Annotated in this window: 52 protein-coding genes and 4 pseudogenes (2 of these 56 only partly in view); 25 read left to right on the top strand and 31 right to left on the bottom strand. The window is 71.4% G+C overall.

Annotation, left to right across the window (positions count from 1 at the left end):
- Positions 1 to 299, bottom strand: partial view of a DUF6223 family protein gene (locus B4N89_RS42545; RefSeq protein WP_078981977.1) — the 5' portion only. 94 nt of this gene lie to the left of the window's left edge; the window shows 299 of its 393 coding nt (coding positions 1–299); the start codon lies at positions 297 to 299; its stop codon lies off the left edge, out of view.
- A 215-nt stretch (positions 300 to 514) separates the two neighbouring features.
- On the opposite strand from B4N89_RS42545, the gene B4N89_RS42540 reads away from it, so the two are divergent.
- From B4N89_RS42540 to B4N89_RS42520, 4 genes are all read left to right on the top strand, one after another.
- Positions 515 to 1,639: a sensor histidine kinase gene (locus tag B4N89_RS42540; RefSeq protein ID WP_078981976.1), complete on the top strand. Its 1,125-nt coding sequence runs from the start codon at positions 515 to 517 to the stop codon at positions 1,637 to 1,639.
- Positions 1,636 to 2,298, top strand: coding sequence for a response regulator (locus B4N89_RS42535; protein ID WP_078981975.1), 663 nt, complete (start codon positions 1,636 to 1,638; stop codon positions 2,296 to 2,298). The genes B4N89_RS42540 and B4N89_RS42535 overlap by 4 nt, the downstream gene beginning before the upstream one ends.
- Positions 2,299 to 3,188: 890 nt before the next feature.
- A complete protein-coding gene (locus B4N89_RS42525; RefSeq protein ID WP_078981973.1) occupies positions 3,189 to 3,662 on the top strand; it encodes an SRPBCC family protein in 474 nt (157 codons plus the stop codon).
- Between the two features lie 359 nt (positions 3,663 to 4,021).
- Positions 4,022 to 4,687 carry a nitroreductase gene (locus tag B4N89_RS42520; protein WP_078981972.1) on the top strand — a complete coding sequence of 222 codons (666 nt, stop codon included), beginning with the start codon at positions 4,022 to 4,024 and terminating at the stop codon, positions 4,685 to 4,687.
- 3 nt (positions 4,688 to 4,690) lie between these two features.
- On the opposite strand, the gene B4N89_RS42515 is transcribed toward B4N89_RS42520, so the two are convergent.
- Entirely contained in the window at positions 4,691 to 5,431 is a 741-nt protein-coding gene (locus B4N89_RS42515) for a DUF4232 domain-containing protein (RefSeq protein ID WP_078981971.1), read from the bottom strand.
- A 213-nt stretch (positions 5,432 to 5,644) separates the two neighbouring features.
- Positions 5,645 to 6,337 (bottom strand): TetR/AcrR family transcriptional regulator, encoded by a 693-nt coding sequence (locus B4N89_RS42510; protein WP_078981970.1) that lies wholly within the window; start codon positions 6,335 to 6,337, stop codon positions 5,645 to 5,647.
- An 84-nt stretch (positions 6,338 to 6,421) separates the two neighbouring features.
- On the opposite strand from B4N89_RS42510, the gene B4N89_RS42505 reads away from it, so the two are divergent.
- Positions 6,422 to 7,663: an FAD-dependent monooxygenase gene (locus tag B4N89_RS42505; protein WP_078981969.1), complete on the top strand. Its 1,242-nt coding sequence runs from the start codon at positions 6,422 to 6,424 to the stop codon at positions 7,661 to 7,663.
- Positions 7,664 to 7,703: 40 nt separating this feature from the next.
- Here B4N89_RS42505 and B4N89_RS42500 read toward each other — a convergent pair whose 3' ends face one another.
- Positions 7,704 to 7,979: a hypothetical protein gene (locus tag B4N89_RS42500; protein WP_078981968.1), complete on the bottom strand. Its 276-nt coding sequence runs from the start codon at positions 7,977 to 7,979 to the stop codon at positions 7,704 to 7,706.
- A gap of 105 nt (positions 7,980 to 8,084) precedes the next feature.
- Between B4N89_RS42500 and B4N89_RS42495 the strand changes: the two genes are divergently transcribed.
- Together B4N89_RS42495 and B4N89_RS42490 are read left to right on the top strand one after the other, a co-directional pair.
- Positions 8,085 to 9,215, top strand: a complete 1,131-nt coding sequence (locus B4N89_RS42495) for a hypothetical protein (protein WP_235619312.1) — start codon at positions 8,085 to 8,087, stop codon at positions 9,213 to 9,215.
- 212 nt (positions 9,216 to 9,427) lie between these two features.
- A complete protein-coding gene (locus tag B4N89_RS42490) occupies positions 9,428 to 10,633 on the top strand; it encodes an RNA ligase (RefSeq protein ID WP_078981967.1) in 1,206 nt (401 codons plus the stop codon).
- Positions 10,634 to 10,993: 360 nt separating this feature from the next.
- Here B4N89_RS42490 and B4N89_RS42485 read toward each other — a convergent pair whose 3' ends face one another.
- The 4 genes and pseudogenes from B4N89_RS42485 to B4N89_RS52310 all read right to left on the bottom strand — a co-directional run.
- Positions 10,994 to 11,770 (bottom strand): SDR family oxidoreductase, encoded by a 777-nt coding sequence (locus B4N89_RS42485; protein ID WP_078981966.1) that lies wholly within the window; start codon positions 11,768 to 11,770, stop codon positions 10,994 to 10,996.
- Between the two features lie 67 nt (positions 11,771 to 11,837).
- Entirely contained in the window at positions 11,838 to 12,749 is a 912-nt protein-coding gene (locus tag B4N89_RS42480) for an RNA polymerase sigma-70 factor (RefSeq protein WP_321170758.1), read from the bottom strand.
- 64 nt (positions 12,750 to 12,813) lie between these two features.
- Complete coding sequence (locus B4N89_RS42475) at positions 12,814 to 13,353, bottom strand: IclR family transcriptional regulator (RefSeq protein WP_235619311.1); 540 nt, start codon at positions 13,351 to 13,353, stop codon at positions 12,814 to 12,816.
- 101 nt (positions 13,354 to 13,454) lie between these two features.
- Positions 13,455 to 13,574 (bottom strand): annotated as a pseudogene (locus B4N89_RS52310) (helix-turn-helix domain-containing protein); the annotation flags it as partial.
- Positions 13,575 to 13,643: 69 nt separating this feature from the next.
- Here B4N89_RS52310 and B4N89_RS42470 point away from each other — a divergent pair.
- From B4N89_RS42470 to B4N89_RS42455, 4 genes and pseudogenes are all read left to right on the top strand, one after another.
- Positions 13,644 to 14,467, top strand: a pseudogene (locus B4N89_RS42470) (2-keto-4-pentenoate hydratase).
- Complete coding sequence (locus B4N89_RS42465; RefSeq protein ID WP_078981964.1) at positions 14,464 to 15,465, top strand: acetaldehyde dehydrogenase (acetylating); 1,002 nt, start codon at positions 14,464 to 14,466, stop codon at positions 15,463 to 15,465. The pseudogene B4N89_RS42470 and the gene B4N89_RS42465 overlap by 4 nt, the downstream one beginning before the upstream one ends.
- The gene (dmpG, locus tag B4N89_RS42460; protein ID WP_078981963.1) at positions 15,462 to 16,469 is read left to right on the top strand and encodes a 4-hydroxy-2-oxovalerate aldolase; all 1,008 of its coding nucleotides are present in this window, start codon (positions 15,462 to 15,464) and stop codon (positions 16,467 to 16,469) included. Before B4N89_RS42465 ends, dmpG begins: the two co-directional genes overlap by 4 nt.
- An 83-nt stretch (positions 16,470 to 16,552) precedes the next feature.
- Positions 16,553 to 17,182 carry a hypothetical protein gene (locus B4N89_RS42455; RefSeq protein ID WP_078981962.1) on the top strand — a complete coding sequence of 210 codons (630 nt, stop codon included), beginning with the start codon at positions 16,553 to 16,555 and terminating at the stop codon, positions 17,180 to 17,182.
- Positions 17,183 to 17,608: 426 nt separating this feature from the next.
- Here the strand turns inward: B4N89_RS42455 and B4N89_RS42450 are convergent, their stop codons facing one another.
- The gene (locus B4N89_RS42450; protein ID WP_078981961.1) at positions 17,609 to 18,856 is read right to left on the bottom strand and encodes a PP2C family protein-serine/threonine phosphatase; all 1,248 of its coding nucleotides are present in this window, start codon (positions 18,854 to 18,856) and stop codon (positions 17,609 to 17,611) included.
- A 245-nt stretch (positions 18,857 to 19,101) separates the two neighbouring features.
- Here B4N89_RS42450 and B4N89_RS42445 point away from each other — a divergent pair, with 245 nt between their 5' ends.
- Positions 19,102 to 19,518: a MarR family winged helix-turn-helix transcriptional regulator gene (locus B4N89_RS42445; protein ID WP_235619355.1), complete on the top strand. Its 417-nt coding sequence runs from the start codon at positions 19,102 to 19,104 to the stop codon at positions 19,516 to 19,518.
- A gap of 375 nt (positions 19,519 to 19,893) precedes the next feature.
- Here the strand turns inward: B4N89_RS42445 and B4N89_RS42440 are convergent, their stop codons facing one another.
- From B4N89_RS42440 to B4N89_RS42415, 5 genes and pseudogenes are all read right to left on the bottom strand, one after another.
- Positions 19,894 to 20,307, bottom strand: coding sequence for an STAS domain-containing protein (locus tag B4N89_RS42440; RefSeq protein WP_078981959.1), 414 nt, complete (start codon positions 20,305 to 20,307; stop codon positions 19,894 to 19,896).
- A complete protein-coding gene (locus B4N89_RS42435) occupies positions 20,304 to 21,434 on the bottom strand; it encodes a cobalamin B12-binding domain-containing protein (RefSeq protein ID WP_078981958.1) in 1,131 nt (376 codons plus the stop codon). The genes B4N89_RS42440 and B4N89_RS42435 overlap by 4 nt, the downstream gene beginning before the upstream one ends.
- A gap of 40 nt (positions 21,435 to 21,474) precedes the next feature.
- Positions 21,475 to 23,162 (bottom strand): annotated as a pseudogene (locus B4N89_RS42430) (SpoIIE family protein phosphatase).
- 527 nt (positions 23,163 to 23,689) lie between these two features.
- Positions 23,690 to 23,860 carry a DUF5670 family protein gene (locus B4N89_RS42425; RefSeq protein ID WP_078981957.1) on the bottom strand — a complete coding sequence of 57 codons (171 nt, stop codon included), beginning with the start codon at positions 23,858 to 23,860 and terminating at the stop codon, positions 23,690 to 23,692.
- A 684-nt stretch (positions 23,861 to 24,544) separates the two neighbouring features.
- Positions 24,545 to 24,871, bottom strand: coding sequence for a hypothetical protein (locus B4N89_RS42415; protein WP_078981955.1), 327 nt, complete (start codon positions 24,869 to 24,871; stop codon positions 24,545 to 24,547).
- 260 nt (positions 24,872 to 25,131) lie between these two features.
- Between B4N89_RS42415 and B4N89_RS42410 the strand changes: the two genes are divergently transcribed.
- Both B4N89_RS42410 and B4N89_RS42405 read left to right on the top strand, forming a co-directional pair.
- Positions 25,132 to 25,752: a hypothetical protein gene (locus B4N89_RS42410; RefSeq protein WP_078981954.1), complete on the top strand. Its 621-nt coding sequence runs from the start codon at positions 25,132 to 25,134 to the stop codon at positions 25,750 to 25,752.
- A 41-nt stretch (positions 25,753 to 25,793) separates the two neighbouring features.
- On the top strand, positions 25,794 to 26,534 hold the full coding sequence (locus B4N89_RS42405; protein ID WP_235619310.1) for a class I SAM-dependent methyltransferase: 741 nt from the start codon (positions 25,794 to 25,796) through the stop codon (positions 26,532 to 26,534).
- An 88-nt stretch (positions 26,535 to 26,622) separates the two neighbouring features.
- Here B4N89_RS42405 and B4N89_RS42400 read toward each other — a convergent pair whose 3' ends face one another.
- From B4N89_RS42400 to B4N89_RS42390, 3 genes are all read right to left on the bottom strand, one after another.
- A complete protein-coding gene (locus B4N89_RS42400) occupies positions 26,623 to 27,345 on the bottom strand; it encodes an alpha/beta fold hydrolase (RefSeq protein ID WP_078981952.1) in 723 nt (240 codons plus the stop codon).
- 56 nt (positions 27,346 to 27,401) lie between these two features.
- Positions 27,402 to 28,373, bottom strand: a complete 972-nt coding sequence (locus tag B4N89_RS42395; RefSeq protein ID WP_078982384.1) for an alpha/beta hydrolase — start codon at positions 28,371 to 28,373, stop codon at positions 27,402 to 27,404.
- A 197-nt stretch (positions 28,374 to 28,570) separates the two neighbouring features.
- Positions 28,571 to 31,312: a helix-turn-helix transcriptional regulator gene (locus tag B4N89_RS42390; RefSeq protein WP_078981951.1), complete on the bottom strand. Its 2,742-nt coding sequence runs from the start codon at positions 31,310 to 31,312 to the stop codon at positions 28,571 to 28,573.
- A gap of 702 nt (positions 31,313 to 32,014) precedes the next feature.
- On the opposite strand from B4N89_RS42390, the gene B4N89_RS50355 reads away from it, so the two are divergent.
- A complete protein-coding gene (locus B4N89_RS50355; RefSeq protein WP_161501014.1) occupies positions 32,015 to 32,305 on the top strand; it encodes an STAS domain-containing protein in 291 nt (96 codons plus the stop codon).
- Positions 32,306 to 32,390: 85 nt separating this feature from the next.
- Here the strand turns inward: B4N89_RS50355 and B4N89_RS42380 are convergent, their stop codons facing one another.
- The 8 genes from B4N89_RS42380 to B4N89_RS42345 all read right to left on the bottom strand — a co-directional run bounded on the left by B4N89_RS42380 (position 32,391) and on the right by B4N89_RS42345 (position 39,909).
- Positions 32,391 to 33,359 carry a helix-turn-helix domain-containing protein gene (locus B4N89_RS42380; RefSeq protein ID WP_078981949.1) on the bottom strand — a complete coding sequence of 323 codons (969 nt, stop codon included), beginning with the start codon at positions 33,357 to 33,359 and terminating at the stop codon, positions 32,391 to 32,393.
- A 165-nt stretch (positions 33,360 to 33,524) separates the two neighbouring features.
- The gene (locus B4N89_RS42375; protein WP_078981948.1) at positions 33,525 to 34,418 is read right to left on the bottom strand and encodes a helix-turn-helix domain-containing protein; all 894 of its coding nucleotides are present in this window, start codon (positions 34,416 to 34,418) and stop codon (positions 33,525 to 33,527) included.
- 128 nt (positions 34,419 to 34,546) lie between these two features.
- Positions 34,547 to 34,738, bottom strand: a complete 192-nt coding sequence (locus B4N89_RS52305; protein ID WP_235619353.1) for a helix-turn-helix domain-containing protein — start codon at positions 34,736 to 34,738, stop codon at positions 34,547 to 34,549.
- Complete coding sequence (locus B4N89_RS52300; protein ID WP_235619309.1) at positions 34,675 to 35,430, bottom strand: hypothetical protein; 756 nt, start codon at positions 35,428 to 35,430, stop codon at positions 34,675 to 34,677. The genes B4N89_RS52305 and B4N89_RS52300 overlap by 64 nt, the downstream gene beginning before the upstream one ends.
- A gap of 187 nt (positions 35,431 to 35,617) precedes the next feature.
- Entirely contained in the window at positions 35,618 to 36,586 is a 969-nt protein-coding gene (locus tag B4N89_RS42360) for an alpha/beta hydrolase (protein ID WP_078981946.1), read from the bottom strand.
- Positions 36,587 to 36,806: 220 nt separating this feature from the next.
- The gene (locus tag B4N89_RS42355; protein ID WP_078981945.1) at positions 36,807 to 37,823 is read right to left on the bottom strand and encodes an SMP-30/gluconolactonase/LRE family protein; all 1,017 of its coding nucleotides are present in this window, start codon (positions 37,821 to 37,823) and stop codon (positions 36,807 to 36,809) included.
- Between the two features lie 198 nt (positions 37,824 to 38,021).
- The gene (locus B4N89_RS42350) at positions 38,022 to 39,149 is read right to left on the bottom strand and encodes a sensor histidine kinase (protein ID WP_078982382.1); all 1,128 of its coding nucleotides are present in this window, start codon (positions 39,147 to 39,149) and stop codon (positions 38,022 to 38,024) included.
- A 64-nt stretch (positions 39,150 to 39,213) separates the two neighbouring features.
- Positions 39,214 to 39,909: a response regulator transcription factor gene (locus B4N89_RS42345; RefSeq protein WP_078981944.1), complete on the bottom strand. Its 696-nt coding sequence runs from the start codon at positions 39,907 to 39,909 to the stop codon at positions 39,214 to 39,216.
- Positions 39,910 to 39,995: 86 nt separating this feature from the next.
- Between B4N89_RS42345 and B4N89_RS42340 the strand changes: the two genes are divergently transcribed.
- The 4 genes from B4N89_RS42340 to vanX all read left to right on the top strand — a co-directional run bounded on the left by B4N89_RS42340 (position 39,996) and on the right by vanX (position 43,993).
- Positions 39,996 to 41,189, top strand: a complete 1,194-nt coding sequence (locus B4N89_RS42340; RefSeq protein WP_078981943.1) for a lipid II:glycine glycyltransferase FemX — start codon at positions 39,996 to 39,998, stop codon at positions 41,187 to 41,189.
- A gap of 125 nt (positions 41,190 to 41,314) precedes the next feature.
- A complete protein-coding gene (locus B4N89_RS42335) occupies positions 41,315 to 42,355 on the top strand; it encodes a D-isomer specific 2-hydroxyacid dehydrogenase family protein (protein WP_101897537.1) in 1,041 nt (346 codons plus the stop codon).
- Positions 42,348 to 43,388, top strand: a complete 1,041-nt coding sequence (vanA, locus tag B4N89_RS42330) for a D-alanine--(R)-lactate ligase (RefSeq protein ID WP_078981942.1) — start codon at positions 42,348 to 42,350, stop codon at positions 43,386 to 43,388. Before B4N89_RS42335 ends, vanA begins: the two co-directional genes overlap by 8 nt.
- A complete protein-coding gene (gene vanX, locus B4N89_RS42325) occupies positions 43,385 to 43,993 on the top strand; it encodes a D-Ala-D-Ala dipeptidase VanX (protein WP_078981941.1) in 609 nt (202 codons plus the stop codon). The genes vanA and vanX overlap by 4 nt, the downstream gene beginning before the upstream one ends.
- Before the next feature lie 252 nt (positions 43,994 to 44,245).
- Here the strand turns inward: vanX and B4N89_RS42320 are convergent, their stop codons facing one another.
- The 3 genes from B4N89_RS42320 to B4N89_RS42310 all read right to left on the bottom strand — a co-directional run bounded on the left by B4N89_RS42320 (position 44,246) and on the right by B4N89_RS42310 (position 47,282).
- Positions 44,246 to 46,219, bottom strand: coding sequence for an SMI1/KNR4 family protein (locus B4N89_RS42320; RefSeq protein WP_078981940.1), 1,974 nt, complete (start codon positions 46,217 to 46,219; stop codon positions 44,246 to 44,248).
- Between the two features lie 86 nt (positions 46,220 to 46,305).
- Positions 46,306 to 46,668, bottom strand: a complete 363-nt coding sequence (locus tag B4N89_RS42315) for a DoxX family protein (RefSeq protein WP_078981939.1) — start codon at positions 46,666 to 46,668, stop codon at positions 46,306 to 46,308.
- A 101-nt stretch (positions 46,669 to 46,769) separates the two neighbouring features.
- Positions 46,770 to 47,282, bottom strand: a complete 513-nt coding sequence (locus B4N89_RS42310) for a cupin domain-containing protein (RefSeq protein ID WP_078982380.1) — start codon at positions 47,280 to 47,282, stop codon at positions 46,770 to 46,772.
- Positions 47,283 to 47,362: 80 nt separating this feature from the next.
- Between B4N89_RS42310 and B4N89_RS42305 the strand changes: the two genes are divergently transcribed.
- Complete coding sequence (locus B4N89_RS42305) at positions 47,363 to 48,229, top strand: LysR family transcriptional regulator (protein WP_235619308.1); 867 nt, start codon at positions 47,363 to 47,365, stop codon at positions 48,227 to 48,229.
- A 55-nt stretch (positions 48,230 to 48,284) separates the two neighbouring features.
- On the opposite strand, the gene B4N89_RS42300 is transcribed toward B4N89_RS42305, so the two are convergent.
- The gene (locus B4N89_RS42300) at positions 48,285 to 48,935 is read right to left on the bottom strand and encodes a response regulator transcription factor (protein ID WP_078981937.1); all 651 of its coding nucleotides are present in this window, start codon (positions 48,933 to 48,935) and stop codon (positions 48,285 to 48,287) included.
- Complete coding sequence (locus tag B4N89_RS42295; RefSeq protein ID WP_078981936.1) at positions 48,917 to 50,137, bottom strand: sensor histidine kinase; 1,221 nt, start codon at positions 50,135 to 50,137, stop codon at positions 48,917 to 48,919. The genes B4N89_RS42300 and B4N89_RS42295 overlap by 19 nt, the downstream gene beginning before the upstream one ends.
- A gap of 109 nt (positions 50,138 to 50,246) precedes the next feature.
- Between B4N89_RS42295 and B4N89_RS42290 the strand changes: the two genes are divergently transcribed.
- The 4 genes from B4N89_RS42290 (at position 50,247) to B4N89_RS42280 (ending at position 54,491) form a co-directional block, all read left to right on the top strand.
- Positions 50,247 to 51,020, top strand: coding sequence for an ABC transporter ATP-binding protein (locus B4N89_RS42290; RefSeq protein ID WP_078982379.1), 774 nt, complete (start codon positions 50,247 to 50,249; stop codon positions 51,018 to 51,020).
- Entirely contained in the window at positions 51,014 to 51,322 is a 309-nt protein-coding gene (locus tag B4N89_RS52295; RefSeq protein ID WP_235619307.1) for a hypothetical protein, read from the top strand. Before B4N89_RS42290 ends, B4N89_RS52295 begins: the two co-directional genes overlap by 7 nt.
- Positions 51,268 to 53,439, top strand: coding sequence for an ABC transporter permease (locus B4N89_RS42285; protein ID WP_235619306.1), 2,172 nt, complete (start codon positions 51,268 to 51,270; stop codon positions 53,437 to 53,439). The genes B4N89_RS52295 and B4N89_RS42285 overlap by 55 nt, the downstream gene beginning before the upstream one ends.
- Before the next feature lie 218 nt (positions 53,440 to 53,657).
- Positions 53,658 to 54,491: a S1 family peptidase gene (locus B4N89_RS42280; RefSeq protein ID WP_078981935.1), complete on the top strand. Its 834-nt coding sequence runs from the start codon at positions 53,658 to 53,660 to the stop codon at positions 54,489 to 54,491.
- Between the two features lie 220 nt (positions 54,492 to 54,711).
- On the opposite strand, the gene B4N89_RS42275 is transcribed toward B4N89_RS42280, so the two are convergent.
- Positions 54,712 to 56,256, bottom strand: a complete 1,545-nt coding sequence (locus B4N89_RS42275) for an alpha/beta hydrolase (RefSeq protein WP_078981934.1) — start codon at positions 56,254 to 56,256, stop codon at positions 54,712 to 54,714.
- A gap of 395 nt (positions 56,257 to 56,651) precedes the next feature.
- Here B4N89_RS42275 and B4N89_RS42270 point away from each other — a divergent pair.
- Positions 56,652 to 57,333, top strand: a pseudogene (locus B4N89_RS42270) (glycosyl hydrolase family 18 protein) (its annotated part continues 751 nt past the right edge of the window); the annotation flags it as partial.

Here is a 57,333-nt window from a genome sequence, read left to right as displayed (position 1 = left end):
CCGTTGCCGGTCCCGAGGCCGCCTTCGGCCGTGACGACGACCAGCAGCCCGAGGGCCGCGCCGACGGTACCCGCGACCAGGGCGACGAAGGCGCCGTTGCGTCCGATGCCCGCTGCGAAGCGGGTGCGGATGCGGCCGGTGGCGCGGGCCAGCGCCAGCGCGCCGACGATCGCGCCGGCCAGTCCGAGCAGGGCCGCCACGGAGGCGCCTACCCGCCCGGAGCCGAAGTCGCCGACGGCGATCGTTGGTGCGGAGGCGTGCGCGGCGGCCGGTGCGGCGAGCATGGACAGGGCGGACATGGGTGCTCCTTCTGCTGCGACGAGATTGGTCCGAGGATGTCGCCCGGACCGGTTGCCGGTCGTCGCTCTGCCGCGGACTCTTCGCGCTGTCGCCGGCGCGGTACCCGGCTACCGCGGACGCGGCAGGAACCGCGCGACTACCGCACCTGTGGTAGCCGGCTGCTCGTCCGTGCGCGGGACCCACCCGCCCGGGGCGCCCGGCTAGGGTGCGCCCTATGACGTCAGGACGGTTCGCCGTGGGCACCGCTGCCCGGGATGGGGCGGTCGCCGTCGGGGTGGCGGCGGCGCAGCTGGTCACCGGGCTGTCCGCGGAGCGCTCCGCCGGCGCCGTCGAGCCGCTCGGGTACGTACTGCTGGTGGCGGGCGGACTGACGCTGGCCGCCGGCCGCAGGGCGCCGGTGTCGGTACTGGCCGCCACCGGCGCATGCGCGCTGGGCTATCAGGCGGCCGGTTTCGATGTGCCGGTCGTGGCCTACCTGTTCGCGGTATACGCCGCCATGCGGGCGGGCCACCGCAGGGCCACGGTGACGGCGTCCGTGATCCTGCTCGCGGTGCTGCCGCTCGCCGCGCTGGTGTCCCTGCACGACGGGGGCGAGGCGTACGCCCGGGCCCGCGGCGCCCTGGAGATCGCCTGGCTGATCGCCGCGGGCGCGGCGGGTGAGGCGCTGCGGCAGGCCGAGCGGCGCGCCGACGAGGCCGAGCGCACCCGCGAGGAGACGGCACGACGCCGCGCGGACGAGGAGCGCCTGCACATCGCCCGCGAGCTGCACGACTCGCTCACCCACCAGATCTCGGTGATCAAGGTGCAGGCCGAGGTCGCCGTACACCTGGCGCAACGGCGCGGCGAGGACGTCCCGGAGGCGCTGCGGGTGATCCGGGAGGCCGGCCGGGAGGCGAGCCGGGACCTGCGGGCGACATTGGAGGCGCTGCGCGACGACGGCAAGGCCCCGCCGTTGGGGATGGACCACGTCCCGGAGTTGGTGGACCGGGCGCGCGCGTCCGGCCTGGCCGCGACGTTGACCGTCGACGGGCAGCGGCCGGACGTGCCGGCGCCGGTGGACCGTACCGCGTACCGGATCGTCCAGGAGTCCTTGACCAACGTCGTCCGGCACGCCGGCGCCGCGTCCGCGACGGTCCGGATCGACTACCGGCCGGACGCGCTGGCGATTCGCGTCGACGACGACGGCACGGCCACGCCGGGCGGCAGTCCCGGCGCGGGCGTCGGGCTGACCGGCATGCGGGAGCGGGTCGCCGCGCTCGGCGGACGCCTGGTCGCGGAGCCGCGCGCCGGGGGCGGGTTCACCGTCCAGGCGGAACTCCCGGTGGAGCGCGCCTCGTGATCCGCGTCCTGCTGGTCGACGACCAGCCGCTGCTGCGCAGCGGATTTCGCGCGCTGCTCGATGCCGAGGACGACATCGAGGTGGTCGCGGAGGCCGCCGACGGCGAACAGGGCGTGGCCCTGGCCCGGGAACTGCTGCCCGACATCGCGGTGCTCGACATCCGGATGCCCGTCGTCGACGGCATCGAGGCGACCCGGCGCATCGCCGCCGACCCGGCACTGGCCGGCGTGCATGTGGTGATTCTGACCAACTACGGCCTGGACGAGTACGTCCTGGACGCGCTGCGTGCCGGCGCCGCCGGGTTCCTCGTCAAGGACATCGTGCCGGAGGACTTCCTGCACGCCGTACGCGTCGCCGCGCGTGGCGACGCGCTGCTCGCCCCGTCCATCACGCGCCGGCTGATCGACCGGTACATCACCCAGCCACCGCCCGCGGCCGCCACCGGGCTGGACGAACTGACCAACCGCGAACGCGAATCCGTCGCCCTGGCCGCCCAGGGACTGTCCAACGACGAGATCGCCGCACGCATGGTGATCAGCCCGACCACCGCGAAGACCCACATCAACCGGGCCATGACCAAGCTCCACGCCCGTGATCGCGCCCAACTGGTGGTCATCGCCTACGAATCCGGCCTGGTCACCGTACGGGGCGGCACCTGACGGCGACCCGACCGCCCCGATGCCCGGACTCGAACCGGGTCCGATGCGCGCCGGCGCCGGACAGCGGGCAACGCCCCACAACCATCGAGGCCATGGACGGCGGCCGGTCGACGACGGCCGACGGATCCCTTTCGCCCGTTGGTCTGCGATCCATATCGATCCGGATCACCTCCAGGTCGGAGTTCGACCGGCGAACCGCCGCCGCAGCGGCCTGCGCCGAGGCCGGCTCCGTAACCGAGGGAGCGATGGCACAGGCCTGCCCGGCGGCCGCCACGACCAGGGCGGAGCCCATCGTCAGCGACCGCCCGACGAACCCTCGCATCGACCCGTTGCGCGACATCGCCGCTCACCCTGCTCTCTGTGTCCGAACGCCCCGCACCGTCGAGGGCCTGTCCGGGCCGAGCGTGACCGATCCGCCCGCCGGCGTCCGAACGACCCGCCCTCGAGTCGCCCGAACGGGCGACGGCGAGCACCGGACGGCGGCGGCCGCCCTCCGTCGGGGATGGGAACGCGGGGCCGAGCCCCGGGGCGCGGAGGCGGCATCGGCCGGAAGTGGCCTCGAATCGCCCCCACTTGGAGACGGAGGCGCCGTCGGTCGGGACGACCCGCCTGCCATCGATCCACAACGCGACCATGTTCACGACGCCGCGGTCGGAGGCGGACCCCGGTCCGCACCGGCGTCTGCCGGGCCCACGACGGCCGACGTCCCAACCCCTCCGCCCCGGCCCCCGGAAGGAACGCCCAAGTCGCACACCGTACTTGCCCCCGCCGGCCCCGAGACATCACGGCATGACGGACCGAGTCCGAACCGGGCGCGAACGCCGTGGCCTTCCTGAACGAGTAGGTCCGAATCCCGTAGCCGAAGGCGCCCGTGGTGCATGATTATCCGTATGGAAACGCCTGAGCTCGCGCTCTCTCGCGCCCCTGCCGCGTACGCCTGCATGATCGTCCGCAAACCCGCCGAGGAGGTGTTCCGCGCCTTCGCCGACCCGGCGGTGACCTCCCGGTTCTGGTACAGCAAGAGCAGCGGGCCGATGGTTGCGGGCGCCGAGTTGCACTGGGAATGGGAGACGTACGGTGCATCGGCCGACGTCCGGGTCAAGGAGGTCCAGGACGCCCGGCTGATCCGGTTCGAGTGGGGCAACTACGGGCAGCCGACCACCGTCGAGTTGCGGTTCACCCCGCGCGCGGAGGAAGCCACGTTCGTCGAGGTCACCGAGACCGGTTTCGAGGGCTCGGGGGATGACGCCGTGCGCTGGGTGAACGACACCGTCGGCGGATTCGCCACAGCCCTGTGTGCGATGAAGGCCCTGCTGGAATACGACATCGAACTCGGCGCCGTCTCCGACCACCATCCCGTCTGACCGACACAGCGGCCACAGTCGTGGCGCGGGCGGTACTGTCGGGCCAAACCGTGACGACCAACGCCCGGACGCGCCGGGCCACGCGGCCGACAACACCCGCGAAGCCGCGGCCGGAGCCGCCTAGTTCTCCCGGATCGAGCCGGCGCCACCGTTCCCACACGGAGGCGCCGGCCCGTTCCCCGGCGCCGGAGGAACGGGCCCGGGAGAGCGCCCGATTCGGCCCCCTCTTACCACGGTGGTATGCCCGCCCCGATGTCGATGCCGTCGCCCGGCACCTCGCCGGAGGCGATCCCGCCGCACGTCGCGAGCGCCGGAGACGGTAGAGGCGTGGTCGTCGCCGGGTGAGAGGACGAGAAGACGTGGATGTGTACGAAGCCGTGGCCACCCGCCGGGCCGTGCGGGCGTTCAGTGACGAGCCGGTGCCCAGGGATGTCCTCGAACGCGTGCTGACCGCGGCCACGCGGGCTCCGTCGAGTGGGAACCTCCAGCCGTGGCACGTGTATGTCGTGACCGGCGAGCCGTTGGCCGAACTGAAGAGGCGCGCGACCGCCCGGGCACGCGCGGGAGACCCGGGTGACGAGCGGGAGTACCCGATGTACCCGGCCGAACTCGCCTCGCCGTACCGGGACCGCTTCTTCGCCGCGGCCGCCCAACGGTACGCGGCGCTGGGGATCGAGCGCGACGACCCCGACAGGCCCGCACGGATCGCCGCCGTGAACGCGGAGGCCTTCGGCGCGCCGGTCGTGCTGTTCTGCTACCTCGACCGGGCGATGGGCCCCGGGCAGTGGGGGGACGCGGGCATGTACCTGCAGACGGTCATGCTGTTGCTGAGGGCGGAAGGGCTGCACAGCTGCCCCCAGGTCATGTGGACGATGTATCGCAAGACCGTCGGCCACATCGTCGGAGCCGACGACGGGCTCGTGTTGTTCTGCGGTGTCGCGGTGGGATTCGAGAAGGAAGGCGTGCCACGGCTGCGCACCGGACGGGCGGACATGGCGGAAACCGTGAGCTTCCTCGGAGCATGAGTGTCAGCCGCCCTGGCCGGCGCTGCCGATCGGGCCGACCTTGATCGGGGCGCCACCGCTCTTGACGGGGAGCCTGCCGACGCCGGGCCAGTTCAGGGTCACGGACTTCGTCTCGTCCGGCGGGGTCACCACGAGGCCGGTGATGCGCAGACCGGAGGCCTCGCCCATCGTCTCCAGCGGGTAGTCGATGCCGAAGGACACCGACTTACCACTCTCGAGAATGAACGAGACCGGCTGCTGACCGGTGCGCTGCGCGGATACCTCGCCCGCGTCGGTCTTCAGGTCGACGCCCGCATAGCCGGACATCGAACAGTCCGGCCCGTTGTTCTTGAACGTGACCGCGACACTGCCATCGGAGTCGCCGCCGATGGTGCTGTCGATCGCGGTGGCCTTCAGGTTGTCGGTCCGGCACTTGGCGGTCTTGCCGTTGCCGCCGCCGCCCGAGGTGGCGCCGGCGCTCGTGCCCTGGCCGCCTCCACTGCTCTGCCCACCGGAGGCATTCGCTCCGCCCTGGGTGCCGCTGCTCTGGGTTCCGCCCTGACCGCCTTGACCGCCTTGGCTGTTGGCACCCTGGCTACCGCCCGGGGTCGCCGTGTTGGGCGCGGCCGGCGCCTGACCGCCCGGAGCGTTGGACGAAGTGCCCTTCGCGGCATCGGAGTCCGAGTCCTGGCAGGCGGTCATCAGCAGGACGCCGGCGACGAGGGTCGCGGAGGCGAGGACGGTCCGGCGGCGGTTGGCGGACATGAAGTACCCCTTGGTATCGCGTAGTTGAAGCCTCGATGACGCCGGGCTTCCCGGTGCTTGCGTGATCACCATGCCGGGGCGCCGACCCCCTTGGGAACCGACGTCGGCGTTCCACGACAGCGCTGTCACCAACCAGTGACATGGTCACAGAACGCAACGAGAGCGAGCGTGCCGGGTGTCCGCCGGCGCACACCAACACCGCGCCCGGGTGGGTCAGCCCGCCTGTGGTGCGGGTCGCGGGGCACAACCGCGCGGCAGCGCGGGCTCTCCTCCCGCGACGGCGATTTCCAGGAGTCCCCGAACGGCCTCCCGCAGCTCGTCCCTGCTCTCCGGTGTCCCGGGTGGCGGGACGGAGCCGGGCAGGGCCGTCAGCCGATCGAAGATCAGTCCGTCCACGCAGGCCAGATGTCGCCGGGCCCGCTCCTCGGCGCGGGCCCGGGGTATGCCGGCGGCCGTCAGCAGTGCGCACATCTGCGCCCTGGCCGCGTCCCCGTGCCGAAGGATCTCCCGCAACTCCGGTTCGTGGACGGTCTCCAGGATGCAGTGGTAGCGCGCGAGAGTACGCACGCGTCCGGGCCCGAGCATGTGGTCGACGAACCCCGCGGTGGCGTCCGCGAGGCGGTCCAGGTGCGCGGGGCCGAGCAGTCCGGTCCGCGGCGGGGCGAGCAGCGGTCCGTCGGCGGCCAGTGCGACCTGCCGCAGGTCTTCGGCATCCAACTCGACCAGGCGCCGCACCGCTTTGGTGATCAGCGCCTTCCGGGTCCGGAAGTACGCCGAGGTGGTGCCGACGGGCAGTTCGGCCCGGGCATCCACGCCGCGATGGGTGAGCGCCCGCATACCGCCGGAGGCCAGCAGTTCGATCGCCGCGTCGGCGAGAACCGTCCGACGATCGTGTTCCGCGCGCACGCCCGCTCCTTCCGACCCCCATGTCGCTTTCTACATTCGTAGTATACGGTCTTCTACAGAAGTAGAAGCGAGGGGGCTCGAACAATGCCGGACAACGCAACGAACGCACAGGCGGACAACCACGCGAACAACCACGCGGCCGGCGGGTCGGCGGTGGTCGTCGGGGGCGGCATCGGCGGCTTGGCCGTCGCCGTCGGGCTACGTCGGATCGGTTGGCGGGTGACCGTCCTCGAACGCAAGGCGGTCGGCGGCGAGGTCGGGGCGGGGATCGCCCTGATGAGCAACGCGATGCGCGCGCTGGAGAGCCTGGGCCTCGGCCCCGCGGTCAAGGCCGGCGGTCGACCACAACTGTCCACCGGCGTGCGCGACGGCGGCGGCCGGTGGTTGTCCCGGATCGACGGTACGGCATTGGAGGCCAAGCTCGGCACCGGGATCTACTCGCTGCACAGGGCCGAACTCCACGACATCCTGCGGGGAGCCCTCCCCTCGGACCGCGTCGTCACCGGGGCCGAGGTCACCGACATCACGCAGGACTCGACACAGGCGCTCGTCCACTACACCGGCGCGGGCGGGTCGGCGACCGTCGGCGCCGATCTGGCCGTCGTCGCCGACGGCGTCAACAGCCGCACGCGCGCCCGACTGTGGCCGGACGCCCCGGCCCCCGTCCACAGCGGCTCGACCGTCTGGCGCGGAGTGACGACCGAGGCGTTCCTGCCCGCCCCCGACATCGCGCAGACCCTGCACGACGGCGCCGAGATCGGCGTCATGCCCATCCGCGACGGCCGGGTGTGCTGGCACCTGGTCGCCAAGGCGAAGGCGGGAGTGCGCTACGACGACGAATGGGCCGAGGTGCGGCGCCGCGTCGACGGCCTGCACGACCCGATACCGGCCCTGCTCCGGGCCACTGCCCCGGAAGCCGTCCTGCACCACGACATCGACATCCTGGGCACCCCCTTGGACACGTACGTGGCAGGCCGCGTCGCCCTGCTCGGCGACGCCGCCCACGCGATGCCCCCACACCTGGGCCAGGGCGCGTGCATGGCCATCGAAGACGCCGTCGTCCTGGCCGCGTCCCTACACGCCCACCACAACCAGGCCGGCGCCCTGGCCGCGTACGACAACACCCGCCGCCCCAGAGTCGCTGCCGTGACCAAGGCCTCGCACCGCATGGGCCGCATCCAAAAGGCGGAAGGCCGCCTGGCGGTAGCCGTGCGCAACACCGCGATGCGCCTGACCCCATCGGCAGTGGCGATGAAGGCAATTCTCGAATTCGCCGACTGGACACCCCCGCGGATCCCACTGCCCGACACCGGGACGACGGCGTAGCCGCAGGGATCTCTGCGACCGGGACGATGGCGAGCCCTGGTCAGTCCCGGTCGCCGGTGCGGAAGACCCCGTCCCGCGCGAGCCGGACCAGGACCGGGGTGCCCATCTCGTCGAACCACGCCGGGGGCCGAGGCGAGACGAAGGCTGCGGCCATCGCCTCGAACCAGGCCGCGAACGAGGGGAAGTCTGTTACGGCGTCGGCCTGTTCGTCCCATGTGCCGGCCGAGAGGCAGCGTGCCCGAGGCTCGTCCCGATGGTGGTAGTAGACCGGGTACTCGCCGTCCGCGGAGGGCTGTGCGACGTCGAAACACCACACCGCCTCGTCACCGGCTTCGGCGAACCCGACCAGGTGACGACGAAATCTCGTTGGCCGGCCGGTCCCGAAGTGCGATGATGCGGCCGATTCCCCTACGGAGGGCCTTTGTTCGTTTTCGTCTGCGCGGGATGCGATGCCGAGCTGACCGTCGCGTTGTACCGAGTGTGCCTTCCGGTCCACGCTCGCCAGGTATACGGCAACGGCGTCCAGCTTCCGGTGCTCATGGAACCGGGGACGTTCGCCCTGGACCCCGACCCCTGGGAACGACCACGGCGCACAGAGGACGAGCCTTGCGCGCCGGCCGACGCCCTTCCCGGCGAGGAGCGCGGCGACATCGTCATCGCGCCGGGCGACATCCGCGGAACCCGGCTGATTCCCGACATGCGCGGCGGCGCCTGCTGTGGCATCGACGGCGCAGACGGCCCCAACCTGGTCTGTATGGCATGCGACCTTCCCGTGGCCACCAGGATCGACGACTGTTCACTGTGGCAGGCGGTGCGGCTCGACCGGCACGCCGTGCGCCGCGTCCGCGTCGGGATCGACCCAGCGCCGTCGTCCTGGGAGGAGTTGACCGACAAGGGCGAGGGCACGTCCCCGGTCGCGCCGATCGCCACGTGGGGAGGACGGCTCGGATCCAACCGCTGCTGGTCGTGGAGCCCGCAGTGGGCGGCGGCGGCCGGCCGGGCCCTCGCCCACCTGCTGGTGGCGTCCGAAGGAAGTCCGATAGGGGTCCCGGACGGTCTGACCGCCGACATGTTCCGACCTGCCCTCGACGCCGCGTTGCCCGCGGGCCTGCCGCCGCGGTGCGCGGTCCTGGCCGGACCGGGCCATCCTGCCCCCGGCGGGAGCGGGATCGTCCTCGTACCGGTCCATCCGCAAACCGGCCACGTCTGGATGCCCAGCGGGCCGGCCGCGTCCGCGTACCCGGTGCCGCTGCCCCTGGGGGTGTGGCTGTGGCTGACCTCCCACCGGCCGTACCCGCCGATGCCCGCGTCGGGTCGCATGCCCCGGGACGTCCTCCGGGACGACCCGATCCCGCTGCTGCCCAACGGCCCCTTCCAGGCCGACCGGGGAACGTTCGAACGGACCCTGCTCGGGCTGACGGCAGCTCAAGCCCCGTGGCTACGCGAAGCCCTCGCGCGCCACGCGTCCGTCGGCCTTTTCCAGACGAGTGGCGTAGTTGGGGCCGCCGACATACGTTCCGTCGGTACGGCAAGTCGGGCCCCGACTCCATGACTCAGCCGGCACGGCATCGATCCGCACCAGCGCGCCGGGTCGGACGGACGGCGCCGACGTGAACCGGGCCTCGGGCCATGCGCTGTCAGGGTGCGAGCCGGGATGGTGTCGTTGGTTCGTCTCGGCGCGGTTCGGCGGCGCGTCCTGACGGTCGGATGCGAAGGCGGAAAATCGGCGAAGCCACTTGTGGGTTCCGGCTACGCTGCCGCCGCATGAGTGAACCCACCACCGTCAGTGCCCTGTTCCATCCCGACGACTTGGCCGGTGCGGTCGAGCGTGGTCTGGTGGCACGTCGGCGCCATCCGCAACTTCCGTTGTCGATCTACACCTACACCCGGACCTGCGTGTTCGAGCGGCGATGGACACCGGTGACGCTGCGCTGTCGCGGACTGGTCGTGGAAGATGGCACCGACCGGATCGTCGGGCCCTGCCTGCCGAAGTTCTTCGGCCTCGCGGAACACGACCTCGGCGCGGCCTACGCGCCCGCGCTGCCGGACGGCGGATTCGAGGCGTTCGACAAGGAAGACGGCTCGCTGGGCCAGGTGTTCCACTACGCCGGCCGTTGGCGAGCCGCGTCCAAGGGGGCGTTCGTCTCCCGGCAGGCCGGATGGGCCCAGGACTGGCTGGACGAGCGGGACACCGACGCGCTCGACCCGGTGCTGGGCTATGTCACCGAGATCATCCATCCCGACAACCGCATCGTGGTCGACAACGGCTCCGAGCGCACCCTTGTCCTCCTCGCCGTACTCGGCCCCGACGGCACCGAACAACCCCTCGCCGCGCACGCGGACGACTGGATCGCCCTCGGCGGACGCGTGGTTCGTTCCCGGCCCGTCGCCTCACTCGCCGAACTGGCCCGCGCCGCCGCCGAGAACCGCCTGCCGGACGGCACGGCCATCACCGGGACGACGGCCGAGGGGTGGGTGCTGCGCCACACCTCCGGCAGGCGGGTCAAGCTCAAGTTCACCGACTACGTGCGGCTGCACCGGATCCTGACCGGGGTGACCGAACGGGACATCTGGCGCTACCTCGGCATGCAGCGCTTCGCCGGCCGCGACCCGCGCCATGTCGCGCACGCCCTCTCCTGCTCGGAGGCGGAGGTCACCGCCCAGACCGCCCCCTTCGACGCACTTCTCGACCTGGTCCCGGACGAATTCGACGCCTGGGTACGGGCGGTCGCGGACCGGCTGATGGACGAGGCCGCCGCAATCGAGGCGGCCACCCGGGCGGCGTTCGCGGACGCATCCCATCTCCTGGCCGATCGCGCCGCGTTCGCCCACGCGGCCTCCGCGCACCCGGACGCGCGGATCGGTGCCGGGATGTTCCAACTCCGCGACGGGCGCCCCATCGACCTGCCGATCTGGCGGACCGTCAAGCCGGACCCGACGGACGCATTCCGGCTCGACGACGAGACCTGACCCACCCCGACACCGTGCGCTCCGCGCCCGGAGCGACAACCAGCCTTCGCGGAATCCTTCGACCCACGCCTTGAGACCATGAGGGGCGCGACGACCCCGGGCAAAGGTGGGAAAAGTCCATGTATGCCCAGACAGGTAAGGGCCAGTGGGGCAAGGAGAGGTCGCGGCGGGCGAGCCGGACGCGGTTGCGGGCGGTCATGCGGTGACGGACGGCGCGCCGGGTGGATTCGGTCCGTGGGTGCTCGTCGCCGACCCACGCACCGAACCGAGTGCCACCCACCGCGCCCGGGAACGGCACGTGAGCGAACTCGGGACACCGCTGCTCCTGAACCGGGCGGCGATCGGCACGGCCGGGGGAGGTCAGGTGGTTTGCAGGGTGGTGAGGTACTCCTCCCAGGTTCGGACGCCTACCGCGTGCTGCCGCGTGACCAGCTGCCCGGCGCGGAAGCCGGCGCCCGCCTTGCCCGGGACGCGTACGGGCACGACCCTTCGCCGCTTGCCCGTCGCCTCGAGCCAGGAACGGGCCAGGTCCGACGCCTCGTAGACGCGCGGACCGCCCATGTCCGGGACCCGCCCGGCCGGCACGCCCAGCGCCAACTCCACCAGGCGGTCGGCCACTTCACCCTGGTCCACCGGTTGGCACTCGGTCTTCGACGGGACGAGGACGACGGGCGCCTTGGCCAGCACGCCGAACGCCTTGTTCAGCAACTCGGGGAACTGCGTCGCGCGCAGATTCGTCCACGGGATGCCCGACTCGGCCAGCAACCGCTCACCCTCGACCTTGATCCGGTAGTAGGAGTACGGGATCCGGTCGACGCCGACGATCGAGATGTTCACGATGTGCCCGACTCCGGCCCGCCGCGCCGCGTCCAACAGGTGCCGCCAACCGGGGATGTCGTGCTTCGGCCGCCGCGTGTCCGACGCGCAGTGGATGATCGTGGCGACGCCGTCGAACGCCGCGTCGAGGCCCGAACCCGTCTGCAGGTCGGCGGTCACCCAGGTCACCCCCGGGTCGTCGGGCAGCGTCGTCCCGCGGGTCATCGCCCGCACCGGCACGCCGGCACGCCGTACCCGGTCCCGTACCTCACGCCCCAGCACACCGGTCGCACCCGTCACCAGGATCACGTTCTCGCTCATCGGTCCTCCTCGGCACGGGGACGCCGCACCTGCGCGACGTCGCCCTCGTCGGCAAGGAACCGGACGGCTACGCGTTACGTGACAACTCTCGGCATTGTTCTTCGAGAAATTTCAGCTTCTCCGGATTCCGGACCATCCGCACGCCCGAGATGCCCTCCGCGCCGACCTCCACCACCGCGGCCGTCGTGAGCGCTCCGCCCTCCCAACCCAGCAGCGCCGTGTCGCCGTTGACCTCGGCGAAGCCGAACTCCGTACCGGAGGAGAAGCGCGCCACCAGGCCCAGAAGGAACCGGGCCACCTTGTCCCGACCGAAGACCGGGCGCGTGGACGCGGAGACCTTGCCACCGCCGTCGGACCACGCCACCACATCGTCCGCGAGCAGCGCCTCCAGTTCGTCGAGCGCCCCCTCGGCCGCCGCCGCGAGGAAGCGCGCCAACAGGTCGGACCGCACCGCCGCCGGAGCCTCGAAACGCGGCCGCCCGGACGCGAGACGCAGCCTGGCCCGCCGGTGCGTCTGCCGGGAGTTGGCCTCCGACCAGTCCAGCACCTCGGCGATCTCCCGATGGCTGTACCCGAACGCGTCCCGCAACACCACGACCGCCCGCTCCGGCGGCGACAACCGCTCCAGCATCACGAGCATCGCCATCGACACCGCGTCCCGCTGTTCGGCGGTCTCCAACGGCCCGAGCACCCCGGTGTCCGTCCGCACCGGCTCGGGCAACCACGGCCCGACGTACTCCTCGCGCCGGGCCCGCGCGGACGTCAGCCGGTTGAGGCACAGATTCGTCAGCACCTTGGCCAACCACGCCCCCGGCGCGTCGATGTGTCCCCGCTCGGCCGCGTGCCAGCGCAGATACGCATCCTGCACCGCGTCCTCGGCCTCCGCCGCCGACCCCAACATCCGATACGCGATCCCGAACAGCCGCCCCCGCTGCGCCTCGAACTCGGCGGTCGGATCGGGCAGCGGGTCGACGGTCACGAAACCCACCGTACAAGTCCCAACCCCGCACCCGCCGAAGCGGTGTCCGGCGCCGCGCCGCGAGTCAGGTCAGTGCGTCCCGCCGGGTCAGTACGCCGCCCAGCGCGGTCGCCGCGGCGCGTAGGGCGGCCACGTGTGCCTCGGGGCGGAAGCGGGGGCTGGGGCCGGCCACGCTGATCGCCGCGATCGGCTCGTCGTCCGGGCCCAGGACGGGTGCGGCCACGCACACCAGACCGAGCGCCGACTCCTCGTACTCGAAGGCGACACCGTTCTCCAGCACCGCGTCCAGCTGGCGGCGCAACAACCCGGGCGCGACCACCGTGTGCGGGGTGCGCCGCTCGGGCGGACCGGAGAGCACGGTGCGTCGCAGCTCGTCGTCGCCGTGCGCGAGCAGCGTCTTGCCGATCGCGGTGCAGTGCATCGGCATCCGGCCGCCGACCCGGGAGGGGCTGCGGGCCTGCCGATGCCCGCCGATCTTGGCCACGTAGACCACGTCCGTGCCCTCGCGCACACCCAGGTGCACGATCTCGTGGGTGCGCTCGTACAGGTCCTGGAGGAAGGGCATGGCCAGTTCGAGCAGTCCGCGCTCGACGGATGCCCGCATGCCCAGCTCGAACAGGGTGCCGCTGAGCCGGTAACCCCCGGCAGCCGGTCCAGCAGCCGCAGCGCCACCAGCTCCCCGGTGAGCCGGTGCACGGTGGCCTTGTGCAGGCCCGTGCGGCGCACCAGCTCGGCGAGCGCGACGGTGCGGTCGTCGACGGTGAACGCCTCCAGGATGGCGGTCGCCTTGCTCAGAACACTGTTGCGGTCGGGGGAGTCGGGCACCCGACCAGCGTATCGCTGAGCGAGACGCTTTGATTGTGGGCGATCGTCGAGGGTCACGAAGATGCCGATATGACGAGTACTTCCCCCCACGGCGAGGACGCGGTGCGCGCCGCGGCCGAACGGCTGCTCGACGCGGCCGCGACCGGCATCCCCTGCGCCCCGGTCCGCGACCTGATCGGTCCGGGCGAACTGGCCGCGGCGTACGCCGTCCAGCGCCGGATCGTCGACGACCGCATGGCCCGCGGCGCTCGGGTCGTCGGCCGCAAGATCGGCCTCACCTCCACCGCCGTCCAGCGGCAACTGGGCGTCGACCGGCCCGACTTCGGCGTGCTCTTCGACGACATGGGCTACGCCGTCGGCGACGTGGTCCCTACCGCGCGGTGCTGCAACCGCGCGTCGAGGCCGAGGTGGCGTTCGTGCTCGGCGCCGATCTCGCCGACGGGCCGCTCGACCCCGCCCAGGTGCACGATGCCGTCGACCACGCGGTCGCGGCCCTGGAGATCTGCGGCAGCCGGGTGCGCGACTGGGACATCCGCTTCGCCGACACCGTGGCCGACAACGCCTCGTCCGGCGCGTACGTCCTGGGCACCGTGCGCAGGGGCCTGGACGAATTCGTGCCGCGCGAGGTGCGGATGACCATGACGGTCGGGGGAGAGGCGGTCTCCACCGGCACCGGCGCCGCCTGCCTGGGCGACCCGATCGAGGCGGTGGCCTGGCTGGCCCGGCAGGCCCGCGACCTCGGCGATCCGCTGCGCGCCGGGCAACTCGTGCTCTCCGGCGCGCTGGGGCCGATGCACCCCGTGGCGCCCGGGGACAGCGTCCGTGCCGACATCACCGGGCTCGGCACGGTCGCGATCGACTTCGGCCCGGACTTCGACGAGGAGGGTTCATGACCAGGACCAAGGTCGCCGTCATCGGATCGGGCAACATCGGCACCGATTTGATGATCAAGGTGCTGCGCACCGCCGAACACCTGGAAATGGGTGCGCTGGTCGGCATCGACGCCGACTCCGACGGCCTGGCCCGCGCCCGCCGGCTCGGCGTCCCGACCACCCACGACGGGGTCGAGGGGCTGATCGCGATGCCGGGATTCGACGAGATCGCGATCGTCTTCGACGCCACCTCGGCCAAGGCGCACGCCCACAACGCGGCCCGGCTGCGGCCGTACGGCAAGCGGCTGATCGACCTGACGCCCGCGGCGCTGGGGCCGTACGTCGTCCCTGCGGTCAACCTCGAACAGCACCTCGACGCCGACAACGTCAACATGGTCACCTGCGGCGGACAGGCCACCATCCCGGTGGTCGCCGCGATCGGCGCGGTGGCCCCGGTCGCGTACGCCGAGATCGTGGCGTCCATCGCCTCGAAGTCCGCCGGGCCGGGCACGCGCGCCAACATCGACGAGTTCACCGAGACCACCTCGGCCGCGATCGTCGAGGTCGGCGGCGCCCGGCGCGGCAAGGCGATCATCGTGCTCAACCCCGCCGAGCCGCCGCTGATCATGCGCGACACCGTCCTGGCGCTGGTGGGCACGCCCGATTTCGACCCGGTGGAGCCGATCCGGGAGGCGGTGGCCGCCATGGTCGCCGCCGTCGCCGAGTACGTGCCCGGCTACCGGCTCAAGCAGGAGGTCCAGGTGACCCCCGTCCCCGCCGACCAGCCGCTGGAGACCCTGCTCGCTCCCGGCACGGATCGGCCCACCCACCAGGTCTCGGTGTTCCTGGAGGTCGAGGGCGCCGCCCACTACCTGCCCGCCTACGCCGGAAACCTCGACATCATGACCTCGGCCGCGCTCCGCGTCGGCGAACGGATGGCGGCCCGCGACGCGGCCCGCGGCCCGGGCGCCGACAGCGGCCGCGGCACCACCCGCCGGCACGTGGAGGCCGCCTCGTGAGCACCACCCCGATCCACGTCCAGGACGTCACCTTGCGGGACGGCATGCACGCCGTGCGGCACCGGATCACCCCCGCGGACGTCGCGCGCATCGTCGCAGCCCTCGACCGGGCCGGCGTGGACGCCATCGAAGTGGCGCACGGCGACGGCCTCGCGGGCGGCTCGCTCAACTACGGCCCCGGTTCGCACAGCGACTGGGCCTGGATCGAGGCCGCCGCCTCCGTCCTGGAGCGCGCCCGGCTGACCACCCTGCTGCTGCCCGGCGTCGGCACCATCCACGACCTGCGACGCGCCTACGACCTGGGGGTCCGCTCGGTTCGCGTCGCCACGCACTGCACCGAGGCCGACATCTCCGCGCAGCACATCGCCGCGGCGCGTGAACTCGGCATGGACGTCTCCGGATTCCTGATGCTCTCGCACATGGCCCCGCCGGAGGCACTTGCCCGACAGGCCCGGCTGATGGAGTCGTACGGCGCACACTGCGTCTACGTCACCGACTCCGGCGGCCGGCTCACCATGAACGACGTCGCCGCCCGCGTGCGCGCGTATCGGGAGGTGCTGCGGCCGGAGACCGAGATCGGGATCCACGCCCACGAGAACCTCTCGCTCTCGGTGGCCAATTCGGTGGTCGCGGTGGAGAACGGCTGCTTCCGCGTGGACGCCTCGCTGGCCGGGCACGGCGCGGGCGCCGGGAACTGCCCGCTGGAGGCGTTCATCGCGGTCGCCGACCTGTCCGGCTTCGCCCACGGCTGCGACCTGTTCGCGCTCCAGGACGCCGCCGACGACCTGGTTCGTCCGCTCCAGGACCGCCCGGTCCGGGTCGATCGGGAAACCCTCACCCTGGGCTACGCGGGCGTCTACTCGTCCTTCCTGCGCCATGCCGAAGCCGCGTCCGCGCGCTACGGCGTGGACGTGCGCGACCTCCTCATGGAATGCGGCCGCCGAGGTCTGGTCGGCGGCCAGGAGGACATGATCGTCGACATCGCGCTCACCCTGTCCGCCTGACGGGCGCCGCCGGCGCGCATGCCCGCGCGTGTTGTGCGGGTACCGGCCGTGCAAGGTCTTCCGGGAAATCGTGAGGTGACACCGTGACCACCGTGCAGGACTACAAGGATCTGTGTGCCCGGATCGCCGCGCATCACCGCGAGCGACTGGACGCGGTGTTCGCGGGCGAGGCCGAGCCGGGCGCACTGACGCCACCCGAGTGGGCGAAACCGTTGGACCTCGTGCCCCCGGACGACCTGCCCTCGAACCTCGGGCCCGCGACCGACGCGTACGGGCGGTGCGGGGTGCGCGCCCTGGAGGGCCGGCGGGAGGACGTCGCGCGGATCCTGGGGGAATTCCGGGACAGGAAGATCACCCAGGAGTGCGCAGAGGAATGGAACAGGGAGTCCGCGACGACCCGGAAGCGGGAACAGCAGAAAGGAGACGACGAGTACCTCGAAGAGATCGTCCGGGCGATCGACGCGGCCGGTGACGACGAGGACGTCATCGCCAAGACGGTCGAGATCTACACCGCGGCGTACGACGCGCTCGTCGGAGCGTGGGCGGTTGTCGGCGAGTGCCTGCGCGATTGGCTGACGACACGCGTCGAACGGATCGACGCCTGTTTCGAACGCGCGATTGGAACCGAACCCGAGACGGATGCCCCGGAGCAGGACACCGACCTCCCGCCCGTCCCGGTCGACGACCCGGTCGGCCAGGCAGTCTCACCATGAGCGGCACTACCGGCGACGTCACCCTTCCGTCCCGGTCCCGGCGCCGTCCCGCAAGGCCGCCACCGCCGCCTCCGGGGCGTCGGCACAGGCACCGCGTCGGGCGCCATGCCGTGCTTGCGGCGCAGGCGGCAGCCCCAATACGTCGGCCAGGACCGGGGACACCCCCGAGTCGGGGTCCGGGCCCCGGTCCGCCGACAGCACGGCGAGCCGGGCGCGGCGATCGGTGATGGCTTGCGCGGCTCGGCCACCGATCGTTGTTCCCCCGTATGGATGCGATCTCTCGGCATGATGTGACGCCTTCGGGCCGCGCGGGTGGGTCCGGGTCCGCCACGGGCCCGGACCGCCCCCGCGAACGCGACGCGCGGCGGCCGGGTGCGCAGCGGATCCGCCTCATGCCCGAGCGCGCCTCGGTGCCGCGCCGCGTCGTCAGTGCGAAGCGTGCCGCGCGCCCCCGACGGGGGACACGTGGGCGCGGGTCCGTTCGGTGTCGTCGGGCGGCGGGCCGTCGGGTGCGGTGGGCCTGCCGTACCAGTCCAGGCAGACGATCAGGGCGTCGTCGTCGGGGATGGGGCGTCCGCGGTGGCCGGTGAGTTCGCGCAGGACGGCGCGGGGCATCTCGGCGGGCGGCAGCAGCCGGGTGGCGCTGATCGCCCGGGCCAACGCGCGGTCGCCGTAGGCTTCGCCGGCCGGTGAGGCGACCGCGTGGACCCCGTCGCTGACGAAGACCAGCCGGTCGCCGGGCCGGACCCGGAATTCCTGCGCCTTGTAGTCGGTCTCCTCGAACATGCCCAGAGGCAGTTGCGCGTCGAAGTCGACCGCGGTCACCGTTCCCTCGCGCAGGAGCAACAGGCGCGGGGAACCGGCGTCGATCACCTGCACCCACCCGGTGGTCAGTTCGAAGTCGAGCAGCAGGACGGACAGGTAGGCGTTGCCGCGGTGCCGGGCGTAGACGGCCTGGTCGGCGAGGGCCGCCTGGTCGGCGAGGGGAATTCCGGCGCGTCGGGCGTTGCGCAGGGCGTTGATCGTGAGGTTGCTGAGCAGGGCTGCGTCGATGCCCTCGCCCATGCCGTCGGTCACCGTCAGCGTGAGGTGGTCGGCGGTGGCGGACCAGTCGAAGTTGTCGCCGTGGACGGCGTAGGCGGGTTCGAGTTGGGCGCCGATGGCGTATTCGTCGCGTCGGTAGGCGTGGCCGGGCAGGAGTTGCCACTGCATCTCGGCCGCGAGGGTCAGCCGGTCCTTGCGTCGGGCGCAGCGGTAGAGGTCGGTGTCGCGTTCGGCGACGGTGATCGCGTGGGCGAGCATCTCGGCGATGTCGACGAGTTCGCTCCGCACGGCCGGCGAACAGGCGTCGGTCGGGAGGGTGACGGAAAGGACCCCGAGACGGTCGCCGCGTACCGTCACCGGGAGGTGGACGATCGTGGCCGGGCCGCGTTGCTCGTGCGCGGGTTCCTGCGCGCCGAAGACCCGACCCTGGGGGCTGTTGTCGATGGAGAGGTGTTCGGCGGCCGGAGGGAGCGCGGACACCGATTGCAGGACGGTCAGACTGTAGTCGGCCATCAGCAGGTCGACGGCTCCTGCCCGGCAGTGCCGCGTGAGCACGCCGCGGATGGCGTCCAACAGCCCATGCGCGGGTGCGGCGCGCAGCGCACGCTCGGCTTCCTCGTATACGTTCACAGTATTTTCTTCAGCCGTTCTCTGCGGATGCGGTACGGGGGCACCCTCATGGCGTGTTCGGCGAACGGCCGGACGGCCAGTCGAATCAATCGCCTTTATAGCGTCTATTGTGGTGACGGCACGGCCGTCGGAGAGGCGGCCGTATCGGGCGTCGGAGTAAGGCGGTGAGCGGGGTTACCTTCTCTCGACACGACCAGTCGGACGAGACGGCGCGTGTGGCGACCGCGGCGGCCGAGTTGCTCGAGATGTTGTTGGGGCGTGCCTCCACGGCACCGGTTTCCCCATCACAGCTGCGGGTGTTGTTTCTGCTGGAGCGGCACGAGGGCATCAATCTGCGTACGTTGGCCGACGGCTTGCGGTCGACGCCCTCCTCGACGAGTCGCCTGTGTGACCGCCTTCAGGCGGTGGGTTTCGTCGAGCGCCTGCCCAGCGCCAACAGCCGCCGTGAACTCCAGTTGCGGCTGAGTGGCCGGGGCTGCGCCTTCCTGGCGGATCTGCGGGCCCGCCGTGAGCAGGAACTGGCGGTGGTCACGGCGCGCATGTCGGGCGAGTCCCGGGCGATGCTGCTGAAGGGACTCGAATCCCTGCGGAACGCCGCCGGGCCCGTCACGGACGAGGCGACGGGCGATGCGTCCCTGTCCTCGCGTGCGCGCACCGCCTGATGAGGCGATCGGCCGCGTCGGGTGACAGGCGCGGTACGCCCGCCGCACCGTGTGCGGGGGGTGCCGGGTACGGGAGCGCGGTCGACGGCGGTGCGAACCACGCGGACCGCAAACGTGTCGAGCGGATGTCGGCCGACGTCGACGTCCCATGGTGGCGGCTGCCTTTCGTCGGATGGGCGAGCGATGGCGCTCGGTGGCAAGCCGGCGATGCGCACGTCACGTCGAGTCGTTCTCCGACGCCGACGGCTCTGCCTCGCCCCGACGTCCCGATGCGAAGCGTATCGAATTATTGATCCATGACAAATGTTGCGGTCAGACATGTGTCCGGGCTTCGGCGTGTCCGATCCGCCGCCGCCCGCCGTCCCGCCGACGCGCTCAGGGGGAGGGCATGGACCCGCCTTCGTCGCCTCCTGCGGCGAAGCCGCGCCCGTCCGTGTCGGTGGGCTCGGTGAGGTATCCGCCGACCCCGGTGATTTCGAGCAGCCGGGTCAGTCGCACGGGTTGTCGGTGCAGGTGCAGGGCGATTCCGGCGGTGTGTGTGCGGCGACGCAGTCCGATCAGGACGGACAACCCGCCGGAGTCGATCGCGGTCAGGCCCTCCCAGTCCAGGTGCAGATGACGCAGCGCCGGTCCGTACCGCCGCAGATGCGTGTCCAGCACCGCGTTCACCCTCTCGGTGAACGCGGTGCCGGTGTCGTACTCGAGATCTCCCCGAATGGCCAGATGCAGCGACCGGGTGTCGCCGGCCCGAACGTCGACGGAGAACTCGACGGGCTTGGGGGAGGTCATACCGCTTCCGGGCCGGAGTGGGCGGGTGCCGCGGGCAGGGTGTCGGTCGCGGCGCGGATGAAGCCGAGAGCGCGGGGAAAGTCGTGCAGTTGTTCGGCGAGGATGTCCAGCCCCAGACGCAAACCGGCCGCGGGCACGCGGCGGGCGGTGAGTATGTCCCTGGTCCAGTCGACGAAGGAGGTGAACAGGTCCGCCTCGTCGACGTAGAGGGCCGTCGCGAGGAAGTCCACGATATGGGCCAGGTCTTCGGCGGTTCGTTCGCGCTGGGCGGCGCTGTACGCGCGCATCCCGGGCCCGCGCTCGTCGAGGGCGACCAGGCACTGCCGCACCAGGGCGGTGCGGTTGGACTTGACGAACGTGTACTCCTGATCGGCCAGATGGGGCAGATCGTCGATCTCGTGCCGGCGCTCCGCGTGCCGGCCGGTGATCCCCCGGGCGAGCCGGTCCGCGGCGCGTCGCGCGTCGGGGGCCCAGGCGTCGGCTCCCAGGAGACGGGCGTAGCGGCCGTCCGCGCCGAAGGCGGCGCCGCCGACCATGACCGGGATGCCCAGCGACTGCACGGCGGTGATCGCCTGGTGTGCGGTGGGCAGGTGGGTGGGCAGCGAGGCCGACAGCAGGGCGGCGGTCGGGTTGCTCTGATGCAGGTGCGCGATCAGGTGCGGAGTCGGGGTGTGGGCGCCGAGGAAGTCCACCCGCCAGCCGCGCCGGGTGAGCGTCTCGGCCAGCAACCGGGCGGGCAGGGAATGCCATTCGCCGTCCACGCACGCGACCGTGACGTTGCCCCGCGTCCGCGACGGGTGCGGCACGGGGTGGTGGTGGGCGAGAACGGCGATGACCCGGTCGATGATCGCGGTGGCGGCGTGCTCCTCGACCACACCGATCCGGTCCGCCGCCCATTCGAGCCCGACTCGGCGCTGCACGGCGGCCACGACGTCGAGGAGCAGGGTCTCACCATCGGCCCCGGCATCGGCCGCCGCGGTGGCCAGTGCCATCGCGCCCGGCTCGTCCCGGCCGATCACGGCCGTCCACAGTCGCTCCGCGAGATCGGAGGGTATGCCCGGGGTCGAGGCGTCCGCCTCCCCGTCGCCCGTCTTCGCGGTGCCCGTCGTGACAGTGTCCGTCTTCACAATGCTCGCCTTACCGTGCTCGCCTCGACCGTGCTCGTCGTCACGGTTCCCGCCGTCGTGGCTCGTGGCCCTCGCGGTCCCGGTGGTCGTCCGCGACGGGGAATCCGTCGAGACCGCCGGCCGGGTTGGTGATCGCCAGGGTGGCCATGTCGTCGTGACCACCGCCGCCCAGCCACTGGGCCGCCAGCATCTGGACCCGCTCGACCAAGGCCTCCGCCGGCATGCGCGCACACTCCCGCAGGGCCTCGCGCAACCGCTCCTCGCCGTACAACTGGTCACCCAGCGGCCCGCCGCGCGCCTCGGTGATCCCGTCCGTGTACAGCAGACAGGTCTCGCCGGGTGCCAGTGCCACGTCCACGCTCCGCGACCGGACGTCGGGCAGCGCCCCCACGAGGGTGCCGCCGGTCGCGGCTTCCTCCACCCGCCCGTCGGCGCGGACGATCAACGGCGGCAGATGTCCGGCGCTGGTCAACCGCAGCAGCACCTGCCCCGCGCTGCGCCGTACGGAGGCCAGGACCAGGGTCGCGAACCGGGTGTGGTGGGAGTTCATCAACGCGTCGTTGAGCAGGACGAGGATCTGCTGGTGATTCCCGGACAGCGGCAACAGCGCGTGCAGGACACTGCGGATCTTTCCGGTCAGCACGGCCGCTTCCAGGCCCTTGCCCGCCACGTCGCCCAGCACGACGAACGTCTCCTGGGACGCGTCCGCACCGGGATGGACGTCATAGAAGTCACCGCCGACCCGTTCGTGGTCCTGCGAGGCCCGGTAGACGCCGGCGTACTCCACGCCGTGCACCCGCTCCAGCCGCGGCGGCAGCAACTCCCGCAGCAGCGTGGTCGTGATCGAGGCCTGCTCCGCGTACAGCCGTGCCGCGGACAGGGCGGCGCCGGCCCGTGCGGCGAACAGCCGCGCGAACACCTCCTCGCCGTCCGTGAACGCCCGGTGCGTGCTCGCGCGCAGCAGGATCAGCACCCCGGCCGGCACTCCGTGTCCGGGCAGTGGGGTGACGATCACCGAGCCGATCGGACCGGCGAAACCGGGCGGCACGCTCCAGTCGGGGATGTCCTCCGGGTCGATCCACCGGGTCGGGACCGGTGGGAAACCCTGCAACGCCTCCGCCAGTCCGGGAACCGTGCGCGGATCGATCGACGCCACGGTGCGCGTGATGCCGCCGCCGGCCTGCGCGTAGGTCAGCGCGTGCCGGCGACCCTGGGCCGGGGCGACGACCACCGCGGCGTCGGCCAGGTGATCCGCGGCCATCCGCGCCGTCACCTCCGCGCATCGTTCCAGGTTCAGCGACGACAGCAGCGCGCCGGAGATGTCCGCCAACAGTTCGGCACGTTCGCGCTCGTTGCGCAGTGCCTGCTCGGCTCGACGAAGATCGGTGTCCTCCACGAGCCACCACACCACATCCCCGTTCTCGATCTGCGAGGGATGCGCTTCGAACGTACGACCCGACACGGCGCCCGACACCGCCCCCGAGGCGCCGCGGCCGAGTGCGGGCGGCGGTGGTGCGCCTGTGCGAGCCAGTGCGGCAGGCCGCCCGCGGTCAGCCCTTCGCCGACCTCCTCGGCATGCGCGAGCAGTCGGCGCGCGCCTTCGTTGGATCCGATGACGTCCCCGTCGGCGTCGACGACGAGAACGGGGTAGGGGGCGTTGTTCCATACCGAGCCGACGTGAACGTCAGCGCCGCGCGGAGTCTGGGGTGTACCCGAAGTACGGATCACAAGCCGGGGAACGCATCGCGCGCACCCCACCACCTCTCTGTCGCTGGACAACAGTTGTCTTCCTGCAACCGTGTCCTATGCACCGGCCACACGCAACACCCGGCAGAAAACGGGTAATTCTGGATCAAAAGCGGCAAAAGCACCGTCTTGCGTGTCGCCGGATCGTGGCACCGGCCGAACCGTGTGCCCACACCCTCGATCATGATGTGGCCTGGGGGTCGCAGACGTGGGGGCCGGGGCGGTCGTGTGGAGGTGCGAATGACTCCCGCATTCGTCACGGCCGTCCCGGCTTGTTTCATCCCTGCCCGGAGAGTTGGTTTTCATTTCGCGGCCCGGTGGTGTTTTCGGGGTTTTTCGACAGTCGAGTGTCGCCCGGCGCACACGGAAAAGGGTGGGGTGCGGGTCGGCCCCGATTCGCGGGTTCGGCCCACACCCCACCCCGTCGGTCACACAGCGGGAGAGCGTGTCTGTCGCGTCTTGTTGTCGGATATACGACGGACCGTCGATGACGCGGTGTGGTCCGTGGTCTACCAGCGGTACCACCGGCCCCGCCGGCCGCCGGTGCCGGCCGAGCGGAATATGAAGCCCAGGGCCCACACGACCAGGACGATGACGGCTATCCACCACAGGGCCTGGAGCGCGAAGCCGGCGCCGAAAAGGATCAGGGCGAGAAGCAGGACGACCAAAAGGGGAATCATTGTTTTTACCTCCGCCCCACGTCTGCCCCGCCCGAGAGGCCGCATTCCCCGGAATCGGTGCGTTTCCCGCGGTCTTTCCCGGAAAGGATCCGCCGTTCGCTCCGTCCCGCCGGCGGCCGGGCGAGTCGGTGTCGCGCGGCGTCAGGTCCGGATGTCGGCATGGATGCTCTTGCCGTGCGGGTGGTGTTCGACGCTCCACCCGGGGCGAGGGTGTCGAGGACACGCAACCCGTGCCCGCCGTGGGGGCCGGGGGTACGGCGGACGGGCGGGCGTGGGGACGTGTCGGTGACGGTCAGGCGGACGCCGTGGGGGAGGGGCGTCAGGGTGAGCACGGCGCCGGCGTCGGTGTGGCGCAGGGCGTTGCCGACGAGTTCGGAGGTCACCCACACGGCGGTGTGAACACGTTCGCGGGCCCAGCCCCAATCGGTGAGGGTGTCGCGTACCGCGTGACGGACCAGGCGTAAGGTGCCCGGGTTGGGCGGCACGTCCCAACGGATCGTCTCGCGAGGGTGTGGCGATGCGGGTGGTTCGTCGTCCATGTCGATCTCCGGCGGTGACCTCGGCGTCGATGGACGGGCATCCCTGCCCGCGATCGACGATCCCAACTACCCCGGACGACGGCTTTCGTCCCTCTCCGCCGGCCGCCTCCGCTTCGCCGAGCCCTTCGGGATTCGCCGCCGCGCGTCACGGTGGAGAGGCCCCCTCGTAGGCGCACAGCACCGCGCGTACCGACCGCTTCGCGGCGCATCCGCCACGATGCCCGCGCAGCAGGTTCCACGCGAAGCACACCGCCATCGCGGCCACGACGACGCCCAGGACCGCGCCCGCCACCATCGGACCGTGGGTGAAGGAAGTGATCGCACACGCGATGGCGATCGTTCCCAGGCCCCACACGCCGGCCCGCAACACCGCCCACCACCCGACGCATCCGGGATTTCGGCCCCGCTGCCCGGTGAAGACGTGCCGCCCGGTGGCGCACAGTGTGTTGTCGACCCTGTCGAGCTGTGTCACGGCCGCTCCCCCTCGCGAGTGCCCGCTGGTACGACCGAGTATCGCCGCGCTCTCCTGCGCAGAGCGCACCGCGACGATCCTGTGACGCGCGGTCACACGATTGTGACGCGCGCGGCGAGCAGGGCGAGAGCGGCGTCGATCGGCGTTCACGTCGCGGTGTCGTTGCTGCATGATGGCGGTGCTGCTCGGGATCCGAGCCCGGTCGCCGGGGTGGCTGCCCCGTCCGCGGTCGTCACTGCCACCTGTGCGGGACGGTTGTCATGGCTCCCTCTTTCGAAGACGCGTTCCGAGCCGCTTCGGAGCGTCAGGCGCACGCGCGACACGAGCACGGGGATCGGGAGCGACGAGCGCAGGACGGTCGGTCGCAAGCCCGGGCGATCGCCGAACCGGCGCTCCGAGCACTGGCCGAGCCGGTGCGACGACAGTTGGAGGCGTCGCGGATACCGACGCAGACGCACACCGACCGCTCGCGGCGGGGCCTGTTCGCGAGCCGTGGCCGGCACTTTTGGCCACTCGCCCCGTCCTTCCGGGGAGCCGGGGAAACGCTGAACATCGCGGGATGGTCGTCGGACAGCCTCGTACTGACCCGCGACGGCCACTTCACGATGGACTACCGGCGGCCGGGATCGGAGGGCTTCGAGGCGCTGCTGACCGACATCGACATGGCCGACGCGAGTCGCCCTCCGGCGGGAACCAGGTCCGGCAGCCTGTTCGTCGACCGCGCGACGCGTCTGGTCCACTACTTCGGCAGGCTCGACAACGGCGTCGATGAGCAGGCCGTCCGCGAACTCTCCACCTACCTGGGCGACTTGATCGTGCAACTGGAACTCGTGGAGAGAAACCGCCGCAACGGCACGGCCTATGGGAGCCGAACAAGGTGACGAAGTGTGCTTGCGGCACCGTACCTGGCAGGATGCCGGACATGACGCGAGCCGAGGGACGGGACGAGTTTCGTCAGGCGCGGTCGTTCGGGGCCGCGGCGGACGCCTACGAACGTGGCCGCCCCTCCTACCCGCCGGAGGCCGTGGCCTGGCTGGTGCCCCAGGACGCGCGAACCGTGGTCGACGTCGGCGCGGGTACGGGCAAGCTGACCCGGGCGCTGCGGGCCCCGGGCCGGGAGGTCGTCGCGGTGGAGCCCTCGATCGGGATGCGCGAGCAGTTCTCGCACGTGCTTCCCGACATGCGGGTTCTGGACGGGACCGGGGAATCGATCCCGCTTCCGGATGCGAGCGTGGACGTCCTGGTCTGTGCGCAGGCCTGGCACTGGGTGAATCCGGACCGAGCCGTCCCGGAAGCCGCCCGGGTGCTGCGCCCGGGCGGGCGACTGGGCCTGGTGTGGAACTTCCGTGACGTATCGGTGCCTTGGGTGGCGGAACTCGACCGCATCCTGCGCGACTGCGCCGCGGCACCGACGAATGCCCGGCAAGTGGAGCACGTGGGCGCGCCGTTCGGGCCCGTCGAGCGGCAGGACTTCCGCTGGAGTCATCCGGTGTCGGCCGGAGAGGTCGTGGACATGGTCGCCTCCCGCAGCTATGTGATCACGCTGGAGCCCGCCGCGCGGGAGGAGTTGCTGTCCCGGGTCCGCACGCTGCTCGACGCGGAGCGCCCGGCGGAGATGCCCTATGTGACCGAGTGCCACCGAGCCGAGCTCGCGGCGCGGTGACCCGACTCGGCGGCCCGCGGCCGGGACCGAAGGGCCGCGCGGGGGGCACCGACCGTGTGCCGAGTGCCCCCGCGCGACCGTCGCCTCGTCAGCCGGCCGCGCGTACCGCTTCGCGGATCAGCTCGGCGACCTCCTTGGGCCGGGACACGGCCACGGCGTGCGAGGCGCCCTCGATCTCGACGATCGTCGCGCCGGCCCGCTTGGCTCCGAAGCGTTCGACCTCGGGGTTGATCGCCTGGTCCGCGCCGGCCACGAGCGCCCAGGAGGGCCTGGTCTTCCACGCGGCGGCCGAGGCCGTCTCCGTGAACGCCGAGGCGGCCAGCGGACGCTGCGCCACCGCGAGGACCCTGGTGGTGGCGGCCGGGACGTCGGCGGCGAAGATGTCCGGGAACGCCTCGGCCCTGATGGTGACTTCCACGGCGGGCTTCGCCCCCTCCGCGGGGTACGTCGCCTCGTTCAGGTTGTCGACGAGCGGCGACAGCGGGAAGCGGCCCTGCAACTCGCCCAGGCTCTCGCCCTCTTCGGTGACGTAGGCCGCTACGTAGACCAGCCCGACGACGTTGTCCGCGGTGCCCGCCACGGAGATGACCGCACCGCCGTAGGAGTGGCCGACGAGCACCACCGGACCGTCGATCCGCGCGACGACGGACGCGATGTAGGCGGCGTCGGACGCCAGGCCGCGCAGCGGGTTCGGTGGCGCGACCACGGGGATGTCATGGTTTTGCAGTTCCGCGATGACCCCGGTCCAACTGGCGGCGTCCGCGAAGGCCCCGTGCACGAGCACGGCTGTGGGGGTGGGATTCGTGGTCATGTTCGGGTGGTTCTTCCTGTTGTCGGAGGTCTCGGAGGTTGACGTGGAGCGCGGCGTCAGCCGGTGTGGAGCGCGGTGAGCAGGGTGCCGGCGGCCAGCGTGATGGCGGCCTGGGCGGCGTGGGTCTCACGGAGGGCGTTGAGCATGACGAAGTCGTGGATGATGCCCTGGAAGCGGACGGCGGTGACGGGGACGCCGGCTTCGCGCAGCTTGTTCGCGTACGCCTCGCCCTCGTCGCGCAGCACGTCGGCCTCGCCGGTGACGACCAGGGCCGGTGGCAGGCCGGTGAGCTGTTCGGTGGTGGCCCGCAGCGGGGAGGCGGTGATCTGCGCGCGCTCGGACTCGTCGGTCGTGTACTGGTCCCAGAACCACCGCATGCCGTCGCGGCGCAGGAAGTAGCCCTCGGCGAACTGGTGGTAGGAGGGAGTGTCGAAGTTCGCGTCGGTGACCGGGTAGAACAGCACCTGCTGCACGAGCGGGACGTCGCCGCGTTCCTTGGCCATCAGGGTCAGGGCGGCGGTCATGTTGCCGCCGACGGAGTCGCCGGCGACGGCCAGCCGCGAGCCGTCCAGGCTCCTGGACGCGCCCTGCCGGACGACCCACTGCGCGACCGCGTAGTTCTGCTCGATGGCGACCGGGTAGCGGGCCTCGGGGGAGAGGTCGTATTCGGGGAAGACCACGGCGGCGTTCGCGCCGACGGCGAGTTCGCGTACGAGGCGGTCGTGGGTGTGGGCGTTGCCGAACACCCAGCCCGCGCCGTGGATGTAGAGGATCACCGGCAGGGCCCCCTCCACGCCGGCGGGGCGCACGACGCGGGCGCGGACGCTGCCCGTCGGGCCGCCCGAGACGGTGATCCACTCCTCGTCGATCTGCGGCTTGTCGGCCCTGCCGGACTGCACCTCGTCGACGGCCTTGCGACCCTCGGCGGGCGGCAGGTCGAACAGGTAGGGCGGATTGGCGGTCGCTTCGGCGAACGCGGCGGCCGCCGGCTCCAGCACCGGCCGTACCGGCTCCACGATGTCGGACACGTGCATCTCCTGGATCTCGTGTGAGGTTGCGGCCCCTCCGGAACAGATGCGGCGATCTGCGGGGCCGTCGATCCTTACGCTAGAACTCCGAAAGCGCCGGAAATTGACCATCCGTGCACCGGTCTTGACCTCACAATGCATGCAAACGGCACGCCGTGCACTGTTACGTTGCGGTACGCGGGTGGTGTGCCGGTGCTTCAGGAGTCGCTGCCCAGGGCCTGGCCGATGGCCGCCCGGGAGGTGATCCCGAGCTTGGGGAAGATCCGGTACAGATGCGCCGAGACCGTGCGCGGCGAGAGTTGCAGCCGCTGACCGATGTCCTTGTTGGACAGCCCCTGCGCGGCGAGTCGTGCGATGCGCAGTTCCTGCGCGCTCAGCGAGGTGTTCGACCCCCCGACCGCGCCGACGGGATCGCCGGCGGCGCGCAGCTCCTGTTCGGCCAGTTGCCGCCACGAGTCGGCGCGGAGCCGACGGAACGTGTGATGGGCCTCGCGCAGCACGTCCCGGGCCTCGGCGCGGTGCCGACGACGCAGCCACGAGCCGTGCGCGAGGCGCAGACGTGCCATGTCGAATACCCACTGCGCGGCGCCGGGCACCGCGTACGCGTCCCGAAAGCGCGCGTCCGCGACCTGGTCCGGTGCGGTCGTCGCGGCGGCTGCCGCGAGCAGGAAGGCGTGGTGGTCGGAGATCTTCTCCATCCGCGCGGCTTCGCCGGCCGCCACGTGTGCCCGCGCCTCCGCGAGCCGGCCGGTACGCACCGCCGCCTCGACGAAGTCGAAGAAGGCGAGATGGAACCACGGCATGCGGCGCGGCAGCACGCCCGGCTCGGTGAGTTCGGTCAGATGCGCATAGGCCTCCTCGTACCGGCCGTGACCCAACGCGGCCAGGCCGCGCAGACGAGTGAGGTTGTCCAGGACGAAGCGCATCCGCGCGGTCGCCGCGACGGGTCGGATCGACCGCTCGATCTCGCGCAGCTCCGCCTCGGCGCCTCGGCCCGCCAGGAAATGCGCGTAGTAGAAGCGGAACAGCAACGCGTTGCTGCGATAACCGATGTCGTCGGCAGCCTGCGCCTCCCGCAGGCAGAGCTCGGCCGTGTCCCAGTTTCCGCGCAGGAAGTCCTGATAGCGCTCGGCCTTCGCGAGCGAGCCCTGCATGGCGTAGCCGTGCCCGCCCGTGAATCGACGCCGCAGGTCCGCGTCGGCGGCGTCGACCGCCGACGCCGTCCACAGCGCGAGCCAGCCGTCTCCCGCCTCCCGCTCGTCGCTCATGTCCGTCAGCAGTGTCCGCAGTTCCTCGGCCACGCCGTGCGCGGTACGGGGCGGGTCCACCCACGCGCGGTAGCACAGCCGACCGAGGGGCGAGGCCATCGCGAGCCGGCGGTCGAGGGCGTCCCAGCCGCGCGGGTCGTCCGTGAGGGACGTGGCGAGCAGCAGCTTGAAGTACACCTGCTCGGCCAGGCCCCCGAACGAGTCCGCGCCCGGTTGCGCCAACGCCCGCAAAACCTCGGGCAGCAGCGTGAACGACGACTCGAAGTCGACGTGGTGACTTTGATCGACGTACACCACCGCGTATCCGAACAGCGGGGCGATGTCGGCGGGGACCGATCCGCGCTTCAGCGCGTCGACCAGCTGCGCCGCGAAGCACAGTCGGCCGCCGCGCGCGGCCATGACCGCGGCCCACGTCAACCGTCGGGCCCGCCGGTCGGGAGTCGGACTCAGGGCGGCGGCGCGGTCCAGGAGCAGCGCGCCTTCGGCGTCTCCGCCTCGGCGCGCGAGCCGGCGCCCCGCGCGTTCGAGGCGCGCGGCCAGGTTCTCGTCCGGGAGGATCGCCGCGGCGGCCTCGTGCACCAGGCGCTGCGGATCATCGGGCAGCAGTGTTTCGGCGAGCGTTCGGTGTGCCGCCCGCAGGTCGTGGCCCGAGGCGGCGGCGATCACCGCGCTGCGCACCAGCGGGTGGCGGAAGGCCAGCGCCTTCGACTCGTCGAGTCGGGCCAGCCCGCTCGCCTCGATGTGCGCGAGTGTGCGTTCCGCGTCGTCGCCCGATACGGCGCGCAGCCATGCGCCGGCGTTGCCGGCCGCGGTGCCGACGCACAGCGCGCTGAGCAGCAGGACACGCAGGGCGTCGGGCGGCAGCGAGTTGATCCGACCGGCGAACAGGCGTTCCAGACGTCGGCCGAGGGGCAGCATCTCGGGCATCGGAAGGAGCCCTTCGACGTGGCCCTCCTCGAGCTGTACCGGCAGTTCGACCACGGCGAGCGGATTGCCGTCGGCGGCGTCCAGCACACGGTTCGCCGCCGTGGCGACCATGGCCGGGAAGCGTCGCCGCAACAGCTCTCCCGCGTCCGCGTGGGCGAGCGCGCCCACCTCGACGGGGTCGGCCGGCCAACCGTCGTGCGCGTCGGCATCCGCGTCCGCCTCGGGACGGACGGCACCCACGATGAGCACCGGCAGGTCCGTGATGCGCCGGCGCAGGAACGCGAACACCGTCGCGCTGGACGCGTCCACCCACTGTAGGTCGTCGAGAAGGAGGACGAGCGGGCCCGAACGAGCGGCGTCGGCGAGCATCCGCAGGGCCGCCGCGCCCACCGCGAAACCGCCGGGCGGCATGCCTTCGCGCAGTCCCAGCGCCCGGTAGAGGGCGTCGGCGTGCTCCGCTGTGTCGTCGCCGTCGAGGAGGGGCCACAAAACCTGGTGCAGTGCCCCGAAGGCCAGTCCCTGCTCCGCCTCGGAACCCACGGCACGCAGCACGGTGAAACCGATCCGCCGGGCCCGGGTCTCCGTCCACGCGAGCAGGGCGGTCTTGCCGATGCCGGCTTCGCCACGCAGCAGGACTCCGGTGCCTCTTCGGTCGACCCGGACATCGTGCAGGCTCCGAGCGAGCAGCGCCTTCTCGCGCTCACGACCCACGAGGTCGGAAGCGCTTCGCTCCCCGCCGTCCACTGCCCGTCTCCCTCATGGTCGTTTCGTGCCCTCGGAGCGCCGGCATCCGGTCGGGACGGCGCCCGCACCGCTCCGACACGGGGCCGAGGGGACGCGTGCGCCCGGCCGGCCGGGACGGTGGTGTGTGCCGAAGGTCGGCGGACCACGATCCCGCGGCACGATGTCCGCCCGCGTCGCCGCGACGGGCGTCCGCCCGAGCGCACCACCCGTGGGGGCGGCACCGAGGCTCGGCACGAGCATCGGATCACCCCGAATCCAACCGCTCCGTCGCCCGCCCACTGTAGTACCCCGCCCTATCCGACCCGGCGGTGACCGCCGCGGCCCACCGTCTCGTCCGCGAGCGGCGATCCCGGTGTGGGGCGCCGGGTGTCGAAGGCTGGTGGCCTTCCCGTGGTTCTTCAACGGTCAACTACTTGTGCGTTCCGGGGACCTTCACCGGTTTTCGGCGGCCGTACGGTCGACACCGACATCGGGCGTCCCACGGGCCCCGCCGGCGATCGTGAAAGGCAAAGCGAGATGACGCGGCCCCAACCCGACCCCGAGCACGTGTGCTCGACGGTCGTCGACGTCGAGACGCGGCCGTGCCCGCGGCCGAAACCGCCGCCCGACACCGACCCGGCCGACGCTCCACCCACGACCGGCGCGGAGTCCGGGGAGGGCGCGACGTCCCCCGGACGGCCGGCGGCCGATTTCTCGTGCCGAGTGTCCAGGCACGGCGGTGTCGTCCGCATCGACCTGCGGGGCGAGATCGATCTGTGCGCGCGTCCGGAACTGGCGTGGGCGGTGGCGCGCGTTCGCTCCGGTGAGGTGGCCGTCCGTGTGGACATGGCCGACGTCGGGTTCATGGACACGAGCGGCGTCGGATTCCTCTGGTCGCTCCGCGAGCGATGCCGGGCCGTGGGGGCTCCCCTGTACCTGATCGGTGTCGGCGCGCAACCGCGTCGGCTCCTGGACCTCGTCGGCTTCCCGGTGCCGGGCGGCCTCCGCGCGTGAGGTCGCCTCCGGGGGCGCGGCCCGAAGCATGGTCGTGCGATCGTCCCGTCTCGTCGCGAAGTCGTCCCGTCCGCGCGTCGCGCGGCTACCCCGTCGCGAGCGGCCGTGCGCGGCGTGACCGAAACGGCGTGCCGTGCACGGCCGCGAACGCCTTCGTGAAGTGCGCCGTATCGGCGAACCCCCACCGACGGGCCACGTCGGTCAGTCGCGGGCGCATGGCGGCACGCCGGTCGAGTTCGCGGACGCACGCGTCGACACGACGCTGCTGGATGACCCGGCCGAGTGAGGCCCCCTGCCCGCCGTCGAAGAGCCGGTGGAGGTGGCCCACCGTGATGCGCTGCTGCGCCGCGATTGCCTCGGGGGACAGTCCGGGGTCGCCGAGGTGGGTGTCGATGTAGCCCAGGACCTGGTCGACGAGGTGTACCCGGGGGATTGCGGCATCGGTTCGTGCGCCGTCGGTCCGGTACTCCTCTTCGAGGACGGTCGCCAGCAGCTCCGCGGTGTGGCCGGCGAGACGCTCGCCGATCCCGGCGGAGACGTGGACGCAGACGTCGGCGAGCCGGGCGACGAAGTCGACGAAGATCCCGCCGACACCGGATCCGGGCGCGATCACCCGACCCGTGGCGTCTTCCAACGCTCCGCCGAGCCGGGCGACGACGTCGTGGGGCAAGCGCACGAGGTTCATCGTGAAGTCGTCGCACTGGCGGACGGCGAAGGGGCGGCGCATGTCGATGAGGGCGGCCTGACCACCCCTGAGCACGGTGTCACGGCCGTCCTGCGCGATGGACGCGACGCCCTGGCGCTGGAGGGCGACGGTCACGGCCCCGAGCGGGTGACGGTGCGTCATCCGGGTGCCGCGGCCGAACCCCAGGCCGCTCGACGCGACGGTGAGCACGCGTGCGTATCCGATCCGGGTGCCGGTGAATGCGGCTCCGACCCGACGCCCTCGCGGAACGGTGACCCCGACCGGCCCGAGGGATCGGCGAAACGCGCCTTCGAGGCGCTCACGCGCGTCGCGTTCGTCGTCGAACGTGGTTTCCAGCAGGACGTCCACACCGCCTCCTCACCAGGCCGCGATCATTCGGGGTGCGTCCGTCGCGTAGCGACCGGCGCGTTGCCACTCGTCGGGATCTCCGGCACCAGGTTACGGCCGTACCCGCCGCGCGCCGGCGGCCGACGTGGCACTTCGCGCACCGGGACCCGGGCCCCGTGCCCGCCGTCAGGACTTCCCAGGGCCGGGCACCGCCGGGTGCGGCCCCTGCCCCCGGTCGCGCCACTCCGTCGGAGAGACGCCGTACATCGCGCGGAAGGCCCGGCTGAAGTGGGCCGGGCTGACGAAGCCCCAACGTTGGGCGACCGCCGCCACGGTGGGGCTGCTGCGTCCGCGCCTGGCGAGCTCGCGAGCGCACTCCTCGAGACGGCGGCGCTGGATCAGTCTGCCCACGGTGATGTCCTCGGACTCGAACACCCGGTGCAGGTAGCGCGGCGAGATGCGCTGCGAGCGTGCGACCCGCTCCGGCGAGAGGTCGGGATCGCCGAGGTTCGCGTCGATGTACTTCCGGATACGGAGCGTGAGCTCGCTCGACACCGAGGGCGGCGCGGGCGCCGCCGACGGGGCGAGCTCGGTGATCAGGCTCGCCAGCAGGTCCGTGACGTTGCCCGCCAGTCTTTCGCCCACCGCCGGTGCGAAGGGATCGGGCGAACAGGCCAGCGAGGTCAGCACGGCCTTGACCACGGCGGAGACACCGCTGCCCGGGACGATGGCCCGCGCGGTGACGGCGTGCACGTCGCGGTCGGCGATGGCCACGGCCCGACGGGGCAGCCGGAACGCGTGCACGCGCACGTGGCTCTCGTGTTCGAGCGTGAACGTCCTGTCCGCGTCGACGACGAAGAGCTCACCCGGGCGCACGAGCGATCCGTGCCCGTTCTGGACCACCCGGGAGGTGCCGAGATCCTGGACTCCGACGCCGAGGTACGGGGCGGACCTGTCCGCGAAGCGCGGGGGCACCGTGTGCGGCGCGCCCGGGTCCGCCTCGATCGTTGCGACCCGGAGGTAGCCGAGCCTGTTCGTGCGGACCACACGTGGCAACGACGCCTGGTCGGTGACGCTCACCTATCGCTTCCTTCCGTGGGGTGACCGGGGCCGGTCGTCCGCTTTCGCGTCGTCGCGGTGCCGCCGCCGTGCCGGCGTGCGGGTCGTGACCGGCGCCCCCGTGGGACGGGTGCCGGGCTGCGGGCACCTCAGTCCTCGCGCCCCGTGGCACGCGACTCGCGCCAGTCCCGGGGCGAGACGCCGAAGGCGGCGCGAAAGGCCCGGCTGAAATGCGCCGGATTGGCGAAACCCCAGCGCTGGGCCACGGTGGCGACCTTCACGGTGTCCCGGCCCGTGCGCCCGAGTTCCCGACGGCACTCGTGCAGACGACGCCTTTGGATCCAGCGGGCGAGGGTGACGCCTTCCCCTCGAAGAGCTTGTGCAGATAGCGGACGGATATGTAGTGCGCCGCCGCGATGCTCTCGGGGCTCAGTCCCGGGTCGCCGAGGCGGCAGTTGACGTACCAGCGGATGTCGGCCATCAGTTCGTCGGCACGAGCCGGCCGCGGGTTCTCGTCGAGTTCCGCGATCAGCGTCGAGACGAGGTCCGCCACGTGATGGCTCATCCGGTCGAGCGGTACGACGTCGGGCCCCGGGGTTCGGCACAGGGACACCACGGCCGACGAGACGAGGGCGGCGGTGCCGCGCTCGGCGTCGAGGACACGTCCGGCCACCCGCCGAATGGCCGGGTCCGGCTCGGTCAGCAGTCCCCGGGCGAACGCCACCAGTGCCAGTTCGCAGACTCCGACGGAGGCGAACGTCGACGGGCGCCGGCCGTCGACGACGAGGAGGGCGCCCGTCGAGAGAACGTCGTCGCCGTCGTCGGTGGTCACGGTGATCGATCCGGAGATCGGGATCGCGACCACGACCGTGTCCGTACGCGGGTCCGCGCCCGTGTGCGCGTCCGCGTTCGCCGCACCCGCGAGATCGGGAAGTCCGTCCCCGTCGAGAAGGCGCACCGTCCGGGCCCGCAGTCCGGTGCCGCGGGCCGACGATCCGGGCGTGGCCTCGGCCCGCGGGGGTTCCGTCACCATGACAGGCCGCATCGTCACTCCACCCAGGTCGCCGTCGTACGGCGCTGGACCGGCCGCTCCATGATCCTTGCGCGGCGTCCGCACGCGACGTTAGGTCAACTGACTCACGCGCGAAGCCGGGTCGATCGACTTACGCCCGACGGCGCGTCGACCGGCTCCCGAGCAGGCGGTTTGGCTGTCGACTCCGTCAACCGCGCCAGGTGTGCAGCGCGACGTGCAGCGTGTCGACGACCTGGACGCGCGCCGCCCGGGAGGCGTGGCTCTCGCGCAGCGCGTCGAGGGCGACGAAGGCGTGGATCGTCCCGTGGTAGCGCAGCGAGACCACGGGGACACCGGCGGTGCGCAGCCTGGCGGCGTACGCTTCCCCCTCGTCGCGCAGGACGTCGGCCTCCGCGACGAGGATCAGCGCGGGAGGCAGGCCCGACAGTTCGTCGACACCGGCGTGCAGCGGCGACACGGTGCTCTCGCGAAGGAGCCCGGGGTCGAGGACGCAGCCGTCCACGAATTCGGCATACCAGGACGTCGAAAAGGCCGAGGCATCGGCGGCCGGGCAGATCAGCACCTGTTGAAGCAGCGGCGGACCGCCGTGGCGCTTAGTGGTCAGGGTCAGGCCGGCCACCAGGTTCGCCCCGGTGGACACGCCGACGGCGGCGACGCGACGCGGGTCGAGTCCCGCGTCCGAGCCGTGTGCGCGGAGCCACGAGGCGACCGCGTGGAGGCGCTCCACCGTGGCGGGATGGCCCTCGCCGTGCGGGTGCGGCGGGTCGAGGACGACGACCGCGGCGTCCGCGCCGAGCACGAGGTCGCGCTCGAACGCCTGCTGCGGGGGAGCGTCGGTCCGGGTCCGGGACGGGGCGGGTAGGTACAGGATCACCGGCAGGGGCTCGTCGGCGTCGACGGGGCGCAGGACGCGGACGATCTGACGATCGTCGCGCGCGACGGGCACCGTCAGCCGCTCCTCCTCGACGTCGGGGTCGTCCGCGGCGTGGGTGCCGGACGCCTCCGAGTGCCGTCCCGGGAGGAAACCGTTGAGCCGAGTGGGTGAGCGCACCCCGTCCTCGCCGGTCGAAGCCACGCGCCGGTGCTCGTCCACGAACGCGCGCACCAAGGGTTCGAGCACGACCGGTTCCCGTCCGGGTTGGGGTTCGTGGTCCACGGAGACTCCTGCTTCGGCATGCCCTCGGCCTCTCGACCGACGGGCGCGGCTTCCGGTCCCAACCTTACGGAGCGGACCCGGCGCGGAGGCCGCGCCCTGTGGAAGAACACGTGCCGTTCCGTGCACAGATTCCTCCACCGCCCGCAGACCACCCCCGGCGCCGCGACCGGCGGGACGCCGGTGACGGGGACGGCCTCGGCGCGCATCCTCCGGTGGCTCTTCACCCCGCCGAGGGTGTGTGCGCCAGGACGACGATGTCGTCCTGGCGCACGCTGCCCGCGACCAGCGTTCCGTCGTGTTCGGCGACGCTGGTGACGAAGGCGTACGAACCGTCGTCCGCGCGCAGGTCGTGGACGAGGCGACCGTCGAGGTCGAACGCCATCACCCAGGCGATGGGGGTGGCCTCGGGGCGGATCGCCTCCGGGAGGTTCCACACCAGCAGTCGAAGGAAGCCCGGCAGCGGCAACAGCCGGTCCAGCAGCGCGTTTCGGGGCGCCACGAGGGACACCCACACCAACCCGTCCCGGCCCAGGCTCATGTTGTCGGGCAGGCCGGGGAGGTTGTCGACGAAGGGCTCCATGCCGCCGGCGTTCGGCCCGGTGAGACGGTAGCGGCTCACCCGGTACCCGCTGGTCTCGGCCACGAGCAGGTGGGAGGCATCCGGTGCGAGGACGAGGCCGTTGGCGAACTTGAGGTCGTCGCGCAGCACGGTGACAGCGCCGTCGCGGTCACGACGGACCAGCAGGCCGGTACAGGAGTGCTCCAGGAAGTCGCCGAGGTGGTGTTCCAGGTCCCAGCGACGCGTGGACACCGTGAACCAGACGGTCCCGCCCGGGCCTTCCACCACGTTGCTCGCGAAGGTGAGCGGCCGGTCCTCGACCGTGTCGACGAGTACTTCGACCGATCCGTCGGCGGACATGCGCAGCAGCCCCCGATCGTGGTCGCACACCAGGACGCCGCCGTCGGCGGAGGGTTCGAGCCCCAGCGGACGGCCTCCGGTGTTCCCGAGCACCGTACGGGCACCGGTGGCAGGGTCGATGCGCACGACGCTGCCGTCGCCGAGGCCGGTGAGCAGTCCGCCCCGCTCGTCGAAGATCACGTCCTCGGGGCCGTGCCCGCCGGTCGCGATGCGGCGGTCGACGACGAAGCGGCCGGTGACGCGTGTGCGTCCACGATCGGCCGGGGCCGGGGGAGGGGCCCAGCGGCGGGGCGAGATGAGGCGGCGGGTCGCGGTCACGGCGGGCTCCCTGGCCTGGTGTCGGCGATGTGCGGTGGCGCGAGGCCCATTGTGGCGCGATGACGCGCGGTGGGCGGGCCGAGTCCCCCTGACGGGCCTGGGACAGCGATACCACGGGGGTCACGGTCCACAGTCGTCATCTCGACGAGATACGGCTTCGAGGCGAGGGGCATGACGTCCAGGACGCCTCGGGCCCGCTTACGGTGTCGCGTCCGCTCGCCGGGACCGCGGGGCGGGCGTTCGGGTCGCGGTGGGCAATTCGACGGTGATGCGCAGTCCGCCCCAGGGGCGTGGGGTGATGACGAGGGATCCGTCGTGTACCCGGACGATGCTCTTGACGATCGCCAGCCCCAGGCCGACGCCCGCGTGGTCGTTGCGGATGCGTTCGGTGCCGCGCTGGAAGGGTTCGGTGAGGGTCGAGACCAGCTGCGTGGACAGCACCTCGCCGCTGTTTTCCACCGTGAGCACCACGTTGTTCGCGCGGACGCCGGTCTCGACCCACACGGCGCCCTGTTCGGGCAGGTTGTGCACGATGGCGTTGTGTACGAGGTTCGTCGTCATCTGGAGCAGGAGCGCCGGCGACCCGACGGTGGGGGTGATCTCGCCGGAGGCGTCGATGGTGACGCCACGTTTCTCGGCGAGCGGGAGCAGTGTTTCGGCGGCTTCCTCCGCCAACAGCGACAGGTCGACGGGTTCTCGGGTGACGGAGCCCTGGTCGGTGCGGCTGAGGACGAGCAGCGCCTCGGTGAGTTCGATCGCCCGGGTGTTGACGGCGTGCAGGCGGGCGACGAGTTCGCCGTGGTCCTGGGTCGGATTGTTGCGGGCCACGTCGAGAAGCGTTTGCGAGATCGCCAGCGGGGTGCGCAGTTCGTGCGAGGCGTTGGCGGCGAATCTTCGTTGTTCGGCGACGTGTTCCTCGAGGCGGGCGAGCATCGCGTCGAAGGTGTCGGCGAGTTCGCGGAACTCGTCCTTGCGGCCCCGCAATCGGATCCGGTGGGAGAGCGACCCGTCGGCGGCCTTGCGCGTGGCGTCCGTGATGCGGGTGAGCGGGGCGAGCATGCGGCCGGCGAGAATCCATCCGCCCACCAGACCGAACACCAGCAGGAAGCTCATGATCGTGGTCGCGACCGGCATGAAGGAGCGCAGGAAGATCATGCGACCGTGCCGGGGGACCAAACCGTCGCTGTCCCTGATCGGCTTGTAGGGCACATAGCGCCACAGGGACCACCACAGCACGATCAGCAGCAGGAAGCCGGCCAACATGAGGAAGCCGGCGTAGCTGAGGGTCAGTTTGAGGCGGGCGCTCAGTCCGGGAGCGCGGTCCACCGGCTGCTCGGGCGTCTTGTGCACGGCCTGCGGGGGTGCCTTGCCCAGGGGCTGAACCGACGCCCTATGCACGGCCCGCGCCCTCGCGATCGGGCTCCGGTTGGGCGTCGATGCGGTACCCGACGCCGGGTACGGTGAGGATGATCCAGGGCTCGCCGAGCCGTTTGCGCAGGGCCGAGACGGTGATGCGTACCGCGTTGGTGAACGGGTCGGCGTTCTCGTCCCAGGCGCGCGCCAGGAGTTCCTCGGCGCTGACGACACCGCCTTCGGCGGCGACGAGGACTTCGAGCACCGCGAACTGCTTCCTCGTCAGCGCCACATAGCGCCCGTCGCGGTAGACCTCTCGACGGAAGGGGTCCAGCCGCACACCCGCCAGTTCGCGCACCGGAGGTCTGCTGTGTGCGCGTCTGCGGTCCAAAGCCCGCAGCCTGAGCACGAGTTCGCGCAGCTCGAACGGCTTGGTGAGGTAGTCGTCGGCGCCGAGTTCGAACCCGGTGACCTTGTCGTCGATGCGGTCGGCGGCGGTGAGCATGAGGATGGGCATGCCGCTGCCGGAGGCGATGATGCGGGTGGCGACCTCGTCGCCCGACGGGCCGGGGATGTCCCGGTCGAGGACGGCGATGTGGTAGCTGTTGACGCTCAGCAACTCCAGGGCCGTGTCGCCGTCTCCGGCGATGTCGGCCGCGATCGCCTCCAGGCGCAGGCCATCGCGGATGGCTTCGGCCATATAGGGCTCGTCCTCGACGATCAGCACACGCATGCCCCGATGCTACGAGGCGCCGCATATCGTCGGTCTATCGAAAAGCGCATACGTGCCCGCAACGGCGCGCCGCCTTCACTGGCGCAATGTCCTCCCGCCAGCCGAAACGAACGGCAGTCCGGCGTCCTCGTCCCTCCCGGCCGCCCGCCGCGCCCCCGGCCGCGGGAGCAGGTCTGACCGTCGCGTCGATCGGCACGACCGAGCACTTGGCGTTCGTGCGGGCGCAGCGCTCGGTCAGCTTCCTCCAGACGCCGGCGTGGGGTCGCGTCAAGACCGAGTGGCGCGGCGAATCGGTCGGCTGGTTCGACGGGCCGCGACTGGTCGGCGCCGGACTCGTACTGCACCGTCCGGTGCCGCGGCTGGAGCGCTACACGCTGGCCTATCTGCCGGAAGGGCCGACCATCGATTGGACCGGTGAGATCGACGCCTGGCTCGACCCGCTGGCGGCCCACCTCGAGGCCCGCGGGGCGTTCGCGATCCGGCTGTGCCCGCCGGTGCGCATGGACACGTGGAGCGCGGAACAGGTCAAGGAGGGTGCCGCCGATCCGGACATCCGGCGGCTCACCGACATCCCCGGTCGCTCGCCCGACCCGGTCGGCGCCCACGTGAGCGGCCGACTCAGGGACGCCGGATGGCTGCCGCAGAGCCCGGAAGACGGTTTCGGGCTCGGTCAGCCGCAGTTCAAGTACGAGATTCCGCTGGCCGGCAGGACCGAGGACGACGTGCTCGCGGGCATGAACCAGCTCTGGCGTCGCAACATCAGGAAGGCGGAGAAGGAGGGCGTGGTGGTCGCGATCGAAACGGACCTGCCGGCATTCCACGACCTCTACGTGCACACCGCCGAACGCGACCGCTTCATTCCCCGGCCCCTGCGCTACTTCGAGAGCATGTTCGAGGCGATGGGCGCGGAGGATCCGGAGCGGATCAAGCTCTACGTGGCTCGCCACGGGAGCGACCCGGTCGCCGCGACCATCCTGGTCCGCGTGGGTGCGCACGCGTGGTACTCGTACGGCGCGTCCTCCACCGACAAGCGCGAGGTGCGCGGCTCCAACGCGTGCCAGTGGGCGATGATCCGCGACTCGCTGGCGGCCGGCTGCGACGTCTACGACCTGCGCGGCATCACCCCCACCCTCGATGCGGACGACCCGCACGTGGGCCTGATCCGGTTCAAGGTCGGCACCGGCGGTCGGGCGGTGCGGTACGTCGGCGAGTGGGACCTGCCGCTGCGACCGATGGTCTACCGGGCCTTCGACTTGTACATGAGGCGCCGCGGGCGATGACGCCGTGTGTCACCGCGCGGTTCGCGGGTTTGTCGCCACCATGGTAATACCCGCGAGTAACATAGCGTCGGCATATCGAAACGCGGATACGTTCCGACAACGCCACACCGCCTTGACTGGGTGGCATGAGTTATCGCGATCCGATACGAACGGAAGTCCGCCGCACCGGGTCCGGGGCATCCTCGGCTTCCTCGGCCGTCCGAACCACGGGAATCACGATCTATGGCTGTGAGCGGGACGAGGCCGCTCTGTTCCGAGAGATGTCACCCCGCTTCGACGTCGTGCCGACCATTACCGCGGCAGCGCCGTCCGAGGCCAATATCGAGTTGGCGTCGGGAAACCGCTGCATCAGTGTCGGCCACAAGACGCGCATCGCCGACGCCACGCTCCTCGCACTCGGTCGGGCCGGCGTGGCGTATATCTCCACACGAAGCATCGGATACAACCACATCGATGTGAAATACGCGGAGAGCGTCGGGATCTCCGTCGGCAACGTCCGCTATTCCCCCGACAGCGTGGCCGACTACACGCTGATGCTCATCCTGATGGCACTGCGAAATGCGAGGTCCATCATCCGCCGTGCGGACGCGCACGACTACTCACCGAACGACGTGCGCGGAAAAGAGTTGCGCGACCTGACCGTCGGGGTGGTGGGAACGGGGCGCATCGGCGCGGCCGTCGTGGACAGGCTCCGGGGCTTCGGCTGCCGCATCGTGGCCCACGACACCACCCCCAAAATCGCGGCGGATTACGTCGACCTCGACGAACTGCTCCGCGTGAGCGACATCGTCACGCTGCACACACCGCTCACTGCGGACACCCACCACCTCATCGACGCCCGACGCATCGAGCGGATGAAGAACGGCGCCCTCATCGTCAACACCGGACGCGGCGCACTGATCGAAACCGAGGCCCTGATCGCGGCGCTGGAGCGCGGCGGATTGGGCGGCGCGGCGCTGGACGTGCTCGAAGGCGAGGAAGGAATCTTCTATGCCGACCGCCGGGACAAGCCCGTCGAGAGCAAGTCGCTGCTTCGGCTGCACGCGCTTCCCAACGCCCTGATCAGCCCGCACACCGCCTATTACACGGATCACGCCCTCCGTGACACGGTCGAAAACTCCATCGTCAACTGCCTGAAGTTCGAGAGCGGGGATCAGCGTGACTGAGACGAGAATCGGCATCATATTCGGGGGCAGCTCCGAAGAGCACCCCATCTCCGTCAAATCGGCGCAACTGGTCGCGAAGAACCTCGACCCGGAAAAGTATCTGCCCTTCTACATCGGAATCACGAAGAGCGGCGGTTGGAAACTGTGTGACGGCCCCGACGCGGACTGGGAGGACGGCGATTGCCGTCCGGTCGTACTGGCACCGGATCCCGGCGTGCACGGACTGCTCGTCCTGGAGGCAGGTCGCTACGAGACGATCCGCCTGGACGTGGTGTTGCCCGTGCTGCACGGCAAGCTCGGCGAAGACGGCGCGCCGCAGGGTCTGCTGGAGCTTTCCGGAATACCCTATGTGGGCTGCGATATCCAAAGCTCCGCGCTGTGTATGGACAAATCCCTTGCCTACGCCGTCGCCGCAGGCGCGGGAATCGACACACCGAACTTCATCACCGTCACGGCGGACGAGAAGGTCGACGCCGACGGGATCGTCTATCCCGCGTTCGTGAAGCCGGCCCGTTCCGGATCGTCGTTCGGGGTCGGCAAGGTGTCCCGGCCGGAAGAACTGGCCGATGCGATCGCCGCGGCCCGCCGATACGACTCGAAGATCCTGATCGAAGAGGCCGTCGTCGGCAGCGAGGTCGGGTGCGCGATATTGGGCAACGACCCGGAATTGATCACGGGGGAAGTGGATCGCATCGCGCTGTCGCACGGATTCTTCAAGATCCATCAGGAGGCGACGCCCGAAAACGGATCCGACAATTCGACACCGATCGTGCCGGCCGATATCCCGGCAACGTCGCGCGCTCGCGTCCAGGAGACGGCCAAGGCCATCTATCGCGCCCTCGGGTGCAGGGGGCTGGCGCGCGTGGACATGTTCCTCACGGCAGCCGGAAGCGTGGTCCTCAACGAGGTCAACACCCTCCCCGGCCTCACCTCGTACAGCCGCTATCCGCGCATGATGGCAGCCGCCGGATTCCCGTTGTCCGAGGTGATCGATCGGTTGGTGTCGCTGGCGATCGAAGGAAAGAATCGATGAACGACGACTTCGCCTTCGTCGACGAGCTGATCCCCGGGGTGCGGTGGGACGCCAAGTACGCCACCTGGGACAACTTCACCGGCAAGCCCGTGGACGGGTATCCGGCCAATCGGATCGTCGGTACGAGGGCCTTGTGCGCGGCCCTGAAACGAGCGCGGGAGGAGGCCGCGTCCGTCGGGTTCGACCTGGTTCTCTGGGACGGCTATCGCCCACAGCGGGCCGTCGACCGGTTCGTGGCCTGGTCGACCCAGGCGGAGGACGGACGCACGAAGCCGCGACACTATCCGAATATCGACAGAGCCGAGATGTTCGAAAAGGGGTATGTGGCCGCCAAGTCGGGCCACAGCCGGGGCAGTACCGTCGACCTGACGCTGTATCACCTCGATACCGGCGACCTGGCTCCCATGGGAGGTCACCACGACCTGATGGACCCGATCTCGCACCACGGAGCACGGGGGATCACGCGGGTCGAAACGACCAACCGGCAATACCTCCGCTCCATTATGGAGGCCGCCGGGTTCAGCGCGTACGACCGCGAGTGGTGGCACTACACGCTGACGGACGAGCCCTACCCGGACACCTATTTCGATTTCCCCATCGCGTAGCCGCCGAAGCCCCGACGGCCACGCCGAAGCTTCGGCGGTTCGCGAGACCGGTGACGGTCGTGCCCGGACCGCCGGAGTTCGCGGCTGCCGTGACCCGTCCGAGGCGGCCGGCCGGCCGCCTCGGACGGGTCGGGTCGGGTCGATCGTCAGTCGGTCGTCGTCCCCGGTCGGGTGTTCGATCGTGATCATGCCGGTGGCGGCGATGTAGGTGCCGGTGCCACCGGTGACCGCGAAGATGTGTGTGCCCTCGTGTCATCGAACGGTCCTGATGCTCAGCCATGTGTCGCCCGGTCGGGCCTCGCGGGACCAACTGACGGTCTCGAACGAGTGCAGTCGGCCGTGCAAGAGCGCGTGGCGGGGCAGCGTGACCCCGAACTCGTCGGCCGTCGCCCGGAGCATGTGGTCCTCGCCGGGGCGGCGTTCGCGCTCCTCCGATCCGGCGGCCGCGACCTCGGCGAGCATCGTGTCCGGGTCGAACGCGCGGGGCAGCGTGCCGACGCGGGTCACCACCGGTGTGCGTGCCGGCCCGTCCTCGGTCGCCGCGAAAACAGGCGGCATGGTCACGGTGAGGGCGTACTCGATCTCGCCGTGCCGGGCCACGGAAAGGTGGAACGCAGGCGGTTCCCAGGGCCCGTCCGCCCCTCGGCGGGATCCGGGGACGCACCACACTGCCACGGCCCGCGCGCCCGAAGCGGATCGTGATGCCCGGGCGGCCGGGCTGCGCAGCCGGTCCGCGTTGGGACCGGCGGACTCGGGAGCGAACGCGAAGGCCCATCCGGACGACCCGGCCCGGCCCACCACCATGACGGCGCGGTCGTCCCACGGATCGGCGGAGCGCAGCTGTGCCGACGCCATGTGACGTTCGATCAACTCGTTCGAAGTGGCCGGAGCGGACAGCCCGTTCTGCTCCTCATGGCCGAACAAGGCCACCAGGTGCGCCGGTTCGACATCCTCGACCAGTACGAAGCGGTAGCCGCCGCGGAAGGGCCAGGTCTGCCCGGCGAGCCAATCCAGGCCCCCGGGGTCCAAGTCGGGCCCCGGCTCGGGCAGTACGCCGGTGCGACCCGCGCGGGGTATGGCCAGAAGCTCCCGGCCGCGCTCCGGCGTGATCACCGGGGCGAGCAGCGGATCCGCGAGCAGACCGACCGGGGCCACGACGTCCCCGGCGGGCGGGGTCCACTGTGCGAGGCCGTCGCGCAGAATCCGCCACGCTTCGTCGGTATCGCCCCACCGAGCGGCCTCACGTGCCCGCAGTACTCCGGCCCCGAAGGGGCCGGGGGGTTCGTAGACGAAGGTGGCGTCGACGATGCTTTGGGCCAACTCGCGTACGTTGTCGGGAAGTTCACCGACCACCTCATGCGGCCGCCGCCACGAGCCGCGAATCTCCCGGGCTACGCACGCCGGCAGGATCTCGGTGGGATCGGTCGGGTTCCCGGGCAGGTAAGCCACCCCCGGCAAGGCGTCGGGCTTCCCCAGGAACGCGTGCAGTTGGCGACCGAGTTCGCCCGCGCCGGGGCGACCGAACTGCCCGGCGCGGGCGAAGACCTCGGCCGCTTGTTCCCATCGCCCGGCGAGCACGTCCTCGCGGGCCTGTTCCACTTCCGCGTCCAGTGCTCGCGTGGTGTCGTTGACCATGCCGCTGTCGGCGGCAAGTGCGTGGAACTCCCGGTATTTGTCCTGCATGAAGGCGCGGAAGGTCTCGAAACGCCGCGCCGATTCGGCCCGCCAACTGTGCCAGGAATAGACCGCCCACTCGCCGTCCGGGCCGACGTCGCCCGGATCCAGCATCAGGATGCCCGCGTCCGCCTCGGCGTCGATCCGCAGGGCCCGGTGCCACATCCGGGACCGGTGGATCATCTCCTCGGTGGGGTCGTCGTCCTCCCAGAGGAAGCCGTCGTATTCCGTGTACAGTTCGGCGTCCGTCTCGCTCAGCGGTGCCACCTCGGCTGTGCCGGCCAGGCGCCTCACGAAGTTCCCCGCGTGCAACCAGCCGTCGGTGAGCGCCAGGAACGAGCGGTACGAGGGCGGCAGGCGGCGGCCGATCCGCGTCTCCAGGGCGGCCAACCGCTCCTCGTCGGCACCGGGGAAGCCCAACCACCGGCGCCGCCACGCCGCCAGGTCGTCGCCCTCGAGGTGGGCGGGGTCTTCGGCGTCCGCCCACTCGGCGCTCCAACGCGCGAGGAAGTCGGGCCAGTCATCCGCATGATCACGTTCGGTCACGGTCATGTCCCCGATGGTCGCAGCCCCCACCGACGGCGGCCGGCGTGTCCGGAGTGGCGGTCGCGTTCGCCCGGGCGGGGGACCGCGTTGCATCACAGCCGAGCCGTGGCGAGCCAGATCGTCACGGCAGCGGCGGTGACCAGTCCGATGTTGAGGATGATTCGGCGGTCTTGGCCGGTCAGGTGGACGACGATCGCACCTGTCTGCAGCACGGTGAAACCGATGGCCGCGGCCAGGGCCGGCCAGGGGGCGATGCCGGTCGCCGGCGGGAGGAGCAGGCCGACGGCGCCCAATACTTCGACCGTTCCCAGCGCCCTGACGGCCGGCAGCGGTATCCGGTCCACCCAAGCCATCATCGGCCGGAGTTGTTCGGGGCTGCGGACCATCTTGAGCCCACCCGCGTAGAGGTAGAAGGAGGCGAGCAGGCCGGCGACGATCCAATAGGCGATGTTCATGATCTCCGTTCGGGGTCACCGCATACGGGTGACCCGCCGGGTCCGGGCGGCCCGGAGCCGTGGACGGGCGTGTGGGAGCGATTCGGTCCACACCAGCGTCTTCAGGCGAAGTCGGTGGTGGCCTCGGTGGCGTAGCGGCTCATCGTCTCGAGGCCGGCCCGTGGCGCCGGCGGTCCGCCGTCCGCGGTCATGGCCTGGAGGTCTCGGAAGTACTGCACGTACAGGTCGGGGGTGAACATGCTGAGCAGGATGGCGGGTTGGTCGGTTTCGTTGGCGAAGGTGTGCGGGGCTCCGCGCGGGACGACCACGAGTGTGCCCGCGGCCGCGTCGTGCCGACTGTCCCCGATGGTGAATACCAGCGTGCCCGAGACGATGTAGAAACCCTCGTCGTGCAGGGCATGGCGGTGTTGCGGCGGCCCCGAGGTGTGCGGGGCGAGAATGGACTCGGTGACCCCGAGACGGTGCTCCGTGTGGCTGCCGTCCTCGAGGACTCGCATGCGCGTGGTGGCCATGAGGATCACCTCGCCGTCGTCGGGGCCGACCACCGAGACGCCGGGGTGGGCGGCCTGCGGTTCACCGGACATCGCTTCGGCGGATGTGCTCTCGCAAGTCATGCTCCAAGTGCACCGCCGGGGCTCGGCCGCTGTCCAAGACCCGTTCCGGCACGCCGATACCGCACGGGTATCGTTGCAGCGTGGAGCTACGTACCCTGCGCTACTTCGTGGCGGTCGCCGAGGAACTCCACTTCGGCCGGGCCGCGGCTCGGCTGCACATGAGTCAGCCGCCGCTGAGCCGGGCGATCAAGCGGTTGGAGAGCGAGGTCGGGGCCGCGCTGTTCGCCCGCTCGCCCGGCGGTGTCACCCCCACGCCGGTGGGGGCGATCCTGCTCGACGAGGCGCGGGCCCTGCTCGGGCAGGCCGACCTTCTTCGCGCGCGTGTGGCGGCGGCGGCCGGCCCGGCCGGCATCACCGTGGGCATCCTGGGGGACACCGGCGATCCCGGCATCACCAGGCTGGCCACCGCCTTCCGTCGCGGCCATCCCGGGGTCGACATCCGCATCCGCGACGCGGACCTGACCGACCCGACCTGTGGGCTGCGCGCCGGACTGGTCGATGTGGCCCTGACGCGCGCACCCTTCGACGAGACGGCCCTGGCGCTGCGCGAACTGCGCGCGGATCCGGTCGGCGCGCTACTGCGCGCCGACGATCCGCTGACCCGTCGCGATCGTCTGGAGATCGCCGATCTGGCCGACCGCCGCTGGTTCCGGTTCCCACCGGGCACCGACCCGATCTGGCAGTCGTACTGGAACGGCGGCGAGCCGCGCGAGGGCCCGGTGGTACGTGTCGTCCAGGAATGTGTGCAGGCGGTGCTCTGGAACAGCACCGTCGGTCTGGCTCCGCTCGGACACGGTCCGGCGAAGAACGTGCCACCCGAGAACCTGGCCGTGGTTCCGCTGGCCGACATGGCGCCGAGCCGGGTGGTCGCGGTGTGGAACGACGGCGACACCAACCCCGTGATCCGCTCCTTCGTCGAGATCGCGATGGCCGCGTACCGCCACTGAGCACGCGAGCACCTGCGGCCCGGCCGTCGCGGGGTCCGGCACGCGGGTGATGGCTTCAGCCGCGGAGGTAGGCCAGGACGGCCAGGACTCGGCGGTGGTCGTCGGGGGCCGGCGGGAGGTCGAGTTTGGTCAGGATGCTCGCGATGTGTTTGGCCACGGCGGCCTCCGTCACCACCAACGCACGCGCGATGGCGGCGTTGGAGCGCCCCTCGGCCATGTGGGCGAGAACCTCGCGTTCGCGCGGAGTCAGGCGCCGCAGCGGATCGCGCCGGCGCGCCAGGAGTTGGCGGACGACCTCGGGGTCGACGACGGTTCCGCCCCCGGCGACGCGGGTCAGGGCGTCGGCGAACTCCTCCACGTCGCCGATGCGTTCCTTCAGCAGATATCCCATGCCCGAGGCGCCCCGAGCGTCGAAAAGCTCCTCCGCGAAGGTCTGCTCGACATACTGGCTGAGCACCAGGACGGCCAACGACGGTAGTGCCGCCTGGAGTTCGCGCGCGGCGCGCAACCCTTCGTCGGTGAAGTCGGGCGGCATGCGCACGTCGGCGATCACGACATCGGGGCGATGCTCCCGCGTGGCCGCGATCAGCGAAGGACCGTCGCCCACCGCGGCGGCCACTTCGTGGCCGAAACGCTCGAGCAGGCCCACCAGCCCCTCGCGCAACAGCACGGCGTCCTCCGCGAGTACTACTCTGAGGCCGGACACGGGATCTCCACTCGCAACAGGGTCGGGCCACCGATCGGGCTGGACAACAACATTCTGCCGTCGAGAACCGCGAGTCGATCGACCAGACCCGTCAGCCCGGTGCCCGCCTCCGGGTCGGCGCCGCCCGCACCGCCGTCGCGCACCTCCAACGCCAGCAGCCCGTCGGCCACCCGCCCGCGGACCGCACACCGCTGCGCGCCGCTGTGCTTGGCCACGTTCGTCAACGCCTCGCACACCACGAAATAGGCGGTCACCTCCACCGCCGTGGGCAACCGCCCGGCCAGTTCGACATCGACGTCGACCGGGATCGGCGAGCGCCCCGCGATGTCGCGGACGGCGGCCGGCAGTCCCCGTTCGGTGAGCACGTGGGGGTGCACACCGCGAATCAGCTCACGCAGGTCGGACAGCGCGGCCCGAGCCATCTCGTGTGCCTCGCGGACCTGACGGGCGGCGGGCGACCCGGGCGGCAGGTCGAGCGAGGCCAGGCCCAGCTTCATGCTCAACGCGACCAGGCGTTGCTGCGCGCCGTCGTGCAGATCGCGCTCGATCCGCCGGCGCTCCGTTTCGAACGCGTCGACCAGACGCGCCCTGGAGCGGACCACCTCGATCAACTCCGCCTCGCGAGGCGAGAGCACGGCGCGCGTCATCGTCGCCCGCACGCCCGCCCATGCCGCGATCAGGAACAGCGCCACGGGCAGCAGCACGACCCCCACCAACGGCAGCACCACCGCCATCCACAGCGGCGCCGTGGGCTGCAACGGCGCCGAGATCAACAGCCCCGGGATCACCAACGCCACCGACGCGATGCCCAGGTCCACCCACCACAGCGCCAGCAACGAGACCAGCGCGTAGCCGAACTCGCGCCGACCGGCGGGCTCGCGCAGCCGCGCCCGCACACCGCCCGACCGCTCCGGCGCCGCGAGGGGAGCGCCGATGAGCCGCAGCCGCCACCGCTCGAACGGCGCGGCGGCGATCGCCATGCACGCGAGCGCCACGAGCCCGAGCGACGCGGTGAACGCCGGGCCGACCGACGTCTCCCACGTCGCGACGCCGACGGCCACGACCGACGTCACGGTCACCACCACGACCGCCCCGACGACCCAACTCGCCCCGAGATAGGACAGGGCCCGCCATGGCGCCGGAGACGACAGGAAACGCACCGGTCGCCGACCGATCGAGTCCCACGAGGCTTGCGCGAACATGCGACGACGTTAACCGGCGCGCGACGGCCGCGTCGGTAGTGCCAGGGCTAGTCCCGCTCTCGCCCTGGCACCAATGTGCCGGGCGTTCGCCGACGGTTTCCTGGAGGGCATGACCACAGCGACATCCACACCGGCGGGCCCGGCCGTGCGCCTGCTCCGCGTGACGAAGACGCACCACGCGGGAGCCCAGCGGGTCACCGCGCTCGACGGCGTCACCCTCGACTTCCCGCGCGGCACGCTGACGGCGGTGATGGGCGCCTCCGGCTCGGGCAAGTCCACGTTGTTGCAATGCGCGGCCGGCATCGACCGCGCCGACGGCGGCGAGATCCGGGTCGACGGCGTCGACGTCCGCGCCCTCGACGAGCACGGGTCGACGCTGTTTCGCCGCTCCCGCGTCGGCTTCGTCTTCCAGTCCTTCAATCTGGTCTCCGCGCTCACCGCCGAGCAGAACGTCGCCCTGCCGCTGCGCCTCGCCGGGCGCCGTCCGGACCCGGCGCACGTCGCGGCGGCCCTGGCCGAGGTGGGGCTCGCGGATCGGGCCCGCCATCGACCGGCCGAGTTGTCCGGCGGGCAGCGACAACGCGTCGCCATCGCCCGCGCGTTGATCACCCGGCCCGCGGTGGTGTTCGCCGACGAGCCGACCGGCGCGCTCGACTCGAAGGCATCGCGCGACGTCCTGCGCCTGCTGCGCGACGTCGTCGACGCGCGCGGCCAGACGGTGGTGATGGTCACGCACGACCCGACCGCCGCGGCCTTCGCGGATCGAGTGGTGCTGCTCACCGACGGCCGCGTGGCCGACGAGATCCATCGCGGCGCGGACGGGGCCGGCGTCTGCGCCGAGATCATCGCGGCGCGCATGGCGTGGCTGGAGGAGTTGTGCTGACCCTCGCCGGCATGCGGGCCCGGTGGGTCTCGTTCCTGAGCTCCTTCGTGGGCCTCGGGCTGGGCGTGACGATCCTCGCGACGACGGGCGTGGTGCTGCTCTCCTCGGGCCCCGAGACCCCGGAGCGGTTCGCGGCCGCGTCGGTGCTCGTGCGCAGCGGCGAGGCCCGGCGGCCGGCGCCTCCGTTCGACGACGGCCCCCGTGGACGGCGCAACGGGCGCGGCGGCTCGCGGATCGTCTCGCGGCCGTGCCCGGAGTCGGGCGCGTCGTCACGGACCGCTCGTTCTACGCCCAGGTGGTGATCGGCGGGCGCCCCGCGGACGATCCCCGCCTCGACGATCCGTTGGGGCACGGTTGGTCGAGCGCCGCGCTCGCGGCCCGCGCGCCGGTCGCGGGGCGGCCACCCGGCGCCGACCACGAGGTGGTGCTCGACCGCCGGCTCGGGCCGCGCCCTGGCGACACGGTCACCGTGCTCACCGCGTCCGGACCCGCGACCTACACGGTGTCGGGTCTCGTCGACGGCCCCGGCATCTATCTGACGGACGGCCAGGCGGATCGACTCGCGGGCAGCGTACGCGTGTTGGGCCTGCTCGCCGGCGCCGGCGCGACGCTCGACCCGGCGGCGGTGCGGGCGGTGGTGGGTGCGGAGGGGCGGGTGCTCACCGGCTCCGACCGTGCCGAACTGGAACCGGGCCACGCCGCGTTCACCCGGTGGGTGGGCCTTCAGGTGCTGTCCGCCATGGCGGCTCTGGCCGCGTTCACGACCGTGTTCGTCGTGGCGTCCACGTTCGCCCTCTCCGTCGCGGGGCGCCGGCGCGAGTTCGGTCTGCTGCGCACCATCGGCGCCACTCCGAGGCAGGTTCGGCGCGCGCTGTTCGCGGAGGCGGGCGTCGTCGCCGCGCTCGCGGCCGGGCTCGGCGCCGGGCTCGGTGGAGTGCTTTCCCCCACGCTCGGCGCCGTCCTGGTCGATCTCGGGTTCGAGCCCGAGGGCTTCACGGTCGAGGTCGGCGTGCTCCCCCTGGCCGGCGCGTTTGTGTCGGGCATGGTCGTGGCCATGGCGGGAGTGTGGTCGGCGTCCCGTCGCGCCGCGCGGATCGCACCTTTGGAGGCCCTGCGCGAAGCCGACGTGGACAACCGGCCGATGTCGCGCGGGCGCGTCGTCGGGGGGCTGTTGTTCGTGGCGCTCGGCGTCGTCTCGGCGGCGATCACGGCGACGGCCGACCCCCGGGCGCTCGCGGATTTCGGGCTGTATCCGCCGATGGCCCTCATTGTCGGGCTGACCATGCTCGCTCCCGCGGTCGTGCCTCCCGTGGTGCGGGTGCTGACGTGGCCGTTGTCGCGAGGCGCCGGGGCGATCGGGTTGCTCGTGCGCGAGGGCATGCTCACGGCCGTGCGCCGCACCGCCGCCACCGCCGCCCCCGTGCTCGCGACGGTCGGCCTCGCGGTGCTGATCACGGGCATGGTCGCGACCACCGCGCAGTCCTATGAGGCTCGGCGCGCGGCGTCGGTGCGAGCCGAGCGCGTGATCGTGCCGGAAGACACCCCGGGCCTGACGGACGCCGCGGTGGCCGAGGTGGCGGGCACCCCTCTGACACCCACGACGGTCTACGACGACAAGGGCGCGGTCGTCGAGGCGGCGGGAGTGGTCACCGACGCGTTCGCCGCCATCGGCGACCGGGTCGAGACCCGACAGGGCTCCTTCGCCGAGTTGCGCGGCCCCACCACGATGGCGGTGTCCGAAAGCGTCGCCGCGCGCCTGGGCTGGCGACAGGGCGGCGACGCGCGGGTGACCTTCCGCGACGGCGCCACCGAGACGATGCGCGTGGTCGCCGTGCTGGCCGACCGATCGACGCCCTACGACGTCCTGTTTCCGCGCGGGACCGTCCGCGCGCATGATCCCTCGGCCCTGACGGCGGCCGTCTTTCGCACCGGCGCCGATTCCGCGCCGGCGCCGCTGGGCGGCAAGGAGGTGAGCGTCGCCGCCTACGCCTCGTCGGCCGACGCCGAGGAGCAACGCCTCGTGTGGATCTTCACCGTGCTGCTCGTGGTGGTCTCCGTCGGCTACACGGCCATCGCGATAGCGAACACCCTGATGATGGCCACCGCCGATCGGCTGCCCGACCTGCGCGTCCTGCGCCTTTCCGGCGCGACCGTCCGGCAGGCGCTGTGCGCCATCGCCGCCGAGTCGGCCATCGTCGTGACCATCGGCACGGCGCTCGGCGCGATCGTCGCCGTGCCGTCGCTGCTGAGCCTGCGTTCGGCGCTGAGCGATCTCGCCGGCGCCTCGGTCCCCTTGGTCGTGCCGTGGCCGCTCGTCGGCGGCGTCATCGCCACATGCCTCACGGCCGCCCTCACCGCCTCCGTCGGCCCCGCGTGGATGGCCCTCCGCCCCAACCGCCACCGGATACCGGCCGGATGAGCCAGTCCACCCCAACCGACCCACGAACGCCCGCTGCCCACCCGCCATTTCGGCACAGCGACCAAATGCGGCGTCGAGCGCGCCGATGGTCGGTGCGCGCAAAGAAACACCCAACTCACTTTGTTTACTTGTCTCCTGGGTGCCGGAGCCTCAACAATGCGCATGCACCACACAATTGTGCTCCTTCATCGTCCCCACCCTCAAAAGGGGAACCTCACATGAAGAAGTCCCTCGTCGGCGCACTCGGCGCCGTCTGTGCCCTGCTGTTCACGGCCGTGGGCACGACATCCGCCGTCGGCGCCCCGCCGGCCACCGTCAAGGCGGTCAACTTCGCCGGTACGGTAGCGCTGAGCAACTGTTCGGGGTCCGTGATCCGGATGCCCGGCTCGCAGCCGGGCGACCCCGCGCTCGTCCTCTCCAACGGCCACTGCCTCGAGACCGGATTCCCCGGTGCCGGTGAGGTCATCACCGACCAGCCGTCGTCCCGCACCTTCTCGCTGCTCGGCGCCTCCGGTTCCAGGGTCGCCACCCTGCGGGCCCACAAGGTCTCGTACGCCACGATGACCGACACGGACATCTCGATCTACGAACTCACCCAGACCTACGCGCAGATCCAGAGGTCGTACGGGATCAGTGCGCTGACCCTCAACGACCGCCACCCCGTGGCCGGTTCGGCGATCAAGGTGGTCTCCGGGTATTGGAAGCGGATCTACAGCTGCAACGTGGACGGCTTCGTCTATCGCCTCAAGGAGGCCGACTGGACCTGGCGGGACTCGGTGCGCTACACGTCGTCCTGCAACACCATCGGCGGTACGTCAGGCTCTCCGGTGATCGACACGACGACAGGCAAGGTGGTCGCCGTCAACAACACGGGTAACGAGGATGGCGCCCGCTGCACGGAGAACAACCCGTGTGAGGTCGACGAGAACGGCAACGTGACCATCCGTCAGGGCATCAACTACGCCCAGGAGACGTACATCGTCGTGCCCTGCATAGGTATCGGCAACAAGGTCGACCTGAACCTGCCGGGCTGCACCCTGCCCAAACCCTGACGCCTGCCCCCGGGGAACGCCACGTTCCCGCCCGATGACGCGTCACCGAAGGGAACGGGGTCGCGCGTTTCCCGCGGCCCCGTCACCCTTCTCGACCGGCGCGCGTGCCGAAAGGCGAAGCCACGCACACATGCGGGCACGCGGCGCACCTCGTCGGGAGGACCGGGCCCGTGATCGGCGTTCGCCCCTGCCGGCCCGGCAGCGGTTGACCGGGTCCGGATCAGAGCCGTTCGAGCCGTCGAGGATCGTGGGCCGTCGGGCTCGAGGCGGTGGGGGGATCCGGGCGACAGAACAGGTCGCGCGAAGGTCGGGTCCCCGTGGCCAGGAATCGATCGGCCTCGCGCAGCGCGCACGACGGGGCCTCCGGGTCGTAGCCGCCGTGGTTGCCGCCGTCCACCGTGATCATGCGGGCCCGGTCGCCCAGGGCCCTGCGCATGCCCAGCGCACCCGCGTAGGGCGTGGCCGGATCGCGAAGCGTCTGCAACAGCAGGATGTTCGCCGGCCCCCGGTCGGTCACCCGCACCGCTTTCCCGACCGGGTCCGGCCAGAACGCGCAGGGTTGGATGTTCGCGCCCGCACCGCCCAGGATGGGGAACCGGGCGCGGCTCGCCGTGACTTCGCGCCGATAGCGGGCGACGTCGCGGGGCACGCGGGTGTCGCCGCAGGTCACCGCCAACAGCACCGCGACTTCGTTGTCCTCGGGTACGCCCGGCGTGGTCGGGGGCGGAGCCCATCGGGGCGCGGGCCCGCCCTGGCGGAGGAACCTGAACCACGCGGCGAATTCCGGGAATTGCAGCGTGTGATAGGCGTTCAGCTGCCAGACGGAGCGGAAGAACGCGCCGTCGACGGGGCCGGCGACCGGGTGTGTCACCGGCGATCGGTCCAGGCGCTCGGCCAGTTCGAGATAGTTCGCACGCACCGCGGCCGGGTCGTCACCGAGGCCCAGGACGGCCGCGCGTTCGGCGGCCCAGGAGGCGAAGTCCCCGAACCGCACGTCGAATCCGCGATCCCAGTCGGCCCATCGCTCGTGCCAGGTGCTGTTGGGGTCCGAACTCGCGTCCAGCACGATGCGATCGGTGCGCTCGGGAAACAGCTCGGAGTAGACCGCTCCCAGGTAACTGCCGTACGACGCGCTTCGATACGAGATCTTGCGCTCGCCGAGGGCGATCCTGATGCGGTCCAGGTCCCGCGCGGTATTCGCGGTGGTCACGTGCCGCAACACCTCGCCGCCGTTGGCCAGGCAGTCGCGCGCCAACTCGCGGGCGAACCGTACATTGGCCGTGATCGCCCCGTCCGGGCCGGGGAACGGGATCACCCGTTCGTGGGGGACCCGGTCGGCGGTGCGTCCGCACGTGATGGGCGTACTGCGGCCGAGCCCGCGGGGGTCGAAACCGACCAGGTCGTATCGATCCAGAACCTCCCGGGGGTAGTAGTTCGACCACAGTTCGGGCAGATGCAGACTCGGCACACCGGGACCGCCGCCGTTGTGTACCAGCACGCCGCGGCGCAGTCCCGGCTTCGCCGTCGACAGTCGGGAGACGGCGATGTCGATCCTGCGCCCCGACGGCGCCCGGTAGTCGAGGGGGACCTGTACGGTCGTGCATCTCAATCGTGGATCCGCGGGGCCGAAGGCCGAGGGCGGACAGTCTCCCCAGACCGGAGCCGGCACCGACATGGCCGCGCCGGCGGGGACCGCCGACACGAGAGTGGACGCCAAGGCAAGCACCACCGCCGCACACAGCATCGTGCCCGAACGTTTCAGCATGGTCTAGACCATAGGGAACCGCAGGCCATCACGACAGCCCCCGAAGCCCTCGAATCGAGCATGGTGCGATCGGGCGATTCCGCGGCCCGCGGCCGGAGTTCACGATCGGAGTCGCGAAAGTCTGGTCCAGACCAATCTGGTACAGACCATTGACCGGCGGTTCGGACCCTTCCTAGGCTCATGCAGCCGCGACGGGGTGTGTCGCAGCTTTCGACACGCCTGCGTGGCGACGCAGTCTCCCCGTACGTTCGGACCGAGTTCGAGGAGTTCCCTTGAGCACAGGCACCGCACGACCCGTCACGCACACGCGAGACCCCGATCGGCCGGGCACCAGGCGCGGTCGTATGCTCGTCGCTCTGCTCGCGGCCCTGCTGTTGCCCCTGGGCGCACTGGTCGGCCTGACCGGGCCGGCCCATGCCGAGGGCACCGGCGGCGCGGAGACGTCCGACCAGACCTCCGGTTGGAGCCGGGACCGACCGCCGACCGCCCCGGGCAGGCCGCACGCGAGCCACGTCACCGATACCTCGGTCAAACTGTCCTGGCGCGCGGCCAGGGACGACCGGGGCGTGCGGAACTACGACGTGCTGCGCGACGGCGTCAAGGTCGCCACCGTTCGGCACACGTCCTACGTCGACCGCGGCCTCAACACCGGAACCGGCTACACCTACACCGTCGTCGCGCGCGACACGAGGGATCAGGTCGGTCCCGCAAGCTCCCCGCGAAGGTGCGCACCAGCGGAGAAGCGAAGGTCAAACTGGGCTACTTCACCAACTGGGGCCCCTACCTGGCCAAGAACATCGACACGTCCGGCACGGCCCGCAACATCACCCACATCAACTACGCGTTCGGCAACGTCGTGGGCGGCAAGTGCGTGGTCGGCGATCCCTGGGCCGACTACCAGAAGCCCTACTCCGCCGCCGACAGCGTCGACGGTGTCGCCGACACCGCGGAGCAGCCGCTGAAGGGCCACTTCAACCAGTTGCGCGAGCTGAAGAAGAAGTACCCGAACCTCAAGATCCTCTACTCGTTCGGCGGCTGGACCTGGTCCGGAGGCTTCACCGAGGCCGTGCAGAACCC

Source organism: Embleya scabrispora (assembly GCF_002024165.1).
Lineage (GTDB): Bacteria > Actinomycetota > Actinomycetes > Streptomycetales > Streptomycetaceae > Embleya > Embleya scabrispora_A.
The sequence above is the reverse complement of the archived record's forward strand: the minus strand, read 5'-3'. Positions and strand labels throughout refer to the sequence as shown.

Coding starts and splice junctions, on each gene's coding strand:
- B4N89_RS42275 (WP_078981934.1), bottom strand. CDS start 56,256: ATGCTGAAACGTTCGGGCACGATGCTGTGTGCGGCGGTGGTGCTTGCC.
- B4N89_RS42295 (WP_078981936.1), bottom strand. CDS start 50,137: ATGTTCGCGCAAGCCTCGTGGGACTCGATCGGTCGGCGACCGGTGCGT.
- B4N89_RS42335 (WP_101897537.1), top strand. CDS start 41,315: ATGAGTTATCGCGATCCGATACGAACGGAAGTCCGCCGCACCGGGTCC.
- B4N89_RS42505 (WP_078981969.1), top strand. CDS start 6,422: ATGCCGGACAACGCAACGAACGCACAGGCGGACAACCACGCGAACAAC.
- B4N89_RS42445 (WP_235619355.1), top strand. CDS start 19,102: ATGTTGTTGGGGCGTGCCTCCACGGCACCGGTTTCCCCATCACAGCTG.
- B4N89_RS42515 (WP_078981971.1), bottom strand. CDS start 5,431: ATGTCCGCCAACCGCCGCCGGACCGTCCTCGCCTCCGCGACCCTCGTC.
- B4N89_RS42320 (WP_078981940.1), bottom strand. CDS start 46,219: ATGACCGTGACCGAACGTGATCATGCGGATGACTGGCCCGACTTCCTC.
- B4N89_RS42465 (WP_078981964.1), top strand. CDS start 14,464: ATGACCAGGACCAAGGTCGCCGTCATCGGATCGGGCAACATCGGCACC.
- B4N89_RS42340 (WP_078981943.1), top strand. CDS start 39,996: ATGTCCTCCCGCCAGCCGAAACGAACGGCAGTCCGGCGTCCTCGTCCC.
- B4N89_RS52300 (WP_235619309.1), bottom strand. CDS start 35,430: ATGGTGACGGAACCCCCGCGGGCCGAGGCCACGCCCGGATCGTCGGCC.
- B4N89_RS42540 (WP_078981976.1), top strand. CDS start 515: ATGACGTCAGGACGGTTCGCCGTGGGCACCGCTGCCCGGGATGGGGCG.
- B4N89_RS42490 (WP_078981967.1), top strand. CDS start 9,428: ATGAGTGAACCCACCACCGTCAGTGCCCTGTTCCATCCCGACGACTTG.
- vanX (WP_078981941.1), top strand. CDS start 43,385: ATGAACGACGACTTCGCCTTCGTCGACGAGCTGATCCCCGGGGTGCGG.
- B4N89_RS42290 (WP_078982379.1), top strand. CDS start 50,247: ATGACCACAGCGACATCCACACCGGCGGGCCCGGCCGTGCGCCTGCTC.
- B4N89_RS42310 (WP_078982380.1), bottom strand. CDS start 47,282: ATGACTTGCGAGAGCACATCCGCCGAAGCGATGTCCGGTGAACCGCAG.
- B4N89_RS42400 (WP_078981952.1), bottom strand. CDS start 27,345: ATGACCACGAATCCCACCCCCACAGCCGTGCTCGTGCACGGGGCCTTC.
- B4N89_RS42440 (WP_078981959.1), bottom strand. CDS start 20,307: ATGACCTCCCCCAAGCCCGTCGAGTTCTCCGTCGACGTTCGGGCCGGC.
- B4N89_RS42410 (WP_078981954.1), top strand. CDS start 25,132: ATGGCTCCCTCTTTCGAAGACGCGTTCCGAGCCGCTTCGGAGCGTCAG.
- B4N89_RS42525 (WP_078981973.1), top strand. CDS start 3,189: ATGGAAACGCCTGAGCTCGCGCTCTCTCGCGCCCCTGCCGCGTACGCC.
- B4N89_RS42280 (WP_078981935.1), top strand. CDS start 53,658: ATGAAGAAGTCCCTCGTCGGCGCACTCGGCGCCGTCTGTGCCCTGCTG.
- B4N89_RS42425 (WP_078981957.1), bottom strand. CDS start 23,860: ATGATTCCCCTTTTGGTCGTCCTGCTTCTCGCCCTGATCCTTTTCGGC.
- B4N89_RS42345 (WP_078981944.1), bottom strand. CDS start 39,909: ATGCGTGTGCTGATCGTCGAGGACGAGCCCTATATGGCCGAAGCCATC.
- B4N89_RS42315 (WP_078981939.1), bottom strand. CDS start 46,668: ATGAACATCGCCTATTGGATCGTCGCCGGCCTGCTCGCCTCCTTCTAC.
- B4N89_RS42475 (WP_235619311.1), bottom strand. CDS start 13,353: ATGCGGGCATCCGTCGAGCGCGGACTGCTCGAACTGGCCATGCCCTTC.
- B4N89_RS42405 (WP_235619310.1), top strand. CDS start 25,794: ATGACGCGAGCCGAGGGACGGGACGAGTTTCGTCAGGCGCGGTCGTTC.
- B4N89_RS42485 (WP_078981966.1), bottom strand. CDS start 11,770: ATGAGCGAGAACGTGATCCTGGTGACGGGTGCGACCGGTGTGCTGGGG.